Genomic DNA, 41,372 nt, shown 5'->3' on the forward strand with positions numbered 1-41,372 from the left:
CGACCTGCACGCGGTGAGCGATCAGGAGGCCGCCGAGTTGGCGGCAGCCCGATTGGCTCCGGACCCTCAAGCAGATGACTTTTCCGGCAACCTGCTGTTGTCCGACGACGAAGACGGGGGCGACCAGTCGGGCTTGATCTCGGTGCCCTTGCTGGGGCGCCGCCCTGCAGAGCAACACCAGCGCACGCTCGCCGTGCTGCTGGCTTTTGGTCTGGTCGTGCTCGGTGCTGTCACCTTCTTCGTGTTGAGTCAGACCGAAAAGGTCAGCCAGCAGCTCGCCGCCAGCGGCCAGGCCCTGATGCAGTCGCAGCGTCTGGCCAAAAGTGTTTCGCAGGCGTTGATCGGCAGCCCCGCCGCGTTCCCCGAAGTGCGTGACAGCTCCGACGTGTTGTCGCGCAGCTTGCGAGGCCTCAAACAAGGCGACATCGAGCTCGCCATCGACGCTTTGGGCCCTGACTATGCCGCCCGGCTGGACGAACTGCTGCCTCGAATCGACGCTGCAGAAACCAACGCCTCTGCAGTGCTCGCCCAGGAAAGCATCCTGACCCAGGTCGGCAACGCCTTGCGCACCATCAACCGCCAGTCGTCGGACCTGCTGGAGATCGCCGAGACGATTTCGTCGTTGAAGCTTCAGCAGAACGCGCCCGCCGCAGAAATTTCGGCTTCTGGTCAGCTGGTGATGTTGACGCAGCGCATCGGCAAGTCCGCGAACGAGTTTTTGACGCTGGAAGGCGTGAGCCCCGAGGCCGTGTTCCTGCTGGGCAAGGACTTGAACACCTTCAAGGAGATTGCAGAAGGTCTGCTCGGTGGTAGCGAAGAGCTGCGCCTGGCGGCGGCCCGTGACGAGCAAGTGCGCGAGCGCCTGGGTGCCTTGTTGAAACTGTACGAACAGACGCGTGTGGAGGCGGGCGCCATTCTGGGCAACCTGCAGGGCCTGGTGTCGGCCCGCGAAGCGCAGGCCAGCATCATCGCGGACAGCGAGCCTTTGCGCCTGGGACTGCAGACCCTGCAGTCAGAGCTCACCTCGCGCTCGGGTCTGAGCGGTGGGGAATTCGGAGCACTGCTTTTCTCGGCGTTGTTCGCACTGCTGTGCGCCGGTGGTCTGGCTTATGTGCAGCTGCAGGAAAGCCGCCAGCGTCAACTCACCGCTGAATCGCAGCGGGTGGCAGCCGAGTCGCTGGAGCAGGATGCCAAGCGCGTGAACGACGCCAACCAGGCCGCCATTTTGCGTTTGATGAACGAACTGCAGACGGTTGCTGAAGGCGACCTGACCCAGGAAGCCACGGTGACCGAGGACATCACCGGTGCCATTGCCGACTCGGTGAACTACACGGTGGAAGAACTGCGATCGCTGGTGGGCAACGTGCAGGCTACGGCCACACGCGTGGCGCAAACCACGTCGGCGGTGGAAAGCACCTCCACCGAACTGCTTGCCGCCTCCACCGAGCAGCTGCGCGAGATCCGCGAAACCGGTCAGTCTGTGCTGGACATGGCGCAGCGAATCAACCAGGTGTCGGGTCAGGCGCAAGAGTCGGCCACGGTGGCCCGCGCTTCGCTGCAAGCCGCCGAGTCTGGCTTGCAGGCGGTGCAGGACGCCATCGGCGGCATGAACTCGATCCGCGACCAGATCCAGGAAACCTCCAAACGCATCAAACGACTGGGTGAGTCGTCACAAGAGATTGGCGAGATCACCGAGCTGATCTCCGACATTACCGAACAGACCAACGTGCTGGCGTTGAACGCGGCCATTCAGGCGGCTTCGGCCGGTGAAGCTGGTCGCGGTTTCTCGGTGGTGGCGGAAGAGGTGCAGCGGCTGGCCGAACGCTCTGCGGACGCCACGCGCCAGATCTCGGCGCTGGTGAAGGCGATTCAGACCGACACGCAAGACGCGGTGGCCGCCATGGAGCGATCCACGCAGGGTGTGGTCGAAGGGGCCAAGCTGTCCGACAACGCCGGTACCGCACTGTCCGAGATCGACCGCGTGTCGCGCCGACTGGCCGAGCTGATCGAGCAGATTTCCAATGCGGCTTCTCGCGAAGCCGATTCGGCCAACGAGGTGGCCGGCAACATCCAGCACATTTTTGCCGTGACCGAGCAGACCGGTGAGGGCACCCGCTCCACGGCCCAGCAGGTGCGCGAACTCTCCGCCATGGCAGAAGAGCTTCGCCAGTCGGTGTCGCGATTCAAGATCGCCTGATCGCCCAGTCGGACCTTTACTCCAAGACCAACATGCTCGACACCGCCACCGACAGTCTGCAGATGGACCCACCTGTCGCCGACCTCGGTCCGTTGGCGTGGGTGTTCGAGGAGTTGCGCAAGTCGCTGGATGTGGCCAACAAGGCCATCAGACGGTTCGTGCGTGAGACCGAGCAGTCGCGCATGGACGACCTGCAGGCGGTGGATCCGGCTTCGCTGCGCCAGGCGCGCCAGTCCTTGCACCAGGCGGTGGGCGCACTGGAGATGGTGGGTCTGGGTGCGCCAGCGCATGTGTTGCGCGCCATGGAGGCGGCGGTTCAGCGGTTTGTGCAGCGACCACAGAGCTGCAACGAAGCCGCTGCAGCAAAGGTCGAGCGCGCCAGTTTTGCGTTGGTGGAGTACCTCGAAGCGGTCTTGAACAACAAGCCGGTGCAGCCCGTGGCCTTGTTCTCCCAATACCGTGAGGTGCAGGAACTGGCTGCGGCCGAGCGCGTGCACCCGGCCGATCTCTGGCCTTTTGACCACCATGGTCTGAATGTGGCGGCGCCAACCGACTGCGCACCGCTGGAATGCAACGCCGCCATCCGCTCCCTGTTTGATCGCCTGGTGTTGCTTGCTGTCAAGACGGAAAGTCTGGCGGCCGTGCAGCAGCTGGTGAAGATCTGCACCGGCCTGTCTGCAGGTGCCACAGACATCCGCGCCCGAACTTTCTGGCGTGTGGCGGCTGGCTTATTTGAGGCGGTGGCGCTGCGTTTGTTGCCCAGCGATGTGTATGTGAAGCGGGCGTTCTCGCGAATCCTGATGCAGTTTGTGACGCTGTCGCAAGGCAAGCCTCAGATTTCCGAAACCCTGCTGCACGACCTCCTGTTTTTTTGCGCCCAGCCGCGTGAGGTTTCCGCTCAACTGGCACCGCAGCTGACAGCGGTCAGGCAGGCCTTTGGCCTGGGCTCGGTGGCGGCGGTGGATTACCACGTGGCCACGCTGGGGCGCTACGACCCCGCCGTTCTCGCACAGGCGCGAAAGCGCATCAACGCGGCCAAGGAAGCGTGGTCGTTGTATTCCGGTGGGGACGCCAGCCGTGCGCGCCAGGTGGCCGATCAGTTTGGCTTGATCGGTGATTCACTGCTCAAGCTGCACCCGGCCAGCACGGTGCTGGCCCAAGCCCTGGTGAAGGCAGCGGACCATGCGGTGCGCGAGCCCGGCGGCGTGAGTCCTGAACTGGCCATGGAAGTGGCCACCACCACGCTGTACCTTGAAGCCGCCTTTGAAGACTTCGACCCCAGCGCACCCGAACTCACCGAACGCACGCAGGCGCTGGCGGATCGGCTGGATGCCGTGATGGCCGGGCAACCCGCGCAGCCGCTGGACACGTGGATGGAGCAGTTGTACCGGCGCGTGAGCGACCGCCAGACCATGGGCAGCGTGGTGGGTGAACTCAAGGTGTCCTTGGGCGAAGTTGAGAAATCGCTTGACCAGTTCTTTCGCACACCGCAGGAAAAAGCCGGTCTGCACGTGGCCGTATCGCAGCTGGCCCAAATGCGCGGCGTGCTCTCGGTGCTGGGGCTGGATCAGGCGGTTCATGCCGTCACCCGCATGCGCGCCACCGTCGAGCAGATCCTCGACACCGAGGTGGACGAAGCCATGGCGCGCGAAGCCGGAACCTTCCAGCAGTTGGGCAACAACCTGAGCGCGATGAGCCTGTTGGTGGACATGCTCAACTACCAGCCCAACCTGGCCAGAAAGCTGTTTGCGTTTGACGAAGGCAAGGGCGAGTTGCTCCCCCTCATGGGACGTGCGGTTGCCGCAGATCGGCACCACACGCCGGCGCAGAACGAAGCCCGCGCCATCAGCGAGGGTGTGCAGCAGGTCGTCAACGAAGTCCAGGGCGGCATGAACCTGGTCGATCTGAGTCAGCAACTGGATGCGCTGGCTGAGCAGGCCACGCTGGCCGAGCAGTCAGGGGTGGCGCGCGCGGCGCGAGAGGCCGCAGGTGCGGTGGTGGGCAACGACGTTGCCGCAGGGGCACAAGCGCTCGTGGGACTGTCCGAAGCTTCATTCGCGAACCGGCAACAAGAGCTTGCCGACACCACCGGCGAAGATCACGGCGAAGAGAGCGACGAAGACGATCTTCTCGACATCTTTCTCGAAGAAGCGCGGGAAGTCGTTGCGAATGGTCTGGATGCCATCGCACAACTGCAGGCTCAGCCGGGCGACCTCGAACACCTCACCACCTTGCGCCGTGCGTTTCACACCCTCAAGGGCAGTTCGCGCATGGTCGGCTTGGAAGAGTTTGGTCAGGCCGCCTGGTCGATGGAGCAACTGGTCAACACCGTGTTGGCCGAGCAACGACCCGCTGGCCAACCTTTGCTGGCGCTCACCGGGCAGGCCATGACCGACTTTGGACGGTGGGTTGACGACATCTCGGCTCGGCGCGAAGGGCACTGGAAGGCGCAGCCTTTCAAAGCCAGTGCTGACGCGATGCGTGATCAGGGCACCTTCCTGCCGCTGGCGCATGCCGAGGTCGAGGCTGAGGTCGAGGTCGTGGCACCCCCGACAGAACTCGACCCTCAGCAAGATTCACCGAGCGAGGCTTTGCATGAGCCTTCCCGTGAGTCCTCGCATGAATCACAGCCCATTTTGCCGGCCCCTGAAGCGCCTGCAGAGGTGGGGCTTGAGGGCATCGACCTGGACTTTGGCGAACCCGCCGGTGGTGGCGAACAGCCTTCGCAGGAATCCACGGAAGAGGCCGTTCAGCTCGACACCGCGTTCCTGGACTTCGAACCATCGCCAGCCCCGGATGAGCATCCCGCTCCCCAGGCGATGTTGGCCGACATCGACTTTGGCAGCCTGGCGGCGTTCTCCTCAAGTGCCGCCGCCCCGGCCGAGCAAAACGATGCCTTGCCGGAAGCGGTGGCTCCGGTTGAGCCAGAGGACGCTGCATCCGTGCTCGAAGACACGACAGTGACGGATCACGATGCGGTGCCCGAGCCGCTTGTGTCCGAGCCTTCAGAGGCTGAGCCTGCGGTGCCCGAGCCTGCGGCAGCGGAGCCTGCGGCGGGCGCCGAGGCGCTGACCGAGACCGACATGCCCGACGAGCAAACCCGGGTGATCGGGTCGCTGCGCATCGGTCTCAAGCTGTACAACGTGTACCTCAACGAAGCCGACGAGTGGTCGCGCCGCCTGTGCACCGGTCTGGCCGAGTGGGCGCTGGAGCGTCACGAGCCCGTGCCGGAGCAAACCGAGGCGCTTGCGCACTCGCTCGCCGGCAGCTCCGCCACGGTCGGATTCCAATCGCTGTCCGACATCGCCCGTGCCCTGGAACATGCCATCGGTTCGGTGAGACTTCACCAGCGGGCGGGTGCCACGGCCACAGCCGAGCAGGCCCGGTTGTTTGTTGATGCGTCCGAAGACATCCGCCGGCTGCTGCACCAGTTCGCCGCCGGGTTCCTCAAGGAGCCGGATGCGCAACTGATGGATGCGCTCTACCGGGTCGTTCACGACCCGGTGCCCGACGAGCCCATGCTGGAGGCGGACTCACAGGATGTGGACTCGCTGCAGAGCGAGCCTCTGCCTGTGGTGGACGCGCCGGTGCCCGAGGCGCACGTGGTCGAGATCGCCGCGCCCGAAGAGCCGGTGTTTGCCCACCAGGACGCCGCATCAAGTTTTGCACCCCTCACGGCCTTCGACCTGCCAGCCCTGGCCGAAACCAGCATCGATTTTGTCGCGCCCCACGCCGACACCCACCGCATCGAACACGCCGCGGTGCAGGACATCGATGACGACATCGACGTGCTGGACACGATCGATATCGACCTGTTTCCCATCTTCGCGGAAGAGGCTCAAGAACTGCTGCCTCAGCTCGAAGGCGCCTTGCGCCAGTGGGTGGCGCGCCCGGACAACGGCAGTGCCCGGTCGGAGGTGCTGCGCAATCTGCACACCCTTAAGGGCAGTGCACGCCTGGCCGGCGCGCTGCGGCTGGGTGAAATGGTTCACCGCATGGAAACCACCGCCGAGCGGTTGGGCTCCGACGTGCAGCGAGGTTCCGACCTGGAGCCCCTGCAGTCCGCGTTTGACGCCATCAGCGCCCGCTTCGATGTGCTGCGCAGCCAGGACCCAGAGTCCGACGACGTGGTGCAGACCGCGCCCGAGCAGCTCACGACCGAGCCGCTGCCTGAGGCGCCATCCCATGTCACCGAGATCCGGAGCGAGCCGATCATTGCGGTGGCCAGCCGGGGCATGGAGGGGCTCACCATGCCGGTGGCGCCCACGGCCTTGCAGGCCCGCGCCGGCGCGGCCGTGCGGGTGCGACCCGAACTGCTGGACCGCCTGGTCAACCAGGCCGGCGAGGTGATGATCACCCGCTCGCGCATGGAGTCCGAACTCGTGACCCTGCGCGGCTCGCTCAAGGACCTCACTGGCAACCTGGACCGCTTGCGGGTTCAGCTGCGCGACATCGAACTGCAGGCGGAGACGCAGATGCAGTCGCGGCTGGCTCAGGCGCGCGATGCCGATCAGTCGTTCGATCCGCTCGAATTCGACCGCTTCACCCGGGTGCAGGAACTCACCCGCATGATGGCGGAGTCGGTGAACGACGTGGCCACCGTGCAGCGCAACCTGCAGCGCGCGGTGGAATCGACCGAAGACAGCCTGGTCGCCCAAGGCCGGCAGACCCGGGAGTTGCAGCGCGATCTGTTGCGCACGCGCATGGTGGAATTCGAAGGCATCTCCGAGCGGCTCTACCGCGTGGTGCGCCAGGCGTCCAAGGAAACCGGCAAGCAGGTGCGTCTGGACATCACCGGCGGCAATATCGAAATGGACCGTGGCGTGCTGGACCGCATGACCGCCGCTTTCGAGCACCTGCTGCGCAACAGCGTGGTGCACGGCATCGAGACACCCGAAGCCCGAGCGGCTGCCGGCAAACCAACGGAAGGTCAGATCGAGATCACGCTGGCGCAGGAACTCAATGACGTGTCGGTTGTCTTTGCCGACGACGGCGCAGGTCTGGACCTGGTGCGCCTGCGCGAGAAGGCTGCAGCCCAGGGCTTGATCGACATGGGTGCAGAGATCAGCGATGCGCACGCCGCGCAACTCGTGTTCGAGCCCGGCATCAGCACCGCGCGTGAAGTCTCCGAACTGGCCGGCAGGGGCATCGGCATGGATGTGGTGCGCAACGACGTGGTGGCACTCGGTGGCCGGATTGAAACCGCCACCCAGGCCGGGCAGGGCACCAACTTCAAGCTGGTGCTGCCGCTGACCACCGCCGTGACGCAGGTGGTGATGCTGCGCGCGGGCGCTCTCACCTTGGGCGTGCCGTCCAACCTGGTGGAGCTGGTGCGCCGCGTGAGCGCCGACGAACTCAACAAGGCCTATGCCAGCGGGTCACTCACGGTGGCGGGCGAAGAGGTTCCGTTCTTCTGGGCTGGGGCTTTGCTGCAGTCGTCGGTGCAATCGCTGGAGAACAAGGGCCGCACGCTGCCGGTGATGATTTTCCGAAGCGCTGCACAGCGCATGGCCATGCACGTGGACGAGGTCCTGGGCAACCAGGAAGTCGTGGTGAAAAACCTGGGCTCGCAGTTGTCGCGTCTGCCCGGTCTGGCGGGCATGTCGGTGCTGGCATCGGGTGCCGTGGCCCTGATTTACAACCCGGTGGCCCTGGCCACGGTGTACGGCGAGCAGGTGCGCGGCTGGGTGGCGAGCCGGCAGCACGCAGTGCAGTCCATGCCTGCGGACACACCGGCGCCGGTGGACATGGCGGTCAATGCCGTGCCGCTGGTGCTGGTGGTGGACGACTCCATCACCGTTCGTCGTGTGACCCAACGCCTGTTGCAGCGCGAGGGTTACCGGGTCACGCTGGCAGCCGATGGTCTGCAGGCACTTGAGAAGCTGCAGGCCGAGAGGCCCACCGTGGTGTTGTCCGATATCGAGATGCCGCGCATGGATGGCTTCGACCTCGTGCGCAACATCCGCAACGATGCGCGGCTGGCGGATTTGCCGGTGATCATGATCACGTCGCGCATCGCGGAGAAACACCGCGAGCACGCCCGCGACCTGGGTGTGGATCACTACCTCGGCAAGCCGTACTCCGAGGACGAGTTGCTGGCCCTGATCGGCCACTACGCCAAAGCCGCGGTCGAGGCCTGAACCGCCTTCAGCCCAGGCAGCCCCGCGCGTCCACGCGGACGATGCGTTCCACCTGACCGGCGGCCAGCCCGCCGCGCACACCGACCATGAAGTCGTGCAGGTTGACCGTGGGGTCGCAGTGCCCCGGCACCAGCCAGACCACCTCGCCCAGGGCCGGCAGGGGTGCACTGCCTTCGGCGCGCAACACGCCGTGCTCGTCGCCGCCGCTGCTGTAGTTCAACCCGGGCGGAAACCACACGCTGGGCATGCCGCTGTCGATGGCGTGGCTCTTGTGGCCCGCGTCGCACACCGCGTGAGCGGCGTTGAGGCTCATCACCTGGCTTTTCACGAACAGGGCGTGTTCAAACACGGGAGCCAGCGGGGTGGCTTCGTTGCTGGCGTAGTCGGCGTCCATGAACAGATAGGAGCCCGCTTGCAGTTCGCCCCACACGCCGCTGCCGGCCTCCAGCGAGAAGGTGCCGGTGCCCGCACCAGTGACCAGCGGCACCGGGAAGCCGGCGGTTTGCAAGGTGTGGCAGGTGGCTTGCACGGCGCGGGTGGCTGCGGCCATGGCCTCGGCGCGCTCTGCCGCCGTGCGGCGGTGCTGCGCGCCGCCGTGGTAAGCCTGCAGCCCGGCAAAGCGCAGCGCCGGGCTTGCGGCGATCGCCTGGACCAGCGCCACCGCCGCAGCGCCCGGCGCCACGCCGCAGCGACCTTGGCCCACGTCGATTTCCACCAGCACGTCCAGGCTGGCAGGCGCATCCACACCGGCGGCGTGCAAGGCTTGCGCCAGGCGCGTCACGCCCAGCGTGCTGTCGACCGCGATGGAAAAGCGGGTGGGCAGGTCGCGCACCGCCTGTGCCAGGCGCAGCAGTTTGGGCGCAGCGATCACTTCGTTGCTGATGTAGATGTTGCGCACGCCAGCATGGGCCAGCGCCAGCGCTTCGTCGGTCTTCTGCACGCACACGCCCACCGCGCCATGGGCCATCTGCAACTGCGCCAGTTCGGCGCTCTTGTGCATCTTGGCGTGGGGTCGCAGGCGCAGGCCGCGTTCGGCGGTAAAGGCGGCCATGCGCGCGAGGTTGCGGTCCATGGCGTCGAGGTCGATCACCAGTGATGGTGTGTCGATGGCCGCCACGCCATGGCCGATCCAGGCCTGCGCGCGGTGCCAGCGCGTCCATGGTGCGGATTCATGCATGGCGTTCATCCAGGGTGGTCTTGCCGTGTTCGGATTGCAGATGGCCGGCGTCGGCCCAGCCCACCAGACTCAGGCCTTCGGGCGACCACAGCAGGCGGTTGATGGCGGTGTTGGTCAGCTCCCAACTGCGTGGCGCCTGCAAGCCCAGGCGCGTGGCGGCGCGGTACAGGATGTCCAGCACGCCGCCGTGCGCCACCATGAGAATCTGCTCGCCAGGGTGGCGCGCGGCGATCTCCTGCACGGTGGACACGACGCGCGCCTCGAGCTGCAACAGCGACTCGCCACCAGTGGGCGCGAAGTCGGGGACGCGCTTGCGCCAGGCCAGCGATTCTTCAGGGAAGCGATGTTCCAGCTCGGCCCAGGTGTGGCCTTCAAAGCGCCCGAAGCAGCGTTCGCGCAGGCCGGTGTGTGTGGTGACGTTCTGGCCCCGGGTGCGGGCCACCGCTTGCGCGGTCTCCAGGGCACGCAGCAGGTCGCTGGCATGGCAGGCGTCGATGGGTTCGTCGCGCAGGGCGTCTGCCAGCCGGGTGGCCTGCCAGCGGCCATGTTCGTTGAGTTCGATGTCGGTGTGACCCTGGATACGGGTGTCGCGGTTCCAGGCGGTTTCACCGTGGCGCACGGCCAGGATGCGGGTGACTTGCAAAGGGGATCCTTGAAGGCGGTCGGAAGCCTGCAACTGTACCGGCGGCGCCACTCTCGCGGGCGATGCAAGCCTTGAAAACACGGGGTATGCGAGACAATCCGAGGCATGACGCTGTCGCCATCTCCGTCCGACGGGGATTTTTCAACCCTGTTCAGTTTTCTGCCGATCGGGGCCTACCGCAGCTCGCCCGACGGACTGATGCTGCGCGCCAACCAGGCGCTGGTGCGGCTTAACGGGTACGACGATGAAGCGCAGTTGCTCATGGGCGTGAGAGACATCGCCACCGAGTGGTATGTGCAGCCGGGGCGGCGTGCGGAATTTGTGGCCACCTTGATTCGCGATGGTTTCGTCAAGGGCTTCGTGTCCGAGATCTGGCGCCACAAAACCCGAGACCGGGTGTGGATCAGCGAGAACGCGCATGTGGTGCGCGACGGTTCGGGTCAGGTGCTGTTTTTTGAAGGGACGGTCGAGGACATCACCGACCGCATCCGGGTGCAGGAAGCGCTGCGCCAGAGCCAGGAGCAGCTCAAACTCGTCACCGACCAGATGCCCGGGATGGTCTTCTCGCTGTACCAGCCGCGCCAGGGGCCGCGCACCTACCATTTTGTGAGTTCGGGGGTGCGTGATATCTACGAGTTCGCCCCCGAGGACTTGCTGCGCGACCCGATGCTGATCACCCGGTACCGCCACCCCGACGACGCCCACGACCTGGACCTTGAAGTTGACGCCGTGATGCGTGCCCCGGTGAGCCTGTCGAAGGAGTTCCGTGTCGTGATGCCCGACGGCCGCATCAAATGGATCTACAAACGATCCAGCGCCGTGGAGTTCGACAGCGAAGGCACCCGGCGTGTGGGCGTGCTGCTCGACATCACCGACCGCAAGGAGGCCGAAGCCGCCTTGCACGCCAGTGAAACGCTCTGGAAGCTGGCGCTGGAGAGTGCGGGGGATGGCGTGTGGGACTGGAACATCCGCACCGGTGAAGAGTTCTTCTCCAGCAGCATCAAGGCGATGTTCGGGTATGCCGACGACGACATTGCCAACCTCTCGGCCGAACTCGACGCCCGCACCCACCCCGACGATATGGCCCAGATGCAGTTGGATCGCCAGGCCCACTTTGACGGCCTCGTGCCGGTCTATCGCAACGAGCACCGCATCCGCTGCAAGGACGGGCGCTGGAAGTGGGTGCTGTCGCGCGGCGTGGTGATCGCGCGCGACGACAGCGGCCAACCTCTGCGCATGGTGGGCACCCACACCGACATCACCGAGCTCAAGCAAGCCGAAGCCCAGCAGCATGCGCTTGAAGTGCAGTTGCGCGAATCGCAAAAAATGGAGGCCATCGGCACGTTGGCCGGTGGTGTGGCGCACGACTTCAACAACCTGCTCGCCGCCATTCTGGGCAACCTGGTGCTGGCGCGAGAAGACGTAGGCCAACACCATCCTGCGCAGGAAAGCCTGAACGAAATCAGCCGCGCGGCGATCCGGGCGCGCCAGCTGGTGCAGCAGATCCTGACCTTCAGCCGGCGCCAGACGCAGGAAATGCAGCGCCAGCCACTCAAGCCGCTGGTGGAAGAAGCACTTGGTTTGATGCGATCGTTGCTGCCCGCCGGCCTCAAGCTGGTCACGCGTCTGCCATCGCAAGGCATGCAGGTGCTGGCCGACGCCACGCAAATGCAGCAGGTGCTCATGAACCTGTGCACCAACGCCTGGCAGTCCATGGAGGGCGGATCGGGCGACATCACGGTCGCGCTGCGCGAGGTGCAGCTGGACGCCTCGCAGGCCTTGCAGCTCGGCGGCTTGTCCAGCGGTGCCTATGCGTGCCTGAGCGTGGCAGACAACGGCCCGGGCATCGATCTCGAGACGCAGCGCCGCATCTTCGAGCCGTTTTTCACCACCAAGGCGCCCGGCGCCGGCACCGGCCTGGGCCTGGCGGTGGTGCACGGCATTGTCAAAGCGCATCGCGGCGCCATCGACCTGCATTCCCAGCCCGGCGAAGGCACGCGCTTTGACGTGTACCTGCCGCTGGCTGCGGCCGCCGAGGTGGCGGACACGCCGGCCATCACGGCAGAGGTGTCATCCACACCCGCCGCCGCCCCGCTGCCCGGCAAGCACGTGGTCTACATCGACGACTACGAGGCGCTGGTGTTTCTGGTCGGGCGCCTGCTGCGCAAGCAGGGCCACCAGGCCACCACCTTTGAGTCGGGTGAGGCGGCCATCGACTGGATGCGAAAGCACCCCGAAGTGAGCGTGGACCTGGTGGTGAGCGACCAGAACATGCCGGGGCTCTCGGGTGTGGAAACCGCCATCGAGATCCACCGACTGCGACCCAGGCTCAAGATCGCCATCATTTCTGGGCATGTGAACGACCGTCTGTTGACCGATGCCAGCGCAGCCGGTGTGAGCGACGTGATGGGCAAACAGGACAGCATGGACGCGCTGGGTGAGGCCATTCGCGGCCTGCTGGAGTCGGGGGGCTGAAGGCCCGCCCGGGCCATCAGCCGCTCAGCGCGGCACTTCGATGTTGACCTGCCGCAGCCCGGCCGGTGGCGCCGGGAAATCGCGCAGCGCCGCATCCAGCATCGCCATCCACAAAGGGTTCGAACTGTTCCAGCGGCCATCGTGCGCCGCGCGGGTCTCGTACACCACCCGCCCGCTGGCCGCGTGGCGGATCACCAGCGACACCTCGCGCTGGTAGTAGGGCGTGTCCATGCGCAGGAAGAGCGGGGCATAGACGATCTGGCCAGTGCCTGTGACCACGTAGTCGCGCCCCGGGAATCCAAAGCCGTGCCCAAAACCACCACCCCAGTAGCCATCAAACGGGCTCTCCCACGGCGCGCGTGGCAAGCGCAAGGTGGCGCCGCTGACCTCCACCGTCCAGGGCGCGGTGACGCCTGCTGCGGCGGGCGTCCAGCCCACCTTGGCCAGCGCGATGGCGGCCAGTTTTTCCAGTTCGTCCTGACCAGCGCCAGAGCGGCTGTCCTGCTGCGAGGGCAAACGGTCGAAGCGGTACACCTGCGGCGCCTGCGGAATGGGAGTCGTCGCGCCGCTCGGGGTGGGCCGATCGGCCCAGCGCGCGTAGCTCTGCACCTGGTTGTCCACCAGGAACACGCTGGCGCAACCGCTGAGGGCGAGCAGTGCACCTGCGGCAGCGGCCGCCCTGAACAGGCTGGCCCAGGGGCGGTGGGAAGTCGGTGTCGTCATGAAGTCTCCTTGGAGAGCGGCACGCGCCAGGCCCGATGCCTTCAGTACGCCGTCGAAATCGATATGACCGTGCGCGTGGTGCTTGCGTTCCCCGGCGTGTCTGGCTCGTCTGACAAGAGGGGCGGCACCGCGCTGGGCAGCGGCTCGTCATCAAACGCCTTGTCGCCGTCCTCGCTGGCCTCACCGGTGGCGCGGATGGTCTGGAACGGGAACAGCGAGCGGTCCATCAAATGGCTGGGCACGATGTTCTGCAGCGCAGAAAACATGTTTTCCACGCGGCCCGGAAAACGCTTCTCCCAGTCTTTCAGCATCAGGCCCACCTGCTTGCGCTGCAGGTTTTCCTGGCTGCCGCACAGCGTGCACGGAATGATGGGAAATTCACGCACTTCGGCCCAGCGCGTGAGGTCCTTCTCGGCCACATAGGCCATGGGGCGAATCACCACATGCTGCCCGTCGTCGCTCACCAGCTTGGGCGGCATGCCCTTGAGCTTGGCGCCAAAAAACATGTTGAGCAACAGGGTCTGCAGGATGTCGTCGCGGTGGTGGCCCAGCGCGATCTTGGTCGCCCCCAGCTCGCTGGCCACGCGGTACAGGATGCCGCGGCGCAACCGCGAGCACAGGCTGCACATGGTCTTGCCCTCGGGGATCACGCGCTTGACGATGGAGTAGGTGTCCTGGTTCTCGATGTGGAACTTCACGCCCAGTTTCGTGAGGTAGGCCGGCAGGATGTCGGCCGGAAAACCGGGCTGCTTCTGGTCGAGGTTGACCACGATCATCTCGAAGTGGATCGGCGCGCGCGCCTGCAGCTTCTGCAGGATGTCGAGCATGGCGTAGCTGTCCTTGCCGCCCGAGAGGCAGACCATCACGCGGTCGCCTTCCTCGATCATGTTGAAGTCCACGATCGCGCGGCCGACCTCGCGGCACAGGCGTTTTTCGAGTTTGTGGTTTTCGTGTTCGGTGTTCATGGGTGTTCTCACCACTGACCGCTTTCCATGCGGATCGCGACCTCGCAGTCGTCAAAAATTTCCAGCTTGGCGATCTTCACGCGCACGCCGATCACGCCGGGCATCTGCATCAGGCGGCGGGTGAGTTTGCCGATCAGGCTCTCCAGCAGGTTCACGTGTTCGGCGGTGCACTCGTCGATGATGAGCTGGCGCACCTTGCGGTAGTCGAGCACGTGGCCGATGTCGTCGTCGTGCGGCAGCAGGGGCTGCGTGCCCTGGTTGAGCTCGGCGTCCACCTGGATCGGCTGCGGTGCCGATTTTTCGTGGTCGAGGATGCCCAGATTGGCGTTGAAGCGCAGGCCGGTGAGTGCGAGGATTTGTGTGCCGGCGTAGGTGGCGGTCATGGGCGTCGGTCCGGGTTACATGAGCGAAAAATCGCGCTCGAAGCGCATGAGGTGCTGGCCACCGTCCACCAGCAGCGTGGTGCCGGTGATGGACTGGTTGCTCAGCGCGAAGGCCACGGTGGCGGCCACGTCGTCGGGTGTTGACGAACGGCCCAGCGGCGACTGCTGGTGGAGTGCTGCGAACTGCTCGTCGCTGAGCAGGTGGCTGGTGAGCGTGAGGCCGGGCGCCACGCCCACCACGCGCACGCGCGGGGCGAGTGCCAGCGCGAGCATGGTGTTGGCGGCTTCCAGCGCAGCCTTGGAGAGCGTGTAGCTGAAGAAGTCGGGGTTCATGTTCCAGAGCTTCTGGTCGAGCAGGTTGACCACGGCGCCGCGGGCGTCGCGCTGGCTCAGGTGCGCGTGCAGCGCCTGGGCCAGCAGCACGGCAGCGCCGGTGTTGGCGCGCAGGTGGGTTTCCATGGCCGCGAAGCCGAAGCTCTCGGCGCTGTCGTTCTCGAAGGTGGAGGCGCTGTTGACCACCGCGTCGATCTGCCCGAAGTGCGCCACCACGGCCGGCAGCAGCGCGCGCACGCTCGTCTCATTGGCCAGATCGGCGAAGAAGGGGGCGGCGCTGTTCGCGCGGCCGGTGAGGGCGTTGCAGTCGGCGACGGTCTGCTGCGCATCGGTCACCGAGTGGCGGTGGTGCACGGCCACGTTCCAGCCGGCGCGCGCCAGCGTGAGCGCGATCTCGCGGCCCAGGCGCTTGCCCGCGCCGGTCACGAGCACGGTGCGCGCGGCCACGGTGGTGGGGGACTCAGAGGAGGGCATTGGGCGACAATCCGGGGGTGCAGACCCCCATGGCAACAGAACCGGTGAGTTTAACGAGCGACCTCCTCGCGCGGGTGGTCGGGGCCATCGCACAAGCCGGGGGCTGGTTGCCGTTCGACCACTTCATGGCCATGGCCTTGTACGAGCCCGGTTTGGGCTACTACGCCAATGCCTCGGCCAAGTTCGGCCACACGCCGCAGGGCGGCAGCGACTTCGTGACCGCGCCCGAACTCACGCCGCTCTTTGGCCACACCCTGGCCCGCCAGGTGGCCCAGGCGCTGGACGCCACCGGCACCGATGCCGTGTGGGAGTTCGGCGCCGGCACCGGTGCGCTGGCGCTGCAGGTCATCGAGGCCCTGACCGCCCAAGGACGCCCGCTGCGCCGTTACACCATCGTCGATCTTTCGGGCAGCCTGCGCGAGCGCCAGCGCGCCACACTGGCCGAGCACGCCGATGTGGTGCACTGGGCCGACGCATTGCCCGAACGCATGGCCGGCGTGGTGCTGGGCAACGAGGTGCTCGATGCGATGCCGGTGCAGCTGCTGGCGCGTGTGGGCGGCGAATGGTTCGAGCGCGGCGTGGCGCGGCACGAAGACCGGCTGGTCTGGGCCGACCGACCCACCGACTCGCGCCCGCCGCTGGAGGTGCCCGGTGAGCACGACTATGTGACCGAGATCCACCCGCAGGCCGAGGCCTTTGTGCGCACCCTGGCCGACCGGCTGCAGCGCGGCGCGGCGTTTTTTCTCGACTACGGTTTCCCCGAGGCCGAGTACTTCCACCCGCAGCGCCACATGGGCACGCTGATCTGCCACCGCGCGCACCAGAGCGACAGCAACCCACTGGCTGACGTGGGCCAGAAGGACATCACAGCGCATGTGAACTTCACCGGCATTGCCCTGACCGCGCAGGACGCAGGCCTGCAAGTGATGGGCTACACCAGCCAGGGCCGCTTTCTGCTGAACTGCGGTCTGCTGACACTGGCCCAGGCCGCCGATGTGCGGCAGAACGCGATGATGCAGAAGCTGCTCAACGAACACGAGATGGGCGAGCTGTTCAAGGTCATCGCGCTGGCCCCCGCCGCCAGCGCGCAGGGCTGGCTGCCCCTGGGTTTTTCGGCCGGCGACCGCACCCACAGGCTCTGAGCATGATCCGCTGGATGATCGTCATCTTCCTGGCCCTGCTGCTCATCAGCTGGTTCACGCCGATGCTGCGCCGGCTGGGTTTTGGCCGGCTGCCGGGTGACGTGCGCTTCAAGGCCTTCGGGCGCGACTGGAACCTGCCATTCGCCACCACCATCGTGCTGAGCATGCTGGCCAGCCTCATCAGCCACCTGGTCTGAAGCACCCACGGAGGCCCACCGCCATGTCCCCTGACGTTCTCGAAACCGGCCGATTGCTCGCCGATGTGGGCGGCACCAACGCCCGGTTTGCGTGGCAGGCCGATGCCGGCGCACCCCTGACCGATGTGCGCGTGTTGCCCGCCGCCGACTTCCCCACGCTGCAGACCGCCATGCACGCCTACCTGGCGGGTCTGGGGCGCGGCCGGCCGGCCATGGCGGCCATCGCCATCGCCAACCCCATCACCGGTGACCAGGTCCGCATGACCAACCACCACTGGGCGTTTTCGCAGGCGGCGCTGAAGGCCGAGTTCGGCCTGGCCCACCTGCGCCTGCTCAACGACTTCACCGCCCTGGCGCTGGCGCTGCCCGATCTGCCGGCTGGCGAGCTGCGTCAGGTGGGTGGGGGCGTGGGCCAGCCCGACAAGGCCCGGGCCTTGCTCGGCGCGGGCACGGGCCTGGGGGTCTCCGGTCTGGTGCCCGATGGTGCGGGTGGCTGGGTGCCGCTGGAGGGCGAGGGCGGCCATGTGACCTTGCCGGCCGTGAGCGCGCGCGAGCGGCTGGTGATGGACGGGCTTGCGCGGCTGCACGGCCGCGCCTCGGCCGAGCGGCTGTGCAGCGGTCAGGGTTTGGTGGACGCGTTCACGCTGCTGTGCGAGGCCGACGGTGTGGCCCTGAGTGGCCTGAGTTCGGCGGCCGCGGTGACCGACGCCGCCTTGAAAGCGCGCCAGCCCCAGGCGCTGGAAGCGCTCAACATGCTGTGCGCGATGCTGGGCTCGGTGGCGGGCAACCTGGCGCTCACACTGGGTGCGCGCGGCGGGGTGTACATCGGCGGCGGCATCGTGCCGCGCCTGGGCAGCTGGTTCGACACCTCGCCGTTTCGCCAGCGCTTCGAGGCCAAGGGCCGTTTTCAGGGCTACCTCAAAGACATCCCCGTGTGGGTGATCACGTCCGACCAGTCGCCGGCCCTGCTGGGCGCAGCACGCGCGCTCGCTGCGCTGCGCTGATCCGCTGATCCGCCGACCAGCGGCTTGCCTGAAGGCCTGCACAGTCCAGCTCTCCCGGCAGACAGATCGAGCCGGTGCTGTGACAGTGAGGGAACATTGGCTTGGAGACAAGCCGCGGCCCGCCGTCGTTCAAGGTTCACCATGATCCCCGCCCCCATCCCCGACAACGAAGATGCGCGTCTGAAGGCCTTGCGCGATTTGCTCGTGCTCGATACGCCCGCCGAAGAGCGCTACAACAGCATCGTCGAGTTCGCGGCCGCCGAGTTCAATGTGCCCATGGTGCTGATCTCGCTGGTGGACAACGACCGCCAGTGGTTCAAGGCCAGCGTTGGCCTGGACGTGTGCGAGACCTCGCGCGATGTCGCCTTCTGCGGCCACGCCATCCTGACATCCGACACCATGGTCGTGCCCGACGCGCTGGACGATCTTCGCTTCATGGACAACCCGTTGGTGCTCGGCGATCCGCACATCCGCTTTTACGCGGGCGCGCCACTGGAGTTGCCGGGTGGCGAGGTGGTGGGCACCTTGTGCCTCCTTGACAGCGAGCCCCGGCACTTTGAACCCGCCGAGATGCAGACCCTGGGCGCCCTGCGCTCGCTGGTGGTGGACCAGCTGATGACCGCCGCCGTGCTCGCCTGAAACCATCCCTGCGGGCTGCCGTGGCCCGCTGCGCTAAGCTGTGTTCGTGTCCGCGTCCTTCCCCACCCAAGGAGCCCTCATGAACCCGCCCGCCTTGCGCATCGCTCTTGTGTTCAACCCCGAAGACCAGACCTGGATGCGCCGCAGTTCACTGGCCGTTCCCGACTTCTGGCGCGGCCATGGGGTGGCGCCGGTGCCGGGCGATGTGTTCCGCCTCGGTGGGCGCCAGTTCACCGTGCAGGGCCGTTTGTGGGAGCTCGACGGGGAGGGCACCGTGCTGCGGGTGTTTGTGGGCAGCGCGCACGCCGAGAGCGACTCGGTGTTCGGCTGACCCCTCACGGCAGGGACGATTCAGTCGTCCTGCAGGTTCCACTGAAAGCCGCAGCGCTTGCAGCACACCGGCACCAGCCGCTGGGCCGCCAGGCGCCGGTCATCCACCTCTTGCAATTTGAGCAGACCGTAGGCCTGGCACTGGGCGCAGTTGGCCTGGTTGGCCATTTCTTCGGCGTGCATGAGCAAATACAAATAGCGGCGCATGGACCACAGCGCGATGGCCGCGCACACCAGCACGAAGGCGGTGTTCATGAGTTTTTCGCTCACGCTGGCGCCGCGAAACGCTTCGAAGCTGGCCATCATGGCCACCGCCGAAATCAGCGCCAGCGCCATGTGCGCGTGGCTCGACAGCAGCTCACGCTCGTACCACTTGCGAAAGCCCACCCGCTGGATGCCGTCGGCCAGGGGGCGGTTGAGGGGGTTGCGAGCGGTCATGGTGGGCTCCTGATCGCCGCATGGTGTCACAGCCCTGCCAGCCCTGCCCACAGGCGGGGCAATCGCCTGCCGGTGCGCTGGCCTCAGGCCTCGGCGAGCTGCTGCAAGGGGAAGGCGGGCGCCTTGCCTTCGCGGTCCTGGCCGGCGTACACCGTCATGTGCGGGTACGGGATCTCGATGCCGTGGGCGTCGAACGCGGCCTTGAGCCGGCGCAGGTATTCGCGTTTGACGCCCCACTGCTCCAGCGGCAGCGTGCGGAAGCGGCAGCGGATCACCACGGCCGAGTCGGCCCAGCTGTCCACACCGGCCATCTCCAGGTCGGCCATGATCTTGTGTTGAAAGTCGGGGTCTGCCCGCATCTCGGCCGCCACACCGCGCATGACGCCCATCACCTCGTCCACGTTCTCCCGGTAGGCCACGCCAATGTCCATCACCGCATTGCTGAAGCCGCGTGTCATGTTGATCACGGTGGTGATGTGGCCGTTGGGCACGTAGTGCACGTTGCCGTCGTAGTCGCGCAGTTGCACGTAGCGCAGCGTGACCACCTCCACCGAGCCCGCGTGGTCGCCGATCTTCACCACGTCGCCCTGGCGGATCTGGTTCTCCAGCAGGATGAAAAAACCGGTGAAGAAATCCTTCACCAGGCTCTGCGCACCAAAGCCCACCGCCAGGCCCACCACACCGGCCGCGCCCAGGATGGGCGCCACCGACACGCCGAGTTCGGCCAGCACCAGCATGCCGGCGATCAGGCTCACCACCACCGTGGCGAGGTAACGGAACACGCGCCCCAGGGTCTCGGCGCGTTTGGCCGATTCGCGGTCGTCCATGCGGCTGGCGATGCGTTCGCGCAGGGTGCGGATGCCGCGCTGCACCACCTTGATCAGCAACCACGCAGCCACAACGATGAGGGTCACGCGCAGCAGAACGGTGGCCGCGCCGCCCAGGTTGGCCCACCCTTGGGCTGCGATGTCGATCAGGTTGTCGTTCATGGAGGTCCTCCGGTTCGTGAAAAGGCAACGCTCACGCCGGCCCGCAGGCCAGGGCGAGCGGGTGGGGTCATGGCGCCGGAACAGCGGCCAGCGCGTTGAGGAAGCGCTGGCGCCACCAGTGCACGTCTTGCGCGCGGATGCCGGACAGCAGCGCCTGGTGGCGGCGCTGACGTTCGTCCAGCGGCATCTGCAAGGCGCGCTGGATGGTCTCTGCCGTGCGCGTGGTGTCGTAGGGATTGACCAGCAAGGCGTCCCGCATCTGCTCGGCCGCGCCGGCAAAACGCGAGAGCACCAGCACGCCCGGATCGGCGGGGTCTTGTGCGGCCACGAACTCCTTGGCCACCAGGTTCATGCCGTCGCGCAGCGGCGTGACCAGCGCCACACTGGCCGCGCGGTACAGGCCGGGCAGGCGCTTGCGCGCCACGTTGCGGTGGATGTAGCGCACCGGCATCCAGTCGAGTTCGCCGAAGTTGCCGTTGATGGCGCCGCACAGGCTCTCCAGCTCCTGGCGCAAGGCGGCGTAGGCGTCGACCGATTCGCGGCTGGGTGCGGCGATCTGGATCAGCGTGGCACTGCCCAGGTTTTCCGGGTAGGCCTGCAGCAACTGGCGAAACGCTTTCAGGCGCTGCGGCAGACCCTTGGAATAGTCCATGCGCTCCACACCCAGCAGCAGGCGCCGGCGCGAATACTCGTCCTTCATCTGCGTGTGCATCTCCTGCGCCTCGCGCGCCTTGCCGAGCTCGACGAATTCGTCCACGTCGATGCCGATGGGGAAGGCCTGCACCTGCAGCGTCTTGCCGAAGGCGCGGAACTCGTGTTCACCCAGCACGTCCGCACCGGTCTCGGTGCCCACGTAGCGCGAGAAGTGCGCCACGTCGGCCTCGCTCTGAAAACCCACCAGGTCGTAGGCGAACAGCGAGCGCATCAACCAGTCGTGTTCGGGCACGGCGGCCAGCATCAGCGGCGGTGGCAGGGGGATGTGCAGAAAGAAACCCATGCGCTGCTGGCAGCCCATGGCGCGCAGCTCGGCGGCCAGCGGGATCAGGTGGTAGTCGTGCACCCAGATCACGTCGTCGGGCCGCAGCAAACCCGCCAGCTTGCGGGCCATCATCTGGTTCACGCGCCGGTAGCCGCCGATGTAGCCGGCGTCAAAGTCGGCGAGGTCCAGGCGGTAGTGAAATACCGGCCAGAGCACGCCGTTGCTGTAGCCCAGGTAGTAGCTGTCGTGGTCTTCGCGGCTCAGGTCCACGGTGGCCAGCTGCACCTTGCCGGCCGTCTGCAGGTGCAGGTCGCCTTCGCCCGGTGTGCCGTCTTCCACGATCTTGCCGCTCCAGCCGAACCACAGCCCGCCCGTGGCTTCGAGCGCCTGGCCCACGGCCACAGCCAGACCACCGGACGCGGCCTTGCGCGGGTCGGCCACGCGGTTGGAAACGACGACGAGTCTGCCCACTTAGATCACCGAGTCCCAAGGCGCGGAGAGGCGCACCGCCGCGTTGATGATGCCCACCATCGAATAGGTCTGCGGGTAGTTTCCCCACATCTCGCCGGAGGTGGCGTGGGTGTCTTCGGACAGCATGCCCAGGTGGTTGCGCGCGGCCAGCATGGTCTCGAAGATGGCGCGCGCCTCGGCTTTGCGGCCGGTGCGGGCCAGCGCGTCGATGCGCCAGAAGGTGCAGATGTTGAACGCGGTCTCGGGCTTGCCGAAGTCGTCGGCCGCCTCGTAGCGGCGCATGTAGGGGCCGTCGCACAGGTGTTCTTCGAGCGCTGCCAGCGTGGACACGAAGCGCGGGTCCATCGGGTCGATGAAGCCCACCTCGACCATCAGCAAGACACTCGCGTCCAGGTCGCGTCCGCCGAAGCTCTCGGCAAAGGCATGGCGCTCTTCGTTCCACGACTCGCGCAGGATGCGCTCGCGCATGGTGGCCGCACGGTCGCCCCAGTGCAGCGCGCGGCCGGGCAGCGCCAGCGTGTGGGCGATCTTGGCCAGGCGGTCGCAAGCGGCCCAGCACATCAGCGCCGAACTCGTGTGCACGCGGGCGCGGGTGCGCAGCTCCCACATGCCGGCGTCGGGCTGATCAAAGATGCGCACCGCTTGCTCGCCCACCGCCTCCAGCCGTTCAAACTCGGCCAGGCCGGCCGGGTGCAGCAGACGGCGGTCGTGAAAGGCCTGGGCGGCGGCGAGCACCACGTTGCCATACACGTCGTGCTGAAAATGCTCCTGCGCCTGGTTGCCCACCCGCACCGGGCCCATGCCGCGGTAGCCGGGCAGGGTGTCGCAAATGCGCTCGGGCAGTTCGCGCTCCAGCCCGATGCCGTGCAGCGGCTGGATGTGGCCACTGGCCTCGCCGTCTTTCGCGCCCACCACCACGTTGGAGAGCCAGCGCAGGTAGTCCTCCAGCGTGCCGACCTCGGCCAGGCTGTTGAGCGCGCGTACCACAAAAAACGCGTCGCGCAGCCAGCAGTAGCGGTAGTCCCAGTTGCGCTGGCTGCCCGGGGCTTCCGGGATGCTGGTGGTCATGGCGGCCACGATGGCGCCGGTGTCTTCGAACAGCGAGAGCTTGAGCGTGATGGCTGCGCGGATCACCGCGTCCTGCCACTCCAGCGGCACCGCCAGGCGCTGGCTCCAGCCGCGCCAGTAGGCCAGCGTTTCCTGCTCGAAGTGGCGCGCGGTGTCGCCAATGCCGCCTTCGAGCGTTTCGTCCGGGCCGAACATGAAGTTGAGTTCCTGCGTGAGCAGAAACGGTTCGCGCGCCAGCACATGGCTGATGGACGCGTCGGTGTGCAGGCGCAGGGTTTGTGCGTCGCCCACGTAGCGGATGTGGTGGCTGCCCGAGGTGATGCGCGGGGCTTGTGCGCCCCAGTCGAAGCGCGGCGTGAGTGTCACGCGGATGCGCGGCGCACCCTTGAGCGGGCGCACGCGGCGCACCAGCTGCGTGGGCCGGAAGTAACGGCCGCGCGAGAGGAAGCGCGGCGCAAAGTCGGTGATGGCGATGCCCTGGCCCTGGCTGTCCCACAGCTCGGTCACGAGCACGGCGGTGTTGGGCTCGTAGCGCTGGGTGGCCTCCGCCACGTCTTCGAGTTCGATCGCCCACGATCCGGCTTCTGCATCCGTGCCACCGAGCAGTGCGTGAAACACCGGGTCGCCGTCGAAGCGCGGCAGGCAGCTCCAGACCACACGGCCGTGCGGATCGATCAGCGCGCTGAAGGCGCAGTTGCCCACCACGCCGAGTGAGAGCGAGGGAGCGGCGGGCGGTGCGAAGCCGTTGTGGGAGAGGGTCATGTGTGGATCAGAGGGGTTTGCAGGGCGTCCGCGAGCCAGGCGCGCAGGGCTTCGGGGTTGTCGCATCGGTGGTGGGCACAACTCGTGCCCGCGCCGACCTTGATGCCGGCACCGCCCAGGCGCTGCACCACCGCAAAGCCGGCCTCGTCGGTCACGTCGTCGCCGGCAAACACGGGCGAGCGACCGGCGAACGGCGCCTCGTTCATGAAGGCCTGAATGGCGAGGCCCTTGTTCACACCCACGGACTTGACTTCGATCACGGCCTTGCCGCGCAACAGCTGCAAGCCGCTGGCCTTGTCGATGGAGCGCGCCAGCGTTTGCACGCACAGGGCTTCCAGCGACGGCGCGAGCCGGAAGTGCAACGCCATGGAGGTTTGTTTGATTTCCAGCAGCAGCCCGGTGTGCCGCGAGACCAGGTGCTGCGCTGCGGCCACCGCACGGTCCAGGCCGGGCGGGCGCAATGCGGCTGCGTCACCGTGCGCGGAGATGCGCAGGGCGCCGTGCTCAAAGGCGGCCGGCCAGCGCCAGGGGGAGAGCAAGGGTTCGATGTCTTCGCGGGCGCGACCGGTGACCAGCGCCAACGCGCCGTTCAAGTGCGCGTGCAGCCGGTCCAGCAGCCGCGCGAGATCACCGGGCACGTCCACCGCGTCGGGGCGGTGGGCCAGATCGGCCAGCGTTCCATCGAAATCCAGGAAGAGTGCTGACCCTTGCGTCAGCAGCTTGGGCAATGTACTCATCAGCCAACGACCGTAACACGCGATGTGTGCTCATGGCCAGCCCGGTGGCATACCCCACCTTCAAGGTGCGAAGTTTTTCAACCCGCTTGACGGATGTGGATCGCGCTCAATCGCCAGCAACGGCGGGGCCTGCAGCGCCGAGGCCTTGCGCCACAGCGGCCACGCGAGCCTTGTGGATGCGTTCGCCCACCTTCGGTCCACTCAGGCCCTCGGCTTGCGCTTGCGCGGCAATGCTGGCGGTGTCCACAGCCTGTGCCCACACCAGCGCCTGCGCGAGCCGGTCGCGCTGCGGGTACACGATCTCGCTCATGCCCAGCCGCCCGCGCGCATCGCATTCGCAGGCCAGCAGCACCTCGTGAAAACGCGCCGGTTTGCGCAGCGCATCGCAGCGTTCCAGCAGCCGCACCAGGGCTGCGGCGCCCAGCGTTTCGCTGCGGTGGATGTTGCCGTGTTCGCGTGCCACCACGTCGGCCAGTTCGCGGCAGTCCACCGGCACCCGCAGCCGCTCGCAAACGCCCTTGAGCAGGCGCGCGCTGCGCTCCTCGTGCCCAATGTGGCGCGGCAACACGTCGGCCGGCGTGGTGCCCTTGCCGAGGTCGTGGCCCAGGCAGGCGAAACGCACGGTGAGTGGTGCGGCCAGGCGCGCGCTCATGTCGAGCACCATCATCAGGTGCACACCGGTGTCGATCTCGGGGTGGTACTCGGCGCGCTGCGGCACACCCCAGAGCCGGTCCACTTCGGGCAGCAGGCGCTTCAAGGCGCCGCAGTCGCGCAACACGTCGAACAGGCGGCTGGGCCGCTGCTCCATGAGTCCGCGCGCGAGCTCTTGCCACACACGCTCGGCCACCAGGTGGTCGACTTCGCCGTGCTCGACCATGTCGCGCATCAAGGCCAGCGTTTCGGGCGCCACGGAAAAGTCGGGAAAACGCGCCGCAAAACGCGCCAGCCGCAGGATGCGCACCGGGTCTTCGGTGAAGGCGTCGGTCACATGGCGCAGCACGCGGTCTTGCAGGTCTTGCCGGCCGTTGTGCGGGTCGATGATCTGTCCACGCGCCGGGTCGTCGGCATCGCCAGCCGCCACCGCCATCGCGTTGATGGTGAGGTCGCGGCGCGCCAGATCGTCTTCCAGCGTCACACCCGGCTCGGCGTGCACCACAAAGCCCCGATAGCCGGGTGAGGTCTTGCGCTCGGTGCGGGCGAGCGCGTATTCCTCGCGCGTCTCGGGATGCAGGAAGACGGGGAAGTCGCGGCCCACCGGCAGGAAGCCTTGTTGCACCATGGCCTCGGGCGTGGCGCCCACCACCACCCAGTCGCGGTCGACGTGCGAGGCATCGGTTGTGTTTGCAGCGCGTGCCATCAGCGCGTCGCGCACCGCGCCGCCGACGAGATAGGTTTTCATGCCGCCGAGTTTAGGCTCGGCGCCTCCTCAGCGGCCCAACCGGTAGGGCTCGTCGAAGTCGATGAAGTCGTGCTCGGCCAGCGCTTCATCCATCCAGGCTTTCACACCCGGCAATGCACACACGCGATCGACGTAGGCCATCAGATCGGCCGGCAGCGGCAGTTCGTAGGTCTTGATGCGCGTGCACACCGGCGCGAAGTAGGCGTCGGCGATGCTGAAGTTGCCGAACAGCAGCGCGCCGGCCGGTTGTGCCGCGAGCAGTTCGCTCCACAGGCCGCCCAGGCGCGCCATGTCGGCGCGCACGGCCGATTTGTCGCGCCAGATCAGGCGGCCGATCTCGGGCAGCGAGGCTTCGATGTTCATGGGGCAGTGGTTGCGCAGCGCGCTGAAGCCACTGTGCATTTCGGCGCAGACACTGCGCGCGCGGGCCCGGGCGCGCGCATCGGCGGGCCACAGCTGCTTCTCGGGGAAACGCTCGGCAAGGTACTCGGCGATCGCCAGCGTGTCCCAGATGGCGAAGCCGTCGTCCACCAGCACCGGCACCTTGCCCAGGGGGTTGACGGCGCGAAGGCTCTTTTTGAAAACCGAGTCGACGTCGAACGAGTCGAAGCGAACCATGACCTCCTCGAACGGAATGCCCGCCTGTGTCAGGAGCACCCAGGGTCGCATGGACCAGGACGAGTAGTTTTTGTTGCCGACGTAAAGCTGCAGTGCCATGGGGCCTCCTGAAAGAGCCCCCATGGTACGGACTTCGGGTGGGCGGATTGATGCGGAAAACGCCCCGGATTGATCTGCGTGGGCCGCAGATGGGGCGTGGCGGAGCTCAGGCGTATTTTTCGAGGATGCGGGTGGAGCGTTCGACTTCGCGGAAGGTGTGCACTTCCGATTCGGAGGCGGACACGGCTTCCATCACCGAGGTGGCCATCATCCGGTAGAAGGCCTTGTCCATGGCTTTGCGTGCGGCGGACATTTGCTGGGCGACGTCTTCGCACGACCGGCCGTCCTCCACCATGTCGATCAGACCGCGGACCTGGCCTTCGATCCGTTTGAGCCGGTTGATCACGTCGCGCTGGTGTTCGGTGCGGTAGCCGGGGGCAGCGGGAACGCCGGTCCGGCGGCCGGTGGAGAGCTTCAGGTTGGAGACTGTCATCTGGGTTCCTGGTTTGGTGTTGTACTGTGTACGGTTTAATGTAAACCCGAAAAACACCCCAAAAAATGACACCTTCGTGTTATTTATTTCTCGCCCGACCTTCCAAATGTCACGGTTTGTCCGTTTCAAGCATCGTTGCCCGGCAATCGCTGGCCTTGTCTGAACGCCAGCAGTTTGCTGCGGCCACCGCGCTGCCCCAGGTAGGTGGGGGCGATGGTGTGCACGCTGGCCGGCGCGATGCCCAGCGAGGACAGGCCCGGCCATTGCCGGGTGGCCACGTTGTCCACCGACATGGCGTCCAGGTTGTCGCGGCTCATCAGCGGTTCACCCGGCATGAGCTCCATCACGCCGGCCTGCAGCCGCGCCAGGACAGCGGGCAACGGCAACACCGGGCGCTTGTGACTGCCGTGTTGCCCTGCAATGCCCACGAGTTCGGCCAGGGTCAACACATCTGGGCCGGCGCATTCGAAGGTCTGGCCGATCGTGCTCTGGGGCAGACCCTGGTCGGCCAGGCAGACCGCCACCGCGTTGGCCACGTCTTCCACCCACACCGGCTGGAACCGGGCGCCCGCGCTGGCCAGCGGCACCACCGGAAAGACCGACTGCAAACCGGCAAACACGTTGAGGAAACGGTCGCCGGCGCCGAAGATCACGCTGGGGCGCAGCACGGTGAGGTCCAGCCCGGCGCCGCGCAACACCTCTTCGCCGCGCGCCTTGCTGCGCTGGTAGCGCGAGGGGCCGTCCAGGCTCACGCCCAGGGCGCTGATGTGCACCAGGCGGCGCACGCCGTCGGCCAGACAGGCCTCCGACAAGGCCAGCGGCAACTCCACGTGGACGCGTTCGAAAGCGTCTTCGCTGCCGTGCAGGATGGCGATCAGGTTGACCACCGCGTCGTGGCCCGTCACCAGTTGCAGCAACTGGGCCGGGTCGTGCACGTCGGCTTCGACCACGGTCACACGCGGCAGGTGTTGCACCGCGGCGGCGTTGATGGCGCGGCGCGTGGGCACGGTGATGCGCCAGCCCTGGCGGTGCAGCTTTTCACAGACATGGCGGCCCACGAAACCGGTGCCGCCGAGGACGAGGATGTTTTTCATGGGCTCAGGGAAGGTCTTTGTTGATGGTGGCTTCACCGCTCAGGCGTGGGCCGACGGTGCCCAGGCGCGCGCGCAGGGACTGTGGTTGACCGGTGAGCAGGGCGGCGTAGCTGGTGGTGTTGGCGAGCACTTTTTTGACGTAGTCGCGCGTTTCCTCAAACGGAATGTTCTCGGCCCAGACCTCGCCGGGCAGCACAGGGCCGTTGCGCCAGTTGCGCGGGCGCCCCGGCCCGGCGTTGTAGGCGGCAGCGGCCATGGGCAATGAGCCTTCGAAGTCGTCGAGCGCGAGCTTGAGGTAGGCGGTGCCGATGAGGATGTTGGTGTCGCGCTCGGTGATCTGCGCGGGCCGGAAGTCGGTCAGCCCGATCTTGCGCGCGGTCCAGCGCGCGGTGGCCGGCATCACCTGCATGAGACCCGAGGCGCCGACGCCGGATCGTGCGTCGGTGACGAAGCGGCTTTCCTGACGGATCAGGCCGTACACGTAAGCCGGGTCCAGCCCGATCTCGCGCGAGCGGCTCACCACGCCCGAGCGGTGCGGCGTGGGGAAGCGCTGGGCGTGGTCTTGTGCGGTGGGCGTGCGCAGGCTGGTGTTGATGCAGCGGTCCCACAGCTCGGCTTCGCAGGCCAGGGCCGCGGCGGCCAGCAGTTCACGCTCGCCCATGCCGCCGGCGTCGTGCAGGTTGGTGGTGTAGTTCCACTCGCGCACGCCCTCGCCGCGCAAGCCCAGCCGCATGGCGATGAGCGCGCGGCGCAGGCCCGGGTGGCGCTGCGCGGCCGCGATCTCTTCGGTGCTCAGTGGCGCGGGGGCGGGTGGCGTGGCGATCTGCCGGCCAAGGTCCTCAAGTGCGAGTTGTTCGTAGAAACCGCGTTCGGAGGCGATGGATTCGAGCAGTGCACGGGCCTGTGCGTTGGCCGTGGGCGCGTCGGGCAGCTTGAGCGCCTGCAGCGCGCGCGCCTTCCAGTAGATCCAGTCGGGCAGGTTTTGATGCGCCGGGCTCATGGCTGCGATGGCATCGCGCACATGGCCCCAGGCACCAGCCCGCATGCCGGCGCGCGCTTTCCACTCCAGATGGTCGTCGTGCATGAAGCGGTCTTCACCGTTGGCGAAGTAGGTCAATGCCTGTGTTTCCAGCTTCTGCGCCGAGCGTTTGCCGATCACGCCCCAGATCCAGCTGCGCTCTTCGGTGGTGAGCTGCGCTTTCCAGCGTGTGCGGTCCATCTCCAGCGCGGCCGCGCCCGGGTCGTTGGAGGCGAGCCGGATGATGGCCAGGGTCACCAGTTCCTTGGTGCGCGGGCGGATGGCGGTGATCTTCTCGTCGAGGTACTTGGCGGGATCGCTGGTGACGGTGTCCACCATGCCCGCCCACTCCGGGTTGAGCAGGCCCACGGCCTGGCTGGCCACGCGCGGGCGGTTGGCGTCCACGGCCAGGCGGGCGCGCTGCCAGGCGGCTTCGGGTTTGAGGTGGCCACTGCTCAGCAGCGACTGCGCGGCGGTGGCGCAGCCATCGTCGGCCTCGCGCTGCGCGTGCCACAAGGTGCGAACGCGCTCGGCCGCCAGCTCGGGCGGCATGCGGCCGCCGGCGGCGTCGAGCATGAGGGCGTAGCAGCTCACCTGCCGGTCGTCGTTCATGCGAAAGCGCGGCAGCTCGGTGGAGAAATTGGTCCAGTCGCGTGCGCGGCCCAGCAGCAGCAGCCAGTCGTTGCGCAACCGGTCTTCCCAGTAGGTGCCGGGCATGCGGTCCATGGCGGCGCGGATATCGCTCGCGCCCGCCGTCTCCAGCCGGGCCTTCATGTCCCAGTAAATCGCCAGCGGCTCCAGCGCGTGGCCACGTACTGCGGGCAGCAGGTTGGCGAGCTGGGTGGTGTTGTTGCGGCGAAAGGCTTCGCGCATCTCCAGCAGGGTCGCATCGCCCCCGGCGCTGCTTTGTGCGTGCGAGAGCCCCGGCACCACCAGCACGGCCATAATGAACCGCAGAACCCACCGGTGCATGCCTTGCTTGACCACTGTGTTCTGCGCCCTTGATCCCTGTTTCACACCAACCTGTTTCATGCGTTGATTATGGACACCAAAGACGGCCAGAGTTCCCCTCCACCCCACAGGAAACCGGCCGGAGGATCAACGGCGGCGGCCCTGAAAACCGAATGGCGCAAGGCACTGGTTGAAAAACGCCTGGGCCTGGCCGATCGGAGCTTTCGCAACGACATGCTGCAACGGGTCATGCGGGTGTGGCTGATCGAGCGGCCCGACGCGGTGATCGGCGCATACTGGCCCATCAAGGGCGAGTTCGATCCCTTGCCGGCGCTGTTCCGCTGGCAGGAAGCGGGCCTGGAAGAAGACGCACAAGGTGCGCAAAAACTGCGTCGCATCGGCCTGCCGGTGGTCAACAAGGTCGACAAGACGCTGACCTTCTACACCTGGTACCCGGGCTGCCCCATGGAAGAAGACGCCTACGGCATTCCCAAGCCCAAGGACACCGAAATCGTGGTGCCCACGCTGATCTTTGTGCCTTGCGTGGGGTACGGGCCGGGCGGTTTCCGGCTGGGCTACGGCGGCGGCTTTTACGACCGCACGCTGGCGAGCCTGAACCCCAAGCCGTTCACGGTGGGCTTGGGTTACGACTTTGCCTACCTGCCGCACCTGCAGCCCGAAGCCCACGATGTGCCACTCGATGCCATCTTGAGCGACACAGGTGTGATGTGGCCAGAGAGATGATGCCCCCACGCTTCGCTGCCCCCGAGGGGGCTGATCCGCCTTGGGGCGGCCCGGCGGCGGATCGTTGCTCACGGATGTTCCGCGTTCGCATGGACTTCGGTGATGCGTTTCTCGCGCCGCACCAGGTAGAGCCCGCTGCCCACGATGATGGCCGCGCCCCACCAGGTGTGTGAGGCCGGCAGGGTCTGCCAGATCAACCAGTCCAGCCCGAGCCCCCAGGCCAGCGCGCTGTATTCGAACGGCGCCACCGCAGACGCCTGGCCGTGGCGGAAGGCTTCGGTGATGGCGAGCTGGCCGCCAAATCCTGTGATGGCCAGCGCCAGCAGCAGCGGGGCATCACTCCGCTCAATGGACACCCAGTCGGGCCAGGCCAGTGCACCGGCGCCCACCGACATCAGCACCATCATCGACAGCACCATGCTCTCGCTGCTGTCGGTGCGGCTGGCGAGACGGCCCGCGACGGCGGTCACCGCGTAACACAGCGCCGCGCCCAGCGTGGCGAGGCCACCCACGGTGACGAAGCCGCTCTGCAGGTCGTGGCCGCTGGGGCGCAGTGCGATCAGCACACCGGCGAAACCGATGCCGATCAACCACCAGTGCGCGGCGGGCACCCGCTCCTTGAGCACAGGCACCGAGAGCATGGTGATGAGCAGCGGCGAGATGAAAAACAGCGTGTACGCGGCCGACAGCGGCAATTCGCGCACGCCCAGCGTGAACAGCGAGAGCATGGCGATGCCGAGCACGCCGCGCAGCAGGTGCAGCGGCCAGCGCACTTTGAAGACGGTGTGCCAGGCGCCACGCCACGCGATGTAGAGCAGCACCAGCGGCATCGCGGTCATGCCGCGCAGCGCGGCGATCTGCAGCACGGGGTAACGCGCGGACAACGTCTTGAGCACCGCGTCCATGAGTGCGAAGAAGCCCACGGCAACCAGCATGAAGACGATGCTGCGCAAGTTGCCGGCGGCGAGGCGGCGGGAGCTTGACATCGGCCTCAGTCCATTTGATCGACGGTGTCCGGGTCGGGCACATCGCCGATGGCTTCACGCGTGGCCGCGGCCTGCACCAGCAGCCAGTCGCAAAACGCCTTGACCTCAGGTCGCTGCGCGCTGCGCGGCGCCACCATGAGCCAGTAGACCAGCGGTGAATCGAGCCGCGTGTGGGGCAGCGGCTCCACCAGCGCGCCGCTGGCCAGACTCTCGGCCACCAGCGGCAGGCGTGCGAGCGCCACGCCCTGGCCGGTGAGCGCGGCCTGCACGATCTGGTTGGCGTAGTTGAAGTACATCCAGCGCTGCGGCGAGAGCTTGGCCGGTGGCGCGCTGGCACGCGCGCGTCTGCCCGAACCCGCAACCGGATGCGCGCCAAACGTGTCGAGCCAGCGCTGCCAGGTGAGCCATTCGAGGTGGCGCGTGCGGTGTGCGTCGCCGGCCTCGATCAGGGCGCATTTGGAGAGGTCTTCAATGCTCTTGATCGGCTGCGTCTTGAGCAGCCAGGGGCTGGCCACGGGTGTGAGCTGTTCGCCAAACAGCCGCTGCGCGCTGGCGGGGATGCCCTGCGGCACCGCGTAACGCAGCGCGAGGTCCACGTCGGAGGTCGCGAGGTCGACCGCGTTGTCGGTGGCGTCGATGCGGATGTCGATGTCGGGGTGGTCGCGCTGGAAGGCTTCCAGCCGCGGGATCAACCACATGGAAGCGAATGACGCCCAGGTGGTGATGGCCACGCTTTTGCGCCCGGCGCTCTGGCGGATCTGGCGCACGCTGGCATCAATGCGCTCCAGCGCGGAGGCCGCCGCGCGCAGCAGTTGTGAACCCGCGCTGGTGAGCTCCACGGCCCGCGTGTGGCGCAGAAACAGGGCGGTGCCGACCTCGTCTTCCAGCGCCTGGATCTGCCGGCTCACCGCGCTCTGCGTCAGCGAAAGCTCTTCGGCGGCCGCGCGGAAGTTGAGGTGGCGCGCCACCGCCTCAAAGGCGCGCAGGTGGCCGGCGGCAATCGGCCGGGTGCGGGGGTGGCTGCTGGTGAGCTGCATGGCGGTGCTCCGGGTATTGATGCGGTTATCGAATCAATAGCTTAGCGCGCTTTCATTGGACTGCGACCGGCAGAAGCCCGAGCATCGGTACCCAGGATGAGCTTCATCCCCTCTCAGGAGTCCCGCCATGAACACCCGCTCTGCCCACACCGCCCCCGTTCTGAACAGCTGCATGCACGCCCGAGGCTGGCGGCTCGATGCGCGACGTGCGATGAGCCTGCGCCCGCAGGTGCCGAGCCGCCTGCACATCACCCAGGGCCGCGCCTGGGTCACGCTGGGCCAGGCGCACGAGGGTGCGGGCAACGAGTCGGGTGATCTGGTGCTGGCCGCCGGTGAAAGCCTGGTGGTGCCGGCCGGAGCGCGCCTGGTCATGGAGCCGTGGCAGCCCGGCGCCGGCCCGGTGCGCTTTGACTGGTGTGCCGAGCCAGAAGCCCAGGCGTTGGCGTCGGTCGACCGGTTTGGCCGCGAGGTGGCCGCGCCGTCGCGCGAACTGGCTGCGGCACTGAAGCAGGCCAGTGTGGCGTTTGTTCGATTGATGCGCGGGCTGTTCGGCTACAGCGAATACCTGGTCGCAGGTCGTGGCCGTGTGCTCACGCCGTTTGAATCCAACCCGCCTTGAGCTGGACTAGCCGCGCGTTCGCCGCTTCGGCTTGCGCGCGGCCACCGCAGCCGCCAGCGCCAACCGCGCCCAGGGCAGCATCAGCGCAGGCGATTCGAGCGCCTCGTCGGGCGGCGTGAAGTAGTTGAGCTTCATGGCCTTGCCCTTGGCCTCGTACATGAAAGCTCGCCCGCCGGCAGCCAGCCACTGCGGCTCGGTCTCGGCGTTGGTCTTCAGAAACAGCGTGTCCCAGGCAATGATCGCGATGTTCATGCCGTCGGTGGAAATGCCCCAGCCGCCGAACATGCGTTTGGGAATGCATGGCCCCACGCCCGAGAGCAGCTCGCAGGCGTGCAACGCAAAGGGATCGACCGGTTTGACCATGGCGGAATGTTAATGAACGCTGGCGTGAGGTGACTTCCATCAGAAATGCCGTGGAACCGGCTTTGCCGGGCCACAGGCATTGCCCCCTTGAGGGGGTGACGGCCCGAAGGGCCGGCGCGGGGGTGTGACAATGAATCATGGCCCGACCCAAATCCGCTTCCCACGATCTCAAACGCGACGAAATCCTCGACGTTGCGGCCAACTGTTTCGCGCGTCAGAGCTTCCCCGCCGCCAGCATGAACGACATCGCCGCGGCCTGCGGCACCAGCAAGGCGCGGCTCTACCACTACTACGAGAGCAAGGAGGCGATCCTGTTCGACCTGCTCGACCGCTACACCCAGCGCCTGCTCGCGCTCATTGGTGAATCCGAGGCGCGTGCGCAGCGTAAGAACCTGAGCGAGCGCGACGCGCTGAGCGAGCTGGTGCGCGCCTTCCTGGCCGAGTACGAAACCTCCGCCACGCGCCACGTGGCCCTGGTGTCCGACACCAAGTTCCTTGGCGAGCTGCAGCGAGAACTCATCCTGAACCGCCAGCGCGACGTGGTGGCCGCCTTCACCCGCTTTCTCAAGCGCGCCTACCCCGAGCGCGTGACGCCGGCCAACCAGACGGCGCTCACCATGATGCTCTTCGGCATGATCAACTGGACGTTCACCTGGCTGCGCCCGGGCGGCCCCATGAGCTACAACGCCTTTGCCGACGAGGTCGTCGCCATGATGGAACGTGGTCTGGCGGGGCCGGCGCAGGGTTGAGAATGATTCACCTATGCGAAACGGATTTCGTTTAGGTAAAATTCGCCACTTCCCCACACGGAGACCGCCATGAGCAAAGCATTCGCCTCCCAGGCCGACCTGGAAGACAAGAAAACCACCTTCGAACAACTCAGCCCGCACTGCTGGGCCTACACCGCCGAAGGCGACCCGAACTCGGGCGTGATCATCGGCGAGAAGTTCATCATGGTCAGCGACGCCACCGCCACCCCGGCCATGGCGCAGGACCTGATCAAACACATTCGCACCGTCTCCGACAAACCCATCAAATACGTGCTGCTGACCCACTACCACGCGGTGCGCGTGCTGGGCGCGAGCGCCTACGTGGCCGAAGGTGCCACCGAAGTCATCGCCAGTCGCGGCACGTACGAACTGATCGTGGAGCGCGGCGCACAAGACATGCAGAGCGAGATGGAGCGCTTCCCGCGCCTGTTCCGCGGCGCCGACAGCGTGCCCGGCCTGACCTGGCCCACCTTGGTCATCGGTGATGGCAAGCCCGGCCGCCAGGGCAGCCTGGAGGTGGACCTGGGCGGCGTGAAGGTCAGCATCTGGCACCCGGGCCCGGGCCACACGCGCGGCGACACGATCGCCTGGGTGGAAGAAGAGAAAGTGCTGTTCAGCGGTGACCTCGTGGAGTACGAGGCCGGCGTGTACACCGGCGACGCGCAACTGGAAGAATGGCCCGCCACGCTGGAAGCCCTGCGCGCCCTGGGCGCTGAGTACATCGTGCCGGGCCGGGGCGAAGCCATGAAGGGCAATGCCGACGTGAACAAGGCGCTGGACTACACCCACCGCTGGGTGACCACGCTGTTCCAGGCCGGCAAGGAAGCGGCAGCAGCCGGCATGGACCTCAAAACCGCCATGGCCCACACCCGCAAGAGCATGGACCCGGTGTTCGGCCACGTGTTCATCTACGAACACTGCCTGCCGTTCGACGTGAGCCGCGCCTATGACGAAGCCAAAGGCATCAAGAACCCGCGCATCTGGACGGCCGAGCGGGACAAAGAGATGTGGAGTGCGTTGCAGGCCTGACGAAGGCGGGCCTGCAAAGCGCCAGAGTGCCTCGCAGGCCTGAGGCGGTGTCAGTGGTAGTCCGACTCCCGTTGATGCCGAAGAGCCAGCACCAACACGGTGTCGGCTGACGCATCAAAGCTGTAGAGCGCGAGGTAACCCGTGCGACCTCGAGAGATCACGAGCTCGCGCAGGTTCCCGGGCAAGGGCCGGCCCACCAAGGGGTGGCTCGCGAGGATCTGCAGTGCGTCCAGCACCAGATCCACGGTCCCCACCGCTGCCTCGGGCGCCGTTTGCAGCAAAAAGTCGGTCAGGCGGTTCAGGTCAGCGACAGCCTCTTCCGCCAGCAGCCAACGCGTCACGCGCGGGCCTGCTTCTTCAGGGTGGTCAATGTGGTGGGCTTGGGTTCCTTGACCGAGGATTTGCTGCCCTTGAGCGCAGCCCGCACACGTTCGCGCAGGTGGGTGGCATAGGCAGTGCCCTCGTAAACAGGCCCGCCAGCTTCGGCGCGTGCTCGCGCCTTGACGGCACGTTCCACGAAGCCGACCTCCGCTTCGATGCGGTCGAGCTCACCACCAATCGCTTGCACCATGAGTGCGTGGGGCGTCACGCCCCGGCGGGAGGCCAGTTGCTTGAGGCGCAGGTGGGTTTCTGTATCGAGCTTGACCGAGAGATTGGACATGGTTCGCTCCGTGGGTTGAAGTGTTGATATCTTACGACCTCCGATGCGGCCGGTGTTGCTGCACGGTCACTGACAATCTCGGTCATGCACTGCTTGCCCACATGAATTTTCCATCCCACCACAACGCCACCGACTGGGGCATCGTCGCCGTCTTCGCCACCGTCTACCTGGGCATGTTCCTCGGCGGTCTGCCGCGCCTGAAACTGGACCGCTCGGGCGTGGCGCTGCTGGGCGCCATTGCGGTGATTGCGCTGGCCGGGTGGCCGCTGGAAGACGCGGCGCGCGCGATCGATCTGCCCACCATCGTGTTGTTGTTCGCTTTCATGGTGGTGTCCGCGCAGATGCGGCTGGGTGGTTTTTATGGCGCGGTCACGCGCCGCGTGGGCGCCATGCCGCTGTCGCGCAACGGCTTGCTGGCGGCGCTGATCGTGGTGTCGGGCGCGCTGTCGGCGGTGTTCTCCAACGACGTGGTGTGCCTCGCCATGACGCCGGTGGTGGCGCGGCTGTGTCTGCAGCGCGGCATCAACCCGCTGCCGTTTTTGATGGGTCTGGCGTGTGCGGCCAACATCGGTTCGGCCGCCACGCTGATCGGCAACCCGCAGAACATGCTGATCGGCTCGGTGTTGCAGTTGCCGTTTGCGGGCTATGTGCGGCAGGCGTTGGTGCCGGTGGTGATCGGGCTGGTGTTGTTGTGGGGGTGGTTGGCTTATGGGCCGGGGGCGGGGAGCCCTCACCCCTGCCCTCTCCCAGAGGGAGGGGGGGCCATTCGGGGAGAGGTCATCGCGGCAGAGCCTGCGTTTGATGCTTGGCAAACCGCCAAAGGTCTCGTGGTCGCTGCTGCGTTGATGTTGATTTTTCTCTTCACCGACTGGCCGCGCGACGTGGCCGCGTTGGTGGGCGCGGGGGTGTTGCTGCTGAGCCGGCGCCTGCACACCTCACATTTCATGGGCTTGGTCGACTGGCCGTTGCTGATCCTGTTCATGGGCCTGTTCGTGGTGAACCATGCGTTCGAATCCACCGGCCTGGCCGCACAGGCCGTGGCCTGGCTGGGCGCGCAGGGCGTGGTGCTCGCCGACCCGGGGCCTTTGCTGGTGGTCAGCGCGGTGTTGTCCAACCTGGTGTCCAACGTGCCCGCCGTGATGCTGCTGCTGCCGCACCTGGGGGGCAGCGGTGAGCAGGCTGGCGTGATGCTGGCGCTGGCCACCACCTTCGCGGGCAACCTGCTGCTGGTGGGCTCGATCGCCAACCTGATCGTGGCCGACCTTGCGCGCCAGCACGGCATCGTCATCGACTGGAAGCGCCACGCTGTCACCGGGATTCCGGTGACGCTGGTCACGCTGGCGGTGGTGTGGGGCTGGATGCGTTTCGTGGCCTGAGCGTCGCCGCGTTCAGCGTTGTGCGCTGAGCACCCGAAGGTCGTCTTCGTAGCCCTTGAGCACGCGCACGGCGTTGGCGCGCTGCTCGGGCGTGGTGGTGTTGTGCAGTTGTGCAAACTGGGCGCAGCCCTGGCGCACCAGTTCGTCCGCATAGGCCTTGTAACCCGGCGTGGGCGACTGGCTGATGCGTGCGATGTGGCCGCGCACGCGCTCGGCGGCGGAGTCGGGTGCGGCTTGCGCCTGTTTCACTGTTTGCAGCAGATCGGCCTGGCGGCGCAGCCGCTCGGCCTGCGTGCGTTGCGGGTCAAACGGTGAGGCCTTGATGTTGTTGCGCACCAGTTCCTTTTGAGCGGCATTCAGCGAGCCGTAGAGCATCTCGCCGCGCCCCAGCGCGCGGTCAAAGCGCTTCTCGATGCGCGCGTCTGCAGACGCTTGAAGGAAGTCGTCTTCAAACTCCACATTGCTCTTGGCCTGGCGGCTCTTGAGGTGCTCCAGCTGGGCCGCGTCGAGTTGAAGCGCCAGGCGTGCCATGGGTTGCATGCTGGCGTCGGCCGCGCGGTCGATGCGCTGGCGGATCACGTCGAATTCGGCGCACACCTGCGCGCCGGTGAGGTCTTGCACAGCCAGCGTCTGCCAGCGCTGCAGCAGACCCGCGTAGACCGGCAGTTCGTTGGTGCGGTGCCACTGAAAGAAGGCGTTGATGTCGCTGCGCACCGGGGTCGACTGGCCGTTGTTGAAATCGACGTGGCTGTCGAGCCACCAGTAGGTGGCGTTGTGTGCCTGGTTGTAGGCCAGGCGCGTGGCGGTGCAGGCCGTGAGGGTGGCGGCCACGATCGCCAGCGCACAGACCTTGGCCGCCCGCAGCGCCATAATCCGGCGCACGTGAGGCCCGGCAAGAACGCCGCGCAACGATTCCCCGAAAGAGGTGTTCATGTCGTTCCCAGTGGATGTGGTGGTGATGGCGGCCGGCAAGGGCACGCGCATGAAAAGTCAGCGGCCCAAAGTGTTGCACCGTTTGGGCGGGCGCGCACTCGCCCAGCACGTGATCGACTGTGCCGCGCGGTTATCGGCGCGCTCGGTGGTGGTGATCACCGGCCACGGCGCAGAGCAGGTGGAAGCCGGCCTGCAGGCCCCCGCCGCCACCGCGCTGCGCTTCGTGCGCCAGGAGCCGCAACTGGGCACCGGCCATGCGGTGCAGCAGGCCGCACCCGTGCTGCCTGAGGACGGCGTGACGCTGGTGCTCTCGGGCGACGTGCCCCTGACCCGACCCGAGACCCTGCAAGCCCTGCTCGATTTGTGTGGCGGCACCCGGCTGGCCCTGCTCACGCTGGACATGCCCGACCCCACCGGCTACGGGCGCATCGTTCGTGCCGCCAATGCATCGGTGCAGGCCATCGTGGAGCACAAGGACGCCAACGACGCGCAGCGCGCCATCACCGAGATTTACAGCGGCATCATGGCCGTGCCCACGCAGCTGCTGCGCGGCTGGCTGGCGCGGCTGGACAACCGCAACGCCCAAGGCGAGTACTACCTCACCGACGTGGTGAAGTTCGCCGTGGCCGATGGCCTGAGCGTGGCCGCGCACCGCATCAATGACGCGGTGCAGGTGGCCGGCGTCAACAGCCCGGTGCAGCTGGCCGAACTGGAGCGGGCCTACCAGCGCCGCGTGGCTGATGCCTTGATGGAGCAGGGCACGCGCCTGGCTGATCCGGCGCGGCTGGATGTGCGGGGCGAACTGAGCTGCGGGCAGGACGTGGAGATCGACGTGAACTGCGTGTTCGAAGGCCGCGTGCAGCTGGGCGACGGTGTGCGCATCGGCGCGAACTGCGTGGTGGCCAACGCCGTGATCGAGGCCGGCGCGGTGATCCATCCGTTCACCCACATCGACGGCGAAAAGCTTGGCGTGAAGGTGGGCCCCGGTGCGCTGGTGGGCCCGTTCGCGCGCCTGCGGCCCGGTGCCGACCTGGGCGCCGAGGTGCACATCGGCAACTTCGTGGAAGTGAAAAACAGCACCCTGGCCGCAGGCGCCAAAGCCAACCACCTGGCCTACCTGGGCGACGCCACCGTGGGCGAGCGGGTCAACTACGGCGCCGGCAGCATCACCGCCAACTACGACGGCGCCAACAAACACCGCACCGTGATCGAGGCCGACGTGCACGTGGGCAGCAACTGCGTGCTGGTGGCGCCCGTGACCATTGGCGCGGGCGGCACGGTGGGCGGCGGCTCCACCATCACCAAGGACACGGCACCCGGTGCGCTGTCGGTGGCGCGGGGCAAGCAGGTCGGCATCGCCAACTGGCAGCGGCCCCAGAAAAAGAAACAGGCTCCCTGAGGAGCCTGTCGATGGGGGCGGCCAGTTCAGCGGCCGCCGCGCACGTCCATGGAATCAAACCGGCTCTCGCCCGGTGACTTGCTGTTGGGGCCGCTGCTGTTGCGGCGCTGGTTGAAACCGCTGTTGCTGTAGGCGCTGCTGAAGCCCCCGCGCCGGCCCTCTTGATCCAGGTCCATCAGTCCGGTCAGGCCCATCACCTCGGAATCGCGAAAGGTCGTGTTGGTGGTGTTGAGCGAATCGAATTCCGAGAACTGGCTCTCCAGTTGCTGGCGGCGGCTCTCCCTGGGGTCTTCCTGCTCTTTCACCCGGGGTTTGGGCAGCTCGGCCAGGTTGAGCTGCTTGCGAAAGTCGGACGGCGAGGGCATGCGGTGCAGGCCGTTTTTCAGAAAGACAAACCGCACACCCGCCGTCTTGAGGATGCGGTTCTTCATCTTCACCAGGTGCGCCTTGTGTTTGGCGTTGCTCAGGGGATGCTGTTCGATGTCGAATGCGAAGGTCGGTTTGCCGTCATCGCCGCACACCACAAAGTCCACCCGGTGCTGGCTCAGCCGCTCCTCGGCGCGTTTGCGGTTGGCGGCGCGGCGCACCGCCAGCATGCCCTTCAAAGACATGTTGGGCAGCACGACCTGGCCGGGAAAGGTATCTTGCAAATAATCCAGCATCTGGGCTTGTTCCGGCGTCATCAGGCGCTCCGGGCTGTATCGATCGTCGCGCCCGGACGACTCGGTGGTCATGCGGTAGCGCCAGTAGCCCAGCGCACACAGCCCCAACACCGCCAGCGCCCCCAGCACGGCAATCCACGTCGTATTCATTTGGTACCTCCTTGAGCCCAACCGAAGCATCGGTTGAGGGAATCGTGAAGGTTGTTACATAAGGTACGGTTCGTCAACTCTTGGAGGGGGGTGCGGCGTCATAAATGTGCGGTATGTATCAACTTTCTGACTCTATTGAGTACCAATGTGGTCAATGCGAGTCAGCGGGCTCTCGGGCCGCGAGCGCGATTCGTGGCTCGAATTTGGCGCGTTTCAGGCTGAAGAAGGCTTTGATGTTGCGCACATTGGCGTCGCTGGTGAACAGGCGCTGCGCCAGTCCCAGGTACTCGGGCATGTCGGCGCAGTGGACCACCAGCACGAAGTCGGGACCCGGGCTCACCCGGTAGCACTGCTGAACCTGCGCCACCGGCACCACGCGCGCTTCAAATGCGTCGAGAAACTCGGCGCCTTGCCGCTCCAGCGTGATTTCCACCAGCGCCGTGAGCCCGTGGCCGAGCAAGGGCGCCATGCGATCCACGCTGAGCAAGGCGACTTCGCGTTCGATCAGCCCGAGCTGGCGCAAGCGTTTCACCCGCCGCAGGCTGGTGGGCGGCGAGAGGTGGGCCCGCTCGGCCAGCGCCTGGTTGCTCAAGGACGCGTCCGTTTGCAGGAGGTCCAGCAAACGGAGATCAGCTTCGTCAATGATGATTTGTTCCATTTTTCAATGATTCGTGGTGTTATTGATCGAATCCATCAGCATAGGAAATTATTGGCGATGTTCTGTGACATTTTGATCTTTTATTTCACCTGCTTCTTACTAGCATC

The 41,372-nt window shown here is 66.7% G+C and carries 38 protein-coding genes; 14 read left to right on the forward strand and 24 right to left on the reverse strand.

Going from position 1 to position 41,372, the window contains the following annotated elements:
* The first annotated feature begins 4 nt into the window (after positions 1-4).
* Positions 5-2,197 (forward strand): methyl-accepting chemotaxis protein, encoded by a 2,193-nt coding sequence (locus ACN4F8_RS20300; RefSeq protein ID WP_419475265.1) that lies wholly within the window; start codon positions 5-7, stop codon positions 2,195-2,197.
* Positions 2,198-2,229: 32 nt separating this feature from the next.
* Positions 2,230-8,337, forward strand: coding sequence for an Hpt domain-containing protein (locus ACN4F8_RS20305; RefSeq protein ID WP_419475228.1), 6,108 nt, complete (start codon positions 2,230-2,232; stop codon positions 8,335-8,337).
* Positions 8,338-8,344: 7 nt separating this feature from the next.
* Here the strand turns inward: ACN4F8_RS20305 and ACN4F8_RS20310 are convergent, their stop codons facing one another.
* Complete coding sequence (locus tag ACN4F8_RS20310) at positions 8,345-9,514, reverse strand: DSD1 family PLP-dependent enzyme (protein ID WP_419475229.1); 1,170 nt, start codon at positions 9,512-9,514, stop codon at positions 8,345-8,347.
* Complete coding sequence (locus tag ACN4F8_RS20315; RefSeq protein ID WP_419475230.1) at positions 9,507-10,157, reverse strand: histidine phosphatase family protein; 651 nt, start codon at positions 10,155-10,157, stop codon at positions 9,507-9,509. The genes ACN4F8_RS20310 and ACN4F8_RS20315 overlap by 8 nt, the downstream gene beginning before the upstream one ends.
* Positions 10,158-10,262: 105 nt before the next feature.
* On the opposite strand from ACN4F8_RS20315, the gene ACN4F8_RS20320 reads away from it, so the two are divergent.
* Positions 10,263-12,632, forward strand: coding sequence for a PAS domain-containing protein (locus ACN4F8_RS20320; RefSeq protein ID WP_419475231.1), 2,370 nt, complete (start codon positions 10,263-10,265; stop codon positions 12,630-12,632).
* Positions 12,633-12,656: 24 nt separating this feature from the next.
* Here the strand turns inward: ACN4F8_RS20320 and ACN4F8_RS20325 are convergent, their stop codons facing one another.
* The 4 genes from ACN4F8_RS20325 to ACN4F8_RS20340 are packed head-to-tail and all read right to left on the reverse strand — an operon-like array spanning position 12,657 to position 15,510.
* Positions 12,657-13,355 carry a hypothetical protein gene (locus tag ACN4F8_RS20325; RefSeq protein ID WP_419475232.1) on the reverse strand — a complete coding sequence of 233 codons (699 nt, stop codon included), beginning with the start codon at positions 13,353-13,355 and terminating at the stop codon, positions 12,657-12,659.
* Between the two features lie 41 nt (positions 13,356-13,396).
* Positions 13,397-14,320 (reverse strand): tRNA 2-thiocytidine(32) synthetase TtcA, encoded by a 924-nt coding sequence (ttcA, locus tag ACN4F8_RS20330; RefSeq protein ID WP_419475233.1) that lies wholly within the window; start codon positions 14,318-14,320, stop codon positions 13,397-13,399.
* Positions 14,321-14,328: 8 nt separating this feature from the next.
* Positions 14,329-14,703: a dihydroneopterin aldolase gene (locus ACN4F8_RS20335; protein WP_419475234.1), complete on the reverse strand. Its 375-nt coding sequence runs from the start codon at positions 14,701-14,703 to the stop codon at positions 14,329-14,331.
* Positions 14,704-14,718: 15 nt separating this feature from the next.
* Entirely contained in the window at positions 14,719-15,510 is a 792-nt protein-coding gene (locus ACN4F8_RS20340; protein ID WP_419475235.1) for an SDR family oxidoreductase, read from the reverse strand.
* A gap of 29 nt (positions 15,511-15,539) precedes the next feature.
* Between ACN4F8_RS20340 and ACN4F8_RS20345 the strand changes: the two genes are divergently transcribed.
* The 5 genes from ACN4F8_RS20345 to ACN4F8_RS20365 all read left to right on the forward strand — a co-directional run bounded on the left by ACN4F8_RS20345 (position 15,540) and on the right by ACN4F8_RS20365 (position 18,823).
* Positions 15,540-16,652 carry a class I SAM-dependent methyltransferase gene (locus tag ACN4F8_RS20345; RefSeq protein ID WP_419475236.1) on the forward strand — a complete coding sequence of 371 codons (1,113 nt, stop codon included), beginning with the start codon at positions 15,540-15,542 and terminating at the stop codon, positions 16,650-16,652.
* Between the two features lie 2 nt (positions 16,653-16,654).
* Positions 16,655-16,849, forward strand: coding sequence for a DUF2905 domain-containing protein (locus ACN4F8_RS20350; RefSeq protein WP_419475237.1), 195 nt, complete (start codon positions 16,655-16,657; stop codon positions 16,847-16,849).
* 23 nt (positions 16,850-16,872) lie between these two features.
* Entirely contained in the window at positions 16,873-17,853 is a 981-nt protein-coding gene (glk, locus tag ACN4F8_RS20355) for a glucokinase (protein ID WP_419475238.1), read from the forward strand.
* Between the two features lie 141 nt (positions 17,854-17,994).
* On the forward strand, positions 17,995-18,492 hold the full coding sequence (locus ACN4F8_RS20360; protein ID WP_419475239.1) for a GAF domain-containing protein: 498 nt from the start codon (positions 17,995-17,997) through the stop codon (positions 18,490-18,492).
* Positions 18,493-18,571: 79 nt separating this feature from the next.
* Positions 18,572-18,823, forward strand: a complete 252-nt coding sequence (locus ACN4F8_RS20365; protein ID WP_419475240.1) for a hypothetical protein — start codon at positions 18,572-18,574, stop codon at positions 18,821-18,823.
* Positions 18,824-18,843: 20 nt separating this feature from the next.
* Here ACN4F8_RS20365 and ACN4F8_RS20370 read toward each other — a convergent pair whose 3' ends face one another.
* The 10 genes from ACN4F8_RS20370 to ACN4F8_RS20415 all read right to left on the reverse strand — a co-directional run bounded on the left by ACN4F8_RS20370 (position 18,844) and on the right by ACN4F8_RS20415 (position 29,899).
* Positions 18,844-19,260 (reverse strand): hypothetical protein, encoded by a 417-nt coding sequence (locus ACN4F8_RS20370; RefSeq protein ID WP_419475241.1) that lies wholly within the window; start codon positions 19,258-19,260, stop codon positions 18,844-18,846.
* 83 nt (positions 19,261-19,343) lie between these two features.
* Positions 19,344-20,249: a mechanosensitive ion channel family protein gene (locus tag ACN4F8_RS20375; RefSeq protein ID WP_419475242.1), complete on the reverse strand. Its 906-nt coding sequence runs from the start codon at positions 20,247-20,249 to the stop codon at positions 19,344-19,346.
* Positions 20,250-20,316: 67 nt separating this feature from the next.
* Positions 20,317-21,699, reverse strand: coding sequence for an alpha,alpha-trehalose-phosphate synthase (UDP-forming) (otsA, locus tag ACN4F8_RS20380; RefSeq protein ID WP_419475243.1), 1,383 nt, complete (start codon positions 21,697-21,699; stop codon positions 20,317-20,319).
* Positions 21,700-23,529: a glycoside hydrolase family 15 protein gene (locus tag ACN4F8_RS20385; RefSeq protein WP_419475244.1), complete on the reverse strand. Its 1,830-nt coding sequence runs from the start codon at positions 23,527-23,529 to the stop codon at positions 21,700-21,702.
* Positions 23,526-24,266 carry a trehalose-phosphatase gene (otsB, locus tag ACN4F8_RS20390; protein ID WP_419475245.1) on the reverse strand — a complete coding sequence of 247 codons (741 nt, stop codon included), beginning with the start codon at positions 24,264-24,266 and terminating at the stop codon, positions 23,526-23,528. The genes ACN4F8_RS20385 and otsB overlap by 4 nt, the downstream gene beginning before the upstream one ends.
* A gap of 106 nt (positions 24,267-24,372) precedes the next feature.
* Positions 24,373-25,665, reverse strand: coding sequence for a multifunctional CCA addition/repair protein (locus ACN4F8_RS20395; protein ID WP_419475246.1), 1,293 nt, complete (start codon positions 25,663-25,665; stop codon positions 24,373-24,375).
* Positions 25,666-25,692: 27 nt separating this feature from the next.
* Entirely contained in the window at positions 25,693-26,382 is a 690-nt protein-coding gene (locus ACN4F8_RS20400; RefSeq protein WP_419475247.1) for a glutathione S-transferase family protein, read from the reverse strand.
* Positions 26,383-26,488: 106 nt separating this feature from the next.
* A complete protein-coding gene (locus ACN4F8_RS20405) occupies positions 26,489-26,815 on the reverse strand; it encodes a metal-sensitive transcriptional regulator (protein WP_419475248.1) in 327 nt (108 codons plus the stop codon).
* A gap of 125 nt (positions 26,816-26,940) precedes the next feature.
* Positions 26,941-27,909, reverse strand: a complete 969-nt coding sequence (locus tag ACN4F8_RS20410) for a complex I NDUFA9 subunit family protein (protein ID WP_419475249.1) — start codon at positions 27,907-27,909, stop codon at positions 26,941-26,943.
* Between the two features lie 4 nt (positions 27,910-27,913).
* Positions 27,914-29,899 (reverse strand): transglycosylase SLT domain-containing protein, encoded by a 1,986-nt coding sequence (locus tag ACN4F8_RS20415; RefSeq protein WP_419475250.1) that lies wholly within the window; start codon positions 29,897-29,899, stop codon positions 27,914-27,916.
* A gap of 69 nt (positions 29,900-29,968) precedes the next feature.
* Between ACN4F8_RS20415 and ACN4F8_RS20420 the strand changes: the two genes are divergently transcribed.
* Positions 29,969-30,622 carry a 5-formyltetrahydrofolate cyclo-ligase gene (locus ACN4F8_RS20420; protein WP_419475251.1) on the forward strand — a complete coding sequence of 218 codons (654 nt, stop codon included), beginning with the start codon at positions 29,969-29,971 and terminating at the stop codon, positions 30,620-30,622.
* 68 nt (positions 30,623-30,690) lie between these two features.
* Here the strand turns inward: ACN4F8_RS20420 and ACN4F8_RS20425 are convergent, their stop codons facing one another.
* Together ACN4F8_RS20425 and ACN4F8_RS20430 are read right to left on the reverse strand one after the other, a co-directional pair.
* On the reverse strand, positions 30,691-31,608 hold the full coding sequence (locus tag ACN4F8_RS20425; RefSeq protein WP_419475252.1) for a DMT family transporter: 918 nt from the start codon (positions 31,606-31,608) through the stop codon (positions 30,691-30,693).
* Between the two features lie 5 nt (positions 31,609-31,613).
* Positions 31,614-32,645, reverse strand: coding sequence for a LysR substrate-binding domain-containing protein (locus ACN4F8_RS20430; RefSeq protein WP_419475253.1), 1,032 nt, complete (start codon positions 32,643-32,645; stop codon positions 31,614-31,616).
* A 127-nt stretch (positions 32,646-32,772) separates the two neighbouring features.
* Between ACN4F8_RS20430 and ACN4F8_RS20435 the strand changes: the two genes are divergently transcribed.
* Positions 32,773-33,264: a DUF2917 domain-containing protein gene (locus ACN4F8_RS20435; protein WP_419475254.1), complete on the forward strand. Its 492-nt coding sequence runs from the start codon at positions 32,773-32,775 to the stop codon at positions 33,262-33,264.
* Between the two features lie 6 nt (positions 33,265-33,270).
* On the opposite strand, the gene ACN4F8_RS20440 is transcribed toward ACN4F8_RS20435, so the two are convergent.
* A complete protein-coding gene (locus tag ACN4F8_RS20440) occupies positions 33,271-33,627 on the reverse strand; it encodes a TfoX/Sxy family protein (protein ID WP_419475255.1) in 357 nt (118 codons plus the stop codon).
* Between the two features lie 137 nt (positions 33,628-33,764).
* Between ACN4F8_RS20440 and ACN4F8_RS20445 the strand changes: the two genes are divergently transcribed.
* The gene (locus ACN4F8_RS20445) at positions 33,765-34,376 is read left to right on the forward strand and encodes a TetR/AcrR family transcriptional regulator (protein WP_419475256.1); all 612 of its coding nucleotides are present in this window, start codon (positions 33,765-33,767) and stop codon (positions 34,374-34,376) included.
* Positions 34,377-34,445: 69 nt separating this feature from the next.
* Positions 34,446-35,426, forward strand: coding sequence for an MBL fold metallo-hydrolase (locus tag ACN4F8_RS20450; RefSeq protein WP_419475257.1), 981 nt, complete (start codon positions 34,446-34,448; stop codon positions 35,424-35,426).
* A 50-nt stretch (positions 35,427-35,476) separates the two neighbouring features.
* Here ACN4F8_RS20450 and ACN4F8_RS20455 read toward each other — a convergent pair whose 3' ends face one another.
* Both ACN4F8_RS20455 and ACN4F8_RS20460 read right to left on the reverse strand, forming a co-directional pair.
* On the reverse strand, positions 35,477-35,767 hold the full coding sequence (locus tag ACN4F8_RS20455) for a type II toxin-antitoxin system RelE/ParE family toxin (RefSeq protein WP_419475258.1): 291 nt from the start codon (positions 35,765-35,767) through the stop codon (positions 35,477-35,479).
* The gene (locus ACN4F8_RS20460; protein ID WP_419475259.1) at positions 35,764-36,087 is read right to left on the reverse strand and encodes a CopG family ribbon-helix-helix protein; all 324 of its coding nucleotides are present in this window, start codon (positions 36,085-36,087) and stop codon (positions 35,764-35,766) included. Before ACN4F8_RS20460 ends, ACN4F8_RS20455 begins: the two co-directional genes overlap by 4 nt.
* A gap of 101 nt (positions 36,088-36,188) precedes the next feature.
* Between ACN4F8_RS20460 and ACN4F8_RS20465 the strand changes: the two genes are divergently transcribed.
* Positions 36,189-37,463, forward strand: coding sequence for an anion transporter (locus tag ACN4F8_RS20465; RefSeq protein ID WP_419475260.1), 1,275 nt, complete (start codon positions 36,189-36,191; stop codon positions 37,461-37,463).
* A 12-nt stretch (positions 37,464-37,475) separates the two neighbouring features.
* Here the strand turns inward: ACN4F8_RS20465 and ACN4F8_RS20470 are convergent, their stop codons facing one another.
* The gene (locus tag ACN4F8_RS20470) at positions 37,476-38,396 is read right to left on the reverse strand and encodes a DUF6279 family lipoprotein (protein WP_419475261.1); all 921 of its coding nucleotides are present in this window, start codon (positions 38,394-38,396) and stop codon (positions 37,476-37,478) included.
* Between ACN4F8_RS20470 and glmU the strand changes: the two genes are divergently transcribed.
* Complete coding sequence (gene glmU, locus ACN4F8_RS20475; protein WP_419475262.1) at positions 38,395-39,795, forward strand: bifunctional UDP-N-acetylglucosamine diphosphorylase/glucosamine-1-phosphate N-acetyltransferase GlmU; 1,401 nt, start codon at positions 38,395-38,397, stop codon at positions 39,793-39,795. The genes ACN4F8_RS20470 and glmU overlap by 2 nt on opposite strands.
* Before the next feature lie 26 nt (positions 39,796-39,821).
* Here glmU and ACN4F8_RS20480 read toward each other — a convergent pair whose 3' ends face one another.
* Positions 39,822-40,607, reverse strand: a complete 786-nt coding sequence (locus ACN4F8_RS20480) for a DUF2726 domain-containing protein (protein WP_419475263.1) — start codon at positions 40,605-40,607, stop codon at positions 39,822-39,824.
* Positions 40,608-40,758: 151 nt separating this feature from the next.
* On the reverse strand, positions 40,759-41,265 hold the full coding sequence (locus ACN4F8_RS20485) for an Lrp/AsnC family transcriptional regulator (protein WP_419475264.1): 507 nt from the start codon (positions 41,263-41,265) through the stop codon (positions 40,759-40,761).
* Positions 41,266-41,372: the final 107 nt, after the last annotated feature.

Source organism: Hydrogenophaga sp., assembly GCF_048549895.1.
Classification (GTDB): Bacteria; Pseudomonadota; Gammaproteobacteria; order Burkholderiales; family Burkholderiaceae_C; genus Hydrogenophaga.

Coding starts and splice junctions, on each gene's coding strand:
- ACN4F8_RS20305 (WP_419475228.1), top strand. CDS start 2,230: ATGCTCGACACCGCCACCGACAGTCTGCAGATGGACCCACCTGTCGCC.
- ACN4F8_RS20310 (WP_419475229.1), bottom strand. CDS start 9,514: ATGCATGAATCCGCACCATGGACGCGCTGGCACCGCGCGCAGGCCTGG.
- ACN4F8_RS20320 (WP_419475231.1), top strand. CDS start 10,263: ATGACGCTGTCGCCATCTCCGTCCGACGGGGATTTTTCAACCCTGTTC.
- ACN4F8_RS20325 (WP_419475232.1), bottom strand. CDS start 13,355: ATGACGACACCGACTTCCCACCGCCCCTGGGCCAGCCTGTTCAGGGCG.
- ttcA (WP_419475233.1), bottom strand. CDS start 14,320: ATGAACACCGAACACGAAAACCACAAACTCGAAAAACGCCTGTGCCGC.
- ACN4F8_RS20335 (WP_419475234.1), bottom strand. CDS start 14,703: ATGACCGCCACCTACGCCGGCACACAAATCCTCGCACTCACCGGCCTG.
- ACN4F8_RS20340 (WP_419475235.1), bottom strand. CDS start 15,510: ATGCCCTCCTCTGAGTCCCCCACCACCGTGGCCGCGCGCACCGTGCTC.
- ACN4F8_RS20345 (WP_419475236.1), top strand. CDS start 15,540: ATGGCAACAGAACCGGTGAGTTTAACGAGCGACCTCCTCGCGCGGGTG.
- ACN4F8_RS20350 (WP_419475237.1), top strand. CDS start 16,655: ATGATCCGCTGGATGATCGTCATCTTCCTGGCCCTGCTGCTCATCAGC.
- glk (WP_419475238.1), top strand. CDS start 16,873: ATGTCCCCTGACGTTCTCGAAACCGGCCGATTGCTCGCCGATGTGGGC.
- ACN4F8_RS20360 (WP_419475239.1), top strand. CDS start 17,995: ATGATCCCCGCCCCCATCCCCGACAACGAAGATGCGCGTCTGAAGGCC.
- ACN4F8_RS20365 (WP_419475240.1), top strand. CDS start 18,572: ATGAACCCGCCCGCCTTGCGCATCGCTCTTGTGTTCAACCCCGAAGAC.
- ACN4F8_RS20370 (WP_419475241.1), bottom strand. CDS start 19,260: ATGACCGCTCGCAACCCCCTCAACCGCCCCCTGGCCGACGGCATCCAG.
- ACN4F8_RS20375 (WP_419475242.1), bottom strand. CDS start 20,249: ATGAACGACAACCTGATCGACATCGCAGCCCAAGGGTGGGCCAACCTG.
- ACN4F8_RS20385 (WP_419475244.1), bottom strand. CDS start 23,529: ATGACCCTCTCCCACAACGGCTTCGCACCGCCCGCCGCTCCCTCGCTC.
- otsB (WP_419475245.1), bottom strand. CDS start 24,266: ATGAGTACATTGCCCAAGCTGCTGACGCAAGGGTCAGCACTCTTCCTG.
- ACN4F8_RS20395 (WP_419475246.1), bottom strand. CDS start 25,665: ATGAAAACCTATCTCGTCGGCGGCGCGGTGCGCGACGCGCTGATGGCA.
- ACN4F8_RS20400 (WP_419475247.1), bottom strand. CDS start 26,382: ATGGCACTGCAGCTTTACGTCGGCAACAAAAACTACTCGTCCTGGTCC.
- ACN4F8_RS20405 (WP_419475248.1), bottom strand. CDS start 26,815: ATGACAGTCTCCAACCTGAAGCTCTCCACCGGCCGCCGGACCGGCGTT.
- ACN4F8_RS20410 (WP_419475249.1), bottom strand. CDS start 27,909: ATGAAAAACATCCTCGTCCTCGGCGGCACCGGTTTCGTGGGCCGCCAT.
- ACN4F8_RS20415 (WP_419475250.1), bottom strand. CDS start 29,899: ATGCACCGGTGGGTTCTGCGGTTCATTATGGCCGTGCTGGTGGTGCCG.
- ACN4F8_RS20420 (WP_419475251.1), top strand. CDS start 29,969: ATGGACACCAAAGACGGCCAGAGTTCCCCTCCACCCCACAGGAAACCG.
- ACN4F8_RS20425 (WP_419475252.1), bottom strand. CDS start 31,608: ATGTCAAGCTCCCGCCGCCTCGCCGCCGGCAACTTGCGCAGCATCGTC.
- ACN4F8_RS20430 (WP_419475253.1), bottom strand. CDS start 32,645: ATGCAGCTCACCAGCAGCCACCCCCGCACCCGGCCGATTGCCGCCGGC.
- ACN4F8_RS20435 (WP_419475254.1), top strand. CDS start 32,773: ATGAACACCCGCTCTGCCCACACCGCCCCCGTTCTGAACAGCTGCATG.
- ACN4F8_RS20440 (WP_419475255.1), bottom strand. CDS start 33,627: ATGGTCAAACCGGTCGATCCCTTTGCGTTGCACGCCTGCGAGCTGCTC.
- ACN4F8_RS20445 (WP_419475256.1), top strand. CDS start 33,765: ATGGCCCGACCCAAATCCGCTTCCCACGATCTCAAACGCGACGAAATC.
- ACN4F8_RS20450 (WP_419475257.1), top strand. CDS start 34,446: ATGAGCAAAGCATTCGCCTCCCAGGCCGACCTGGAAGACAAGAAAACC.
- ACN4F8_RS20460 (WP_419475259.1), bottom strand. CDS start 36,087: ATGTCCAATCTCTCGGTCAAGCTCGATACAGAAACCCACCTGCGCCTC.
- ACN4F8_RS20465 (WP_419475260.1), top strand. CDS start 36,189: ATGAATTTTCCATCCCACCACAACGCCACCGACTGGGGCATCGTCGCC.
- glmU (WP_419475262.1), top strand. CDS start 38,395: ATGTCGTTCCCAGTGGATGTGGTGGTGATGGCGGCCGGCAAGGGCACG.
- ACN4F8_RS20470 (WP_419475261.1), bottom strand. CDS start 38,396: ATGAACACCTCTTTCGGGGAATCGTTGCGCGGCGTTCTTGCCGGGCCT.
- ACN4F8_RS20480 (WP_419475263.1), bottom strand. CDS start 40,607: ATGAATACGACGTGGATTGCCGTGCTGGGGGCGCTGGCGGTGTTGGGG.
- ACN4F8_RS20485 (WP_419475264.1), bottom strand. CDS start 41,265: ATGGAACAAATCATCATTGACGAAGCTGATCTCCGTTTGCTGGACCTC.